Source organism: Novosphingobium capsulatum NBRC 12533, from assembly GCF_001598375.1.
GTDB classification, from domain to species: Bacteria; Pseudomonadota; Alphaproteobacteria; order Sphingomonadales; family Sphingomonadaceae; genus Novosphingobium; species Novosphingobium capsulatum.
In genome coordinates this window covers 57,672-115,079 of sequence record NZ_BCYV01000016.1, presented here as the reverse complement: position 1 = coordinate 115,079, position 57,408 = coordinate 57,672, and the positions used below count along the sequence as shown (strand labels likewise).

General features: G+C 65.2%; 52 protein-coding genes (2 of these 52 running past the window's edge). 28 read left to right on the top strand and 24 right to left on the bottom strand.

The features are described from left to right. The 4 genes in view from rfbA to rfbC are tightly spaced (at most 39 nt apart) and all read right to left on the bottom strand, a layout consistent with a single transcriptional unit that may run on beyond the window. Positions 1–20 carry the 5' end (the start) of a glucose-1-phosphate thymidylyltransferase RfbA gene (gene rfbA, locus SCA01S_RS15880; RefSeq protein ID WP_062787369.1) on the bottom strand. The gene continues 859 nt to the left of window position 1, outside the view, so 20 of the gene's 879 nt are visible here — the first part of the coding sequence; its start codon is at positions 18–20; its stop codon lies off the left edge, out of view. Further along, entirely contained in the window at positions 17–943 is a 927-nt protein-coding gene (rfbD, locus tag SCA01S_RS15875) for a dTDP-4-dehydrorhamnose reductase (protein ID WP_062787366.1), read from the bottom strand. The genes rfbA and rfbD overlap by 4 nt, the downstream gene beginning before the upstream one ends. Next, the gene (rfbB, locus tag SCA01S_RS15870) at positions 940–2,007 is read right to left on the bottom strand and encodes a dTDP-glucose 4,6-dehydratase (protein ID WP_062787363.1); all 1,068 of its coding nucleotides are present in this window, start codon (positions 2,005–2,007) and stop codon (positions 940–942) included. The genes rfbD and rfbB overlap by 4 nt, the downstream gene beginning before the upstream one ends. A gap of 39 nt (positions 2,008–2,046) precedes the next feature. Further along, positions 2,047–2,616 (bottom strand): dTDP-4-dehydrorhamnose 3,5-epimerase, encoded by a 570-nt coding sequence (gene rfbC, locus SCA01S_RS15865; protein WP_062787436.1) that lies wholly within the window; start codon positions 2,614–2,616, stop codon positions 2,047–2,049. A gap of 331 nt (positions 2,617–2,947) precedes the next feature. On the opposite strand from rfbC, the gene SCA01S_RS15860 reads away from it, so the two are divergent. Further along, entirely contained in the window at positions 2,948–4,690 is a 1,743-nt protein-coding gene (locus tag SCA01S_RS15860) for a glycosyltransferase family 4 protein (RefSeq protein ID WP_167542915.1), read from the top strand. A 256-nt stretch (positions 4,691–4,946) separates the two neighbouring features. Then, a complete protein-coding gene (locus SCA01S_RS22320; RefSeq protein WP_133726799.1) occupies positions 4,947–5,366 on the top strand; it encodes a hypothetical protein in 420 nt (139 codons plus the stop codon). A 1-nt stretch (position 5,367) separates the two neighbouring features. Here the strand turns inward: SCA01S_RS22320 and SCA01S_RS15850 are convergent, their stop codons facing one another. The 12 genes from SCA01S_RS15850 to SCA01S_RS15790 form a co-directional block, all read right to left on the bottom strand. Continuing rightward, positions 5,368–7,311 carry a glycosyltransferase family 4 protein gene (locus SCA01S_RS15850; protein ID WP_158272930.1) on the bottom strand — a complete coding sequence of 648 codons (1,944 nt, stop codon included), beginning with the start codon at positions 7,309–7,311 and terminating at the stop codon, positions 5,368–5,370. Positions 7,312–7,341: 30 nt separating this feature from the next. Beyond that, positions 7,342–7,701, bottom strand: coding sequence for a hypothetical protein (locus SCA01S_RS15845; RefSeq protein ID WP_062787351.1), 360 nt, complete (start codon positions 7,699–7,701; stop codon positions 7,342–7,344). Between the two features lies 1 nt (position 7,702). Then, the gene (locus SCA01S_RS21875) at positions 7,703–9,208 is read right to left on the bottom strand and encodes a glycosyltransferase (RefSeq protein WP_157089007.1); all 1,506 of its coding nucleotides are present in this window, start codon (positions 9,206–9,208) and stop codon (positions 7,703–7,705) included. Between the two features lie 332 nt (positions 9,209–9,540). Continuing rightward, complete coding sequence (locus SCA01S_RS15830; RefSeq protein WP_062787342.1) at positions 9,541–10,188, bottom strand: ABC transporter ATP-binding protein; 648 nt, start codon at positions 10,186–10,188, stop codon at positions 9,541–9,543. Beyond that, positions 10,185–10,982, bottom strand: a complete 798-nt coding sequence (locus tag SCA01S_RS15825) for an ABC transporter permease (protein WP_062787339.1) — start codon at positions 10,980–10,982, stop codon at positions 10,185–10,187. The genes SCA01S_RS15830 and SCA01S_RS15825 overlap by 4 nt, the downstream gene beginning before the upstream one ends. 4 nt (positions 10,983–10,986) lie before the next feature. Next, positions 10,987–12,147: a KpsE/RkpR family capsule polysaccharide export protein gene (locus SCA01S_RS15820; protein ID WP_062787336.1), complete on the bottom strand. Its 1,161-nt coding sequence runs from the start codon at positions 12,145–12,147 to the stop codon at positions 10,987–10,989. A gap of 215 nt (positions 12,148–12,362) precedes the next feature. Continuing rightward, positions 12,363–13,298 (bottom strand): phytanoyl-CoA dioxygenase family protein, encoded by a 936-nt coding sequence (locus tag SCA01S_RS15815; protein ID WP_062787333.1) that lies wholly within the window; start codon positions 13,296–13,298, stop codon positions 12,363–12,365. Positions 13,299–13,374: 76 nt separating this feature from the next. Continuing rightward, positions 13,375–15,024: a glycosyltransferase family 2 protein gene (locus SCA01S_RS15810; protein WP_245652693.1), complete on the bottom strand. Its 1,650-nt coding sequence runs from the start codon at positions 15,022–15,024 to the stop codon at positions 13,375–13,377. Between the two features lie 34 nt (positions 15,025–15,058). Beyond that, positions 15,059–15,709 carry a DUF5672 family protein gene (locus SCA01S_RS15805; RefSeq protein ID WP_245652687.1) on the bottom strand — a complete coding sequence of 217 codons (651 nt, stop codon included), beginning with the start codon at positions 15,707–15,709 and terminating at the stop codon, positions 15,059–15,061. A gap of 247 nt (positions 15,710–15,956) precedes the next feature. Beyond that, positions 15,957–16,259 (bottom strand): hypothetical protein, encoded by a 303-nt coding sequence (locus tag SCA01S_RS15800; RefSeq protein ID WP_062787330.1) that lies wholly within the window; start codon positions 16,257–16,259, stop codon positions 15,957–15,959. Between the two features lie 41 nt (positions 16,260–16,300). Continuing rightward, a complete protein-coding gene (locus tag SCA01S_RS15795; RefSeq protein WP_062787327.1) occupies positions 16,301–17,305 on the bottom strand; it encodes an inorganic phosphate transporter in 1,005 nt (334 codons plus the stop codon). A gap of 12 nt (positions 17,306–17,317) precedes the next feature. After that, positions 17,318–18,424 (bottom strand): DUF47 family protein, encoded by a 1,107-nt coding sequence (locus tag SCA01S_RS15790; protein ID WP_022677151.1) that lies wholly within the window; start codon positions 18,422–18,424, stop codon positions 17,318–17,320. A gap of 205 nt (positions 18,425–18,629) precedes the next feature. On the opposite strand from SCA01S_RS15790, the gene SCA01S_RS15785 reads away from it, so the two are divergent. From SCA01S_RS15785 to SCA01S_RS15745, 9 genes are all read left to right on the top strand, one after another. Continuing rightward, complete coding sequence (locus SCA01S_RS15785) at positions 18,630–19,307, top strand: response regulator (RefSeq protein WP_062787324.1); 678 nt, start codon at positions 18,630–18,632, stop codon at positions 19,305–19,307. Further along, positions 19,304–20,350, top strand: a complete 1,047-nt coding sequence (locus SCA01S_RS15780; protein WP_084391053.1) for an ATP-binding protein — start codon at positions 19,304–19,306, stop codon at positions 20,348–20,350. The genes SCA01S_RS15785 and SCA01S_RS15780 overlap by 4 nt, the downstream gene beginning before the upstream one ends. A 78-nt stretch (positions 20,351–20,428) precedes the next feature. Further along, entirely contained in the window at positions 20,429–21,556 is a 1,128-nt protein-coding gene (locus tag SCA01S_RS15775; protein ID WP_245652686.1) for an efflux RND transporter periplasmic adaptor subunit, read from the top strand. Positions 21,557–21,569: 13 nt separating this feature from the next. Further along, on the top strand, positions 21,570–24,671 hold the full coding sequence (locus tag SCA01S_RS15770) for an efflux RND transporter permease subunit (protein WP_062787319.1): 3,102 nt from the start codon (positions 21,570–21,572) through the stop codon (positions 24,669–24,671). Beyond that, complete coding sequence (locus SCA01S_RS15765) at positions 24,664–24,963, top strand: DUF3240 family protein (protein ID WP_054130760.1); 300 nt, start codon at positions 24,664–24,666, stop codon at positions 24,961–24,963. Before SCA01S_RS15770 ends, SCA01S_RS15765 begins: the two co-directional genes overlap by 8 nt. Continuing rightward, complete coding sequence (locus tag SCA01S_RS15760) at positions 24,963–26,246, top strand: TolC family protein (RefSeq protein ID WP_062787316.1); 1,284 nt, start codon at positions 24,963–24,965, stop codon at positions 26,244–26,246. The genes SCA01S_RS15765 and SCA01S_RS15760 overlap by 1 nt, the downstream gene beginning before the upstream one ends. A gap of 126 nt (positions 26,247–26,372) precedes the next feature. Next, on the top strand, positions 26,373–26,801 hold the full coding sequence (locus tag SCA01S_RS15755; protein WP_062787313.1) for a hypothetical protein: 429 nt from the start codon (positions 26,373–26,375) through the stop codon (positions 26,799–26,801). A 153-nt stretch (positions 26,802–26,954) separates the two neighbouring features. Then, entirely contained in the window at positions 26,955–29,381 is a 2,427-nt protein-coding gene (locus tag SCA01S_RS15750) for a TonB-dependent receptor (protein WP_062787310.1), read from the top strand. Then, the gene (locus tag SCA01S_RS15745) at positions 29,381–30,460 is read left to right on the top strand and encodes a tyrosine-protein phosphatase (RefSeq protein WP_062787307.1); all 1,080 of its coding nucleotides are present in this window, start codon (positions 29,381–29,383) and stop codon (positions 30,458–30,460) included. The genes SCA01S_RS15750 and SCA01S_RS15745 overlap by 1 nt, the downstream gene beginning before the upstream one ends. On the opposite strand, the gene SCA01S_RS15740 is transcribed toward SCA01S_RS15745, so the two are convergent. The 3 genes from SCA01S_RS15740 to SCA01S_RS15730 all read right to left on the bottom strand — a co-directional run bounded on the left by SCA01S_RS15740 (position 30,448) and on the right by SCA01S_RS15730 (position 33,770). Then, complete coding sequence (locus tag SCA01S_RS15740; protein WP_062787304.1) at positions 30,448–31,779, bottom strand: APC family permease; 1,332 nt, start codon at positions 31,777–31,779, stop codon at positions 30,448–30,450. The genes SCA01S_RS15745 and SCA01S_RS15740 overlap by 13 nt on opposite strands. Beyond that, complete coding sequence (locus SCA01S_RS15735; RefSeq protein ID WP_062787301.1) at positions 31,772–32,803, bottom strand: histone deacetylase family protein; 1,032 nt, start codon at positions 32,801–32,803, stop codon at positions 31,772–31,774. The genes SCA01S_RS15740 and SCA01S_RS15735 overlap by 8 nt, the downstream gene beginning before the upstream one ends. A 64-nt stretch (positions 32,804–32,867) precedes the next feature. Continuing rightward, entirely contained in the window at positions 32,868–33,770 is a 903-nt protein-coding gene (locus tag SCA01S_RS15730; protein WP_062787298.1) for a LysR family transcriptional regulator, read from the bottom strand. 125 nt (positions 33,771–33,895) lie between these two features. On the opposite strand from SCA01S_RS15730, the gene SCA01S_RS15725 reads away from it, so the two are divergent. Genes SCA01S_RS15725 through SCA01S_RS15700 form a run of 6 tightly spaced genes read left to right on the top strand, consistent with a single transcriptional unit; the run spans position 33,896 to position 39,715 of the window. Further along, complete coding sequence (locus SCA01S_RS15725; RefSeq protein WP_062787296.1) at positions 33,896–34,318, top strand: organic hydroperoxide resistance protein; 423 nt, start codon at positions 33,896–33,898, stop codon at positions 34,316–34,318. Positions 34,319–34,353: 35 nt separating this feature from the next. Beyond that, on the top strand, positions 34,354–35,037 hold the full coding sequence (locus SCA01S_RS15720) for a type 1 glutamine amidotransferase domain-containing protein (RefSeq protein WP_062787424.1): 684 nt from the start codon (positions 34,354–34,356) through the stop codon (positions 35,035–35,037). A gap of 19 nt (positions 35,038–35,056) precedes the next feature. Continuing rightward, positions 35,057–37,144, top strand: coding sequence for an FUSC family protein (locus tag SCA01S_RS15715; protein WP_062787293.1), 2,088 nt, complete (start codon positions 35,057–35,059; stop codon positions 37,142–37,144). Continuing rightward, on the top strand, positions 37,141–37,374 hold the full coding sequence (locus SCA01S_RS15710; protein WP_231627534.1) for a DUF1656 domain-containing protein: 234 nt from the start codon (positions 37,141–37,143) through the stop codon (positions 37,372–37,374). Before SCA01S_RS15715 ends, SCA01S_RS15710 begins: the two co-directional genes overlap by 4 nt. Continuing rightward, positions 37,374–38,312, top strand: coding sequence for an efflux RND transporter periplasmic adaptor subunit (locus SCA01S_RS15705; protein ID WP_043610794.1), 939 nt, complete (start codon positions 37,374–37,376; stop codon positions 38,310–38,312). Before SCA01S_RS15710 ends, SCA01S_RS15705 begins: the two co-directional genes overlap by 1 nt. After that, a complete protein-coding gene (locus SCA01S_RS15700; RefSeq protein WP_062787290.1) occupies positions 38,309–39,715 on the top strand; it encodes an efflux transporter outer membrane subunit in 1,407 nt (468 codons plus the stop codon). Before SCA01S_RS15705 ends, SCA01S_RS15700 begins: the two co-directional genes overlap by 4 nt. 106 nt (positions 39,716–39,821) lie before the next feature. On the opposite strand, the gene SCA01S_RS15695 is transcribed toward SCA01S_RS15700, so the two are convergent. From SCA01S_RS15695 to SCA01S_RS15675, 5 genes are all read right to left on the bottom strand, one after another. Further along, positions 39,822–41,942 (bottom strand): xanthine dehydrogenase family protein molybdopterin-binding subunit, encoded by a 2,121-nt coding sequence (locus SCA01S_RS15695; protein WP_245652679.1) that lies wholly within the window; start codon positions 41,940–41,942, stop codon positions 39,822–39,824. Positions 41,943–41,956: 14 nt separating this feature from the next. After that, the gene (locus SCA01S_RS15690; RefSeq protein ID WP_054130772.1) at positions 41,957–42,421 is read right to left on the bottom strand and encodes a (2Fe-2S)-binding protein; all 465 of its coding nucleotides are present in this window, start codon (positions 42,419–42,421) and stop codon (positions 41,957–41,959) included. 167 nt (positions 42,422–42,588) lie between these two features. Beyond that, entirely contained in the window at positions 42,589–42,966 is a 378-nt protein-coding gene (locus SCA01S_RS15685; RefSeq protein ID WP_054130773.1) for a c-type cytochrome, read from the bottom strand. A gap of 198 nt (positions 42,967–43,164) precedes the next feature. Then, complete coding sequence (locus SCA01S_RS15680; RefSeq protein WP_084391052.1) at positions 43,165–44,478, bottom strand: NAD(P)/FAD-dependent oxidoreductase; 1,314 nt, start codon at positions 44,476–44,478, stop codon at positions 43,165–43,167. After that, complete coding sequence (locus SCA01S_RS15675; RefSeq protein WP_022678240.1) at positions 44,478–45,818, bottom strand: glutamine synthetase family protein; 1,341 nt, start codon at positions 45,816–45,818, stop codon at positions 44,478–44,480. The genes SCA01S_RS15680 and SCA01S_RS15675 overlap by 1 nt, the downstream gene beginning before the upstream one ends. A gap of 176 nt (positions 45,819–45,994) precedes the next feature. Between SCA01S_RS15675 and SCA01S_RS15670 the strand changes: the two genes are divergently transcribed. The 11 genes from SCA01S_RS15670 to SCA01S_RS15620 form a co-directional block, all read left to right on the top strand. Then, positions 45,995–47,515: an aldehyde dehydrogenase gene (locus tag SCA01S_RS15670; RefSeq protein ID WP_062787288.1), complete on the top strand. Its 1,521-nt coding sequence runs from the start codon at positions 45,995–45,997 to the stop codon at positions 47,513–47,515. Further along, the gene (locus tag SCA01S_RS15665; protein WP_054130775.1) at positions 47,512–48,234 is read left to right on the top strand and encodes a gamma-glutamyl-gamma-aminobutyrate hydrolase family protein; all 723 of its coding nucleotides are present in this window, start codon (positions 47,512–47,514) and stop codon (positions 48,232–48,234) included. Before SCA01S_RS15670 ends, SCA01S_RS15665 begins: the two co-directional genes overlap by 4 nt. Before the next feature lie 292 nt (positions 48,235–48,526). Next, entirely contained in the window at positions 48,527–49,396 is an 870-nt protein-coding gene (locus tag SCA01S_RS15660) for an ABC transporter permease (protein ID WP_028658376.1), read from the top strand. Further along, entirely contained in the window at positions 49,396–50,247 is an 852-nt protein-coding gene (locus SCA01S_RS15655; protein ID WP_062787285.1) for an ABC transporter permease, read from the top strand. Before SCA01S_RS15660 ends, SCA01S_RS15655 begins: the two co-directional genes overlap by 1 nt. Before the next feature lie 19 nt (positions 50,248–50,266). Next, positions 50,267–51,382 carry an ABC transporter ATP-binding protein gene (locus tag SCA01S_RS15650; protein ID WP_062787282.1) on the top strand — a complete coding sequence of 372 codons (1,116 nt, stop codon included), beginning with the start codon at positions 50,267–50,269 and terminating at the stop codon, positions 51,380–51,382. Between the two features lie 389 nt (positions 51,383–51,771). Further along, complete coding sequence (locus tag SCA01S_RS15645; RefSeq protein ID WP_022678247.1) at positions 51,772–52,122, top strand: DUF3147 family protein; 351 nt, start codon at positions 51,772–51,774, stop codon at positions 52,120–52,122. A 28-nt stretch (positions 52,123–52,150) separates the two neighbouring features. After that, positions 52,151–52,681, top strand: coding sequence for a nuclear transport factor 2 family protein (locus tag SCA01S_RS15640; RefSeq protein ID WP_062787279.1), 531 nt, complete (start codon positions 52,151–52,153; stop codon positions 52,679–52,681). A 101-nt stretch (positions 52,682–52,782) separates the two neighbouring features. Beyond that, complete coding sequence (locus SCA01S_RS15635) at positions 52,783–54,126, top strand: NAD(P)/FAD-dependent oxidoreductase (RefSeq protein WP_062787276.1); 1,344 nt, start codon at positions 52,783–52,785, stop codon at positions 54,124–54,126. A gap of 26 nt (positions 54,127–54,152) precedes the next feature. Next, on the top strand, positions 54,153–55,496 hold the full coding sequence (locus SCA01S_RS15630; protein WP_062787274.1) for a glutamine synthetase family protein: 1,344 nt from the start codon (positions 54,153–54,155) through the stop codon (positions 55,494–55,496). Between the two features lie 52 nt (positions 55,497–55,548). After that, positions 55,549–56,616, top strand: coding sequence for a polyamine ABC transporter substrate-binding protein (locus tag SCA01S_RS15625; RefSeq protein ID WP_062787271.1), 1,068 nt, complete (start codon positions 55,549–55,551; stop codon positions 56,614–56,616). A 246-nt stretch (positions 56,617–56,862) separates the two neighbouring features. After that, a protein-coding gene (locus SCA01S_RS15620; RefSeq protein WP_043611039.1) for a peptidylprolyl isomerase crosses the window boundary here: on the top strand, positions 56,863–57,408 show its beginning. 813 nt of this gene lie beyond the right edge of the window; the window shows 546 of its 1,359 coding nt (coding positions 1–546); its start codon is at positions 56,863–56,865; the stop codon falls past the right edge of the window.

Below are 57,408 nucleotides of genomic sequence, written 5' to 3'. Positions count from 1 at the left end.
GCCAGAATGATGCCCTTCACTGGCACCGCTCCCCTGTCCGAAGCCGCGCCGCGCCCATCCCATCGGCAGGCAGACGATCCATCACAGCCGTCAAAGCATCCTCCCACGCGGGCAGCGCTATCCCATGAACTCTGGCGATCAACCCGCTATCCAGCCGAGAGTTGGCCGGGCGCGCTGCCGGTGTGGGATACGCAGCGCTGGCAATGGGCCTCACGCGCGCCGTCGGCCAGCCACGTGCAGATGCCTCAGCCAGAATGCGCGTGGCGAATTCGGCCCAGTTCGCATGTCCCTGCGCGGTCATGTGGAAGACCCCCCGCAGGGCCGAATCACGGCGCGCCACGATATTGGCGGCTACGGTCAAAATGCCATCGGCGATATCCAGCGCACTGGTGGGATTACCAAACTGATCGTCCACCACCGCGATTTCCTCGCGCGTCGTCGCCAGCCCAAGCATGGTCCTGAGAAAGTTCTTGCCGAACGGGCTGTAGACCCAGGCAACCCGCAGCACGACCGCCTGCCCCGGATGCGCCGCCAGTACGGCTCTTTCACCCAGCAGCTTGGACATCCCGTATACTGTGGTTGGACCGATCATGTCGGTTTCGACGTAAGGCAACTTGCCCCTGCCATCAAAGACATAATCGGTTGAAAGATGAATGATCGGCACGCCCAACCGCGCCGCCGCAGTCGCCACCGCTTCCGCACCGAGGACGTTTACGGCAGTCGCCAAACCCGGCTCGTGCTCGGCCTTGTCCACCGCGGTATAGGCTGCTGCAGAAACGACCAGATCGGGTGCAGCAGCTTCAAGCGCACGAACGATCGAATCGGGATCGGCAAGATCCATCTCGGGCCGCCCAACGGCGACGATCGTGTGACCGGCTGCCGGCCCGCGCTCCATCAAACTGGAAACGACTTGGCCTGTTCGGCCAGTAACCGCGATTCTCATGATGCCGCCTTGGACGATGGCAACTCCAAACCCAGGCGCACGCCATCATACCGATCGCGCAAAGGTCGCCACCACCATTCATTGTCGAGATACCACCGGACGGTCTTTTCAATGCCGGTTTCGAACGTTTCCTGCGCCCGCCACCCAAGTTCGGTTTCCAGCTTTGCAGCGTCGATCGCATAGCGCGCGTCGTGCCCAGGGCGGTCGGTTACAAAGGTAATCAGATTCTGATGCGGTGCCTGCCCGGGCAACATCGTGTCGAGAATGGAACAGACGCGCTGCACGACATCGATGTTACGCCGCTCGTTACGACCGCCGACATTGTAGGTTTCACCAATCCGTCCGCGCGCCGCAATCAGGTCGAGTGCGCAAACATGATCGTCGACAAAAAGCCAGTCACGAATATTCTTACCTTCACCGTACACCGGCAGCGGCTGTCGATGGAGTGCATTGAGGATAGTTAGCGGAATAAGCTTTTCGGGAAAATGATAAGGGCCGTAATTGTTGGAACAGTTCGACACGATCACCGGCAGGCCGTAGGTACGCTGCCAAGCCTTGGCAAGATGATCAGCCGCCGCCTTGGAAGCCGAATAGGGCGATGAGGGATCGTAACGGGTTGTTTCGGTAAACAGTCCTTCGTCACCCAAAGACCCATAAACCTCGTCGGTGGACACGTGAAGGAAGCGGAAGCGGGCACGCGCCTGCGCATCCAGGTCGTTCCAGTATGCGCGGGCAGCTTCCAGCAATGCGAATGTCCCGACAACATTCGTCTGGATGAAATCGGCCGCCCCCGTAATCGAGCGATCCACGTGGCTTTCGGCGGCCAGGTGCATGATTCGATCGGGACAGAACGAGCGGATGGCATCGGCCATCACGGCGCCATCACGAATATCCGCTTTGAGAAAGCGATGATTCTCCTTGCCTTCGACGGCGCGCAGAGAGGCGCGACAGCCGGCATAGGTCAGCGCATCCACCGTAAGGACATCGTAGCGCTTGTTCAGCACCAGATAGCGCACCAGCGCCGAGCCAATAAAACCGGCACCGCCGGTAACCATCACACGCATGGAACTGCAGGACGCTCCTTAACGCACGTATATGCCCGCTCAAGCAACGCGTTCGGTGCCGAAGTAGGCTGGCAGGTCTGCCAACACGGGATGCATGCGATCCTTGGCAGAAAGCGTGGTCCGATCCGCAACATCGGGCCACAAAATTCCGATCGCGGGGTCATCCCAGGCCAAGCCCTGGTCGCATGCCGCGTTATAATAACCAGTCACTTTGTAAGCTATTACCGAGTTGGGTTCCAGCGAACAGAAACCGTGTGCAAATCCGGGGGGTACCCACATCTGCATGCCGTTCGCCGGAGTCAGGATTTCGCCAACCCATTGCCCGTAGGTGGAAGAGGCAACGCGGATATCAACCGCTACATCGAATATTGCACCGGCAGTGCAGCGCACCAGCTTGCCTTGCACATGCGGAGGCGTCTGGAAATGCAGGCCGCGGATCGTTCCCACGGTCTCGCTCAGCGATTCATTGTCCTGCACGAAATCGAATGGGCCGCAGTGGGCAGCAAAAACGTCCGCGCGAAACGTCTCGCAAAAATACCCGCGGGCGTCGGCAAAACGACGCGGTTGGAACAGTTTGGGGCCGGCGATCCCGAAGCTTTTCGTGTGCATAAAACTCATCCGCGCAATCGGCAACCAGGCGACCAGGCACATGGCTCGTGCCCTATAGCTTACTGAAATGAAAAGCATGTCAGGCACCAACCGGGTGGCAGGCGCGCACCGTCTTACTGGCCTTTGCCCGGGAAGCAAGCGACCCGCCAACCGATGCGTGGTGCGCAGCCACCCAAGACCACCGACACGATCCATGCGCGGTCCACCATCATGCCGCAGCGCTGCTTTGACTCGTGGGTGGCAACTGATATGCCCCGGCCAGCGCCCACTGCGGCAACCAACTCTAAAACTGGCGCGCTGCATCCAGAACGGCGGCAAAGGCGGGGCATACTTGCGTAAACTACTTTCTCGCGTCGGACGGATCGGCAGGAGAAAACGCCCCGCGCGCTTGCGTTTGCCGGCCATCGCGCGGCAGACCTGGGCCGAGCGCCCGGATCTGCAAGCCGCCTTCGGTCTGTCACGGAAATCCGGCCGGCACGCCCTGTTGATGTGGTTCCTGTTTCACGGCTTTCGCGAAACGGGATTTGTCGTCGACAAAGAAACGCGAGACGCTCTCACGCCTTGGCACCGCCCTCACCCGCGCGTGCCGCAACACGGGCCTGTGCCCATAACCTGGCTGATGCGGGAAGCTGCGCTGCGCGAAGGTTTCGCACCGGCCGACATGGCAACGCCGGACGGGCAAGAGCGTGTAGCGCGCTGGTACTTCCTGGACGGGATCGAGAAATTCGACTGGTCGGCCCTGCTCACCGACGCCCAGGCACAGGCGTTGATGCGGCAAGACAGCGAAACCGGAATTCCGTTGATCATGCGCTGGGCCTGGGATGCCCTGCCGTCGCTGCATGAGCAGTTTGGTAGCCCGCGTAACCCCGGATTCGCTGCCTGGCTGCAACAGCGTGGTGCAATTCGATGGAGCCTGCTCGCTGATCCCCGCATAGGCCTGGCATATGGCGGGCGCCCCCACCCCGATCCAGCGCGTCCCTTCGGCGTCAATCTGGTCGGCTATCCCCGCGGTCGCTTCGGCATCGGCGAAGACGTGCGCATGGCTGCGCGCGCGCTCGCCGCGGCAGAGGTTCCCTTCACGATCTACGACATTTCGAGCGGCGTGCAGATCCGCAACGAGGACGACAGCCTGGAAGGCGTGATCTCCAATACCCTCCCTTTCCGTCACACCATATTCTGCACGACAGGGATCGATACGATCCAGGCCGTCAACGCCATTGGAAAGCGTGCATTCGAAGGGCAGCATCTCATCGGCTTCTGGCCATGGGAGTTGCCAGAGTTTCCCGATGCGTGGCGACAAGCCTATGCATTTGTCGACGAGGTGTGGGCATCGACACTTTACACCCGCGACGCCTATCTACGATCATCGCCGATCCCGGTGCAGCACATGCCCATGGCCGTCTGCGTCGATGAGACAGCCGGACTTCGCCGGCAAGACTTCGGCTTGCCCGACGATCGGTTCCTGTTCGTGTTCGCCTATGACGCACTGTCGCACAGCGCGCGCAAAAACCCTGAAGCATGCCTCGCCGCATTCGACCGCGCATTTGCCCGCGACGACCGCAGCGTGGGCTTGGTGATCAAGGGCATTCGGGCAAAAGACTCACCAGCATGGGCCGCGCTCGAAAGGCGGGCCGCGGACGATCATCGGCTGTTTCTCCTCGATCAATCGCTGGAACGCGGCGCCCTGCTCGATCTCTACCGCGCCTGCGATTGCTTCATGTCGCTCCACCGCGCCGAAGGTTTTGGACGCAACATCGCCGAAGCGATGGCACTCGGCCTTCCGGTAATCGTCACGGCCCACTCAGGCAACCTGGACTTCACCCAATTCGACACAGCCGCCCTGGTGCCAGTAAGGCTCTGCGCTGTGGCTGCGGGAGAATATCCGTTCGGCGCGGGCCAGCAGTGGGCCGAGCCGGATGTCGTAGCGGCTGCCAAGATGATGCAGCGGGTGGCTAACGACCACATCTGGCGGGACGGTTTGGCTAACCGAGGCAGGCAGCACATCGAGGCCGTCTATTCACCCGCAGCCGTGGGAAACCGGTGGCTGGAAGTCTTGCGGGGTGGGCCGATGTGATCGGCCTGCCCTCCTATCTGAGGGCCACGCCCCACAGTTAGCGTGTAAGTGCGGAATAAATGTTCATTGGGAAGCAGGTCCGGGGTTCGGACAAGCGGGTGCCTCCCACGATACGTCCGTCACGCTGCTGACCTCGACGTGCACAGACCGCCTTGCCTTACCGCGCGACAGTTGCACGACGCTGCACAAAAGCACATACATCTGTTACGGGCCCCGCCAAGGGGAGCGTTAAAATCTCAAGGGATTATTGGTTAGAATGTCGAGCGGAACCCCGGTTTTTGATGCATCCGCTTCGACGAGGAGCGGGAATCATGTGGCTGCTGGCGATGATCACGCCGCTGCCACTATCCGCGCACTTGAGCGGCGCATCGCGCAGGCGAGCTTAGAGATTGCTACCTTGTCCGAAATGTTGCGGCTGGCTGAGGCTGATGCTGCTGAGAAGGCAGAATTGAACAACTGGCTGCGGCGGCTCGCTCTACTGCTGCTAAAGCCGCGCGCACAGCGAACGTCCCTGCGATCCTTGCTCGGGAAAGGCCGAGCAGAAGAACTGGCAGATACTGCCGACCTGTTTGATAGCGCCGCCTATCTGCGCCGTTATGCTGATGTTGCCGCCGCAAAATTCGATCCGCTGATCCATTATCTACGTCATGGAATGGATGAGGGCCGCAAGCGCTAAACTAATCGACGGACCCATTGGGTCTGCGACCAAGGCGACGGCCCAACCATTCGAAGTGCGCCTCTGCAGACATGCCGAGCAATTGCACGTCTGGGTATGTTTCCAGATACCACACCGGATCCACCCATTCACGGGATATGGGCGTAACGCGTGCCTTGCGGCGAGGAAGCCGCGCCGGCGATGCCATGCGGTGTCGATCAAGGGCTAGTGTCTCGACGATCGCCATGCGGCCCTCGATGTCATCACTGCGGGCAAATGCGATAGCTAGAAGAGCAAAATAGCCCGCCGGCCCGCAATCGCCATCACAATCAAAGCGAAGCGCAAGTGTGCCGTTGCGACCTATCGTACCGTTGCATCGACGCCAAACCGCGCGGTTGGGCAGATCACCCAGATCAACCATGTCACCGCCAGCATCCTCACCGAAACGCACGCCCAGCCTCATTGGCTTTCCCGCGGCGCTCTTTACCAAAATCTGAACAGTGACTGGATCACCTGGCGCAAGATCGGTGGCAAGCACAAGCGTGGCATTTGCCCCTTCAGCCCAGCAGCCCCAATCGTCATTGCCCCCCCAACCGTGGAGACGGCTGGCCGCGAGATATCCCAGGGACTCTCCGCGTGCATCTCGCCGGGCGACCTCCCAACGGCCCATGCCGTGAATTTCACCCGACGCGAAACGAGCGTTACAGACTTCTGCCCGCGGTGCCGGAACAGACAGTGCTGCAGCAACGAAGTCATCGGTGAATTCGGCCCAGGTACGAACGCGGAAGTGCGCGACGACTTGAGCGCGCCAGTGCGCCAACTCGTCTGGATCCATCAGCAGTCGGCGAACCAGAGCCACTCCACCCGAGATATCGTGAGGATCGAGATAGCGTGCCAGATCGCCGCCAACCTCGGGCATCGACGATCGATCAGATGCAATGCAAGGAACACCGTAAGCCAGGCTTTCTGCAACCGGCAAACCGAACCCTTCGACGAAACTCATGTACATCGTGAAGGCGGCATGGCGGTAAAGCGTGGCAAGATCCTCGTCGCCAACATCGCTTAGAATATGCAGCTTGCCGCCGAGGTTCTCGTGCCGCGCCAGATCCGAAATGAAGGGATCAATATCCCAGCCAATTTTCCCTACAAATACAAGATCAGGAACCGCCGTATCGCCTGACGCAATTAGCTCCTCCCAAACCTTTACCATGTAACTATGGTTTTTCCGGATTTCGATGGTTGAAACCGAAAGCACATAAGGCGTGGCAAGCAAACGTGCGATCCGCGGATCGGAGGTAGTGCGATCCATTGCAGCAAATGAGCGCGCTGGCAGTTCGGTCGCCAAGGGTACAGCGCTGACCGGCAAGGTCATGGTAGTGCGCTCAGCCAGAAAACGCTTTGTGTCCTGGGCAACATAATGGGAATTCGTCAGCAATCCCGCAGAACTGGATGCGATGTCCACAAACGCGCGGCGGAACCGCTCTGTCGCGTCGACATGCACGAATTCGGGGTGGCTAATCTGGATGAGGTCATGAATGAAGGCAACCACTCGCACACCCCGCCGCCGCATGGCCATCAGGATGTCGTAATCGCTGTAAATCCAGAATGCGCCAGCAATGACAAACACATCGTCTGCAGCGGGAAACACCAATTCACGGCTCGAATAGACCGCATCAATTGCGCGATCGAGCGCGGTGCGATCTAGCCGAGCATCATCCAGCGCCGACAGCATCTTCTGCACAGCAGTGCTGTCAACCGCGTATACTAACTTCCGATCATACTCTGGTGCAACAAGCACGAAACTTGCGCCATTCCGCGCTGCCGCAGCCTCACCGTCGGCAATTAAGTTAACCACAACGCGCTGAATACCACTTACTGTGATATTCGACCGCACATAGGCCAAGAGATCGACGATATCCAAATATATCACCGGTGAGAAATCACCCGCCCCTTTGGTAAAGCGCACGCGATTAAACCCAACCGATGACATATATGCTCAAGCTCTTTCCGGCACGGTCTCGGCCAGTGCCGCAAGCACTCCCTGCAACGTGGCCTCGGTGACAACGGCGCGCATGGAAAGCGCGCGATACCCTGCCGGAGTTAGGTGATAATCCCAGTAATATGTCGCATCCTGGGATTCGTAAAAGTGTCCTCGCGCCAACTTGAGATCTATCAGCATGCCAAGCGCCATTCCAAGACGGTTGATCGCCATCGCTTGATCATCCGTTAGCAGCTTGTCAGCCGAGAACCCACATACTGCGGGGTAATCAATGGCTATAGCTCCAGGGAAAGAAGCGCGTAGCGTATCAAGGAGCGCCGGAAAACCGACTTGGTTGAGATGGGTAACGGCGCTCATCTTATACTTCCTCGTGCGCAAAAATACTGGCGAGCCGGCCTTTCAGGGATGACTGCACGAATGCTTCCTGAGCAAAAGACTTGAGCGCGCCGCCGGTATCCCGTTCTGCAGGGTCGTTCAGAAAGCGCTCAATCTGCGCCACGAGAGCGTCCGCGTCAGATGGAGGGAAGAACGCTGCCTTGCCGTCCGTCACCTCACGGAAAACCGGAATGTCGGAACAAATGATCGGCGCGCCAAACAACGCTGCTTCGATGATCGGAATCCCGAAACCTTCTGAGAAGCTGGGGAAAATGAATGCCTCGCAGGCACTCAACAAGTCAAACTTCTGCCCGTTGGAAACGTAGCCGGTAAAATGAAGATTCGGGAAAAGCTCCGGCCGCTCGTTCATATGCGCATTGCCATTGATCTGGCCCATCACAACAATATTAGCACGCCCAACGAGCATCTTAGACGCTTCGACAAGCACAGTAATATTCTTTCTTGGCTCGTCCGATAGCACTGTGCAGAAATAAGGAAGATCGCCATTCCAGGTGGGCATTGCTGATGCGGCAGGCTTATTTGCACGCCAACGCGTACGCTCAACCTCTGCAGGTTGATCGCTTGACTTCAATGCGTAACCAGCAAACTCAGCCGCTTTGTTGTCGGCAATGTCGCGGATATAGTCCGCTTTCAGCTTGCGCCCGATAATTTGAGCAGCGTTTGCAACCTCTTTTCGCACCGGCGGATAGATGATCGTGCTAGAAGTAAGCTCAAGAGCAGGATAAAGCTCTTCGAAATATGAGCGGGTAGTTTCAGAAACAAAGATACCATTGCGTCCGGCTTTCGCAGTTGCAGAAAGCTTGTTCACAAACATTTCCCGCCAATCATACGCCATCCATTCGATGAGCGGAATCACATCGTGGACAACAAAAATGATTTTTTCCTGCGGAATATTGATGAAATCAACGCAATGGGGCGTATCGACAAAAACGTAGTCATACCCCGCGGCATCGACAATATTAGGCCGCACACCATGAATAGCGCGCCGAAACGACTCCCCGTAAACACGCGGAGAAATCACGAACCCATCAAACAGCAACAGATGATCTGTCAGCAGATTTCCACGAAACTCGCGAAATATATCCTGATCTGCTGGGAGATATTTCTGCGCTTCAACGCGACGACCATCATCTATGGTCAGCTGAAGATTGGCAAGATCGGGGAATTCGTCGCACAGGCGCTGAAAGGCACGATTGGGATAGTGCCACTCAAAGCTGAAACGATCACCCTGGAAGTGCTTGAAGAGATCTGCCAGAACAGCTTTGGCTTGAATTGTGCTTAGGGTGTCGATAGCGCCCCGTGCCACGCGATTGTACACGCCGGCCGTCGGAGGCTCGACCAACAGGTCAACGGAAAATGACAGATCCTTGAGAATCTGCACAATACCGTAACTAAAATTGAAAATGCCGCGAGCATGAATCGGAGTGCCAAGACTGTCCGAGACAAACAATATCTTTTGATTGGTCACAGAATATGCAATCCGTTTCTAGTTACTTGTGCAGCGCCAAAGGCGAAATTCAGGTGTCGTCAACATTATCGTCAAGTTTGACAATTTCGAATGTCCAAAACAGCCATCTCGCTTCAACATCGCGCAATCGCCCGGAGGTCTAGATGGAATGCCTCGCATCCGTCAAGGTGCTGGATCAACCCACATCTCTGCTTTCGCCTGGCGACCTTCGCTTCTAAGCATAGACTTAAGCAGCATCTCACCGTGCCACATCGGCCTGCGATCCCCATACGGCCAAACACCCTGCCCATGCCTCTCGGACAATCACCGCATCCCCCAAAATGACGCAGTGATTAAAGCCGCTCATACTCTTCAATTGCCCGCGCCACATCATCCGTCTCGGTGGCCTGGCCATCTCGGAACACGACAGCGCGGTTACAGAAATCGCGGATTGCGCCCATATCATGCGAGGCCAGAATCAGCGTTCGATCCTTGCGGCGCTCGAAAAGCTCGTAATGACATTTCTCACGAAAATTGGCGTCACCAACGAGGATGATTTCATCGATGAGATAGCAATCAAAATCGATCGCCAGCGACAACCCAAACGCCAACCGCGCCCGCATGCCCGATGAGTAGGTCTTCACAGGCATGTTGAGCTGACGACCGAGCTCGGTAAAATCCTCGATGAAGTCCTTCATCCAATCATACGGCTTGCCATAAATCCGCGCGATGAAGCGCGCATTATCGTAGCCAGTCAGACTGCCCTGGAAGCCACCGTTGAAGCCGAGCGGCCATGAGATCGACATCGTCCGGCGAATGGTGCCGGACGTCGGCAGTTCCACGCCACCGAGCAGCTTGATGAACGTTGACTTGCCCGCGCCGTTACGCCCGAGCAGAGCAATCTTGTCAGCCGGATTGACGCGCAAACTCAAGTCCCGCAGCACGTGCTTGCGCCCATGACCCATGGGATAGGACTTGCTAAGATTTTGGCACACGATCATTCGACAACAATCTTTCGGCGCACGCGGCGAATTAATACTAGTCCGATCGCAGAGAAAATCATCGATACGCCGAGCGGATACCAGACGTCATAATAGACAACCAGATGCTCCCCCCAAATGCCGCCACGCATCATTTCGACGCCGTTCACAAATGGCGACCACAAGATGTATTGCCGAAGCCCAGGGCTTAACCAGGAAACCATCGTGAACGAGCCTGAAAACGGAATCATGATGTAGGTAGTTACCGGAAGAAATTTTTCCAGAACTTCGGACATTTCCGACAGCGGCGCGATCATTAAGCACAACGAAAACGAAAACGCACAGTATACGAGCCATCCCGCAATCATCAGGCCTGGATCGGCAGGGATGGGAAAGGCATCGAAGCAGATGAGAATGGTGGCGATGAACACGAATGCCATCATCGTGCCCAGCATTTCGATCAGAAAGCGGACGATGACGAAATCAAGGATCTGAATCTGGCGGTGATACATCAGGCTGCTGTTGGCCTGGAAAATTGCCACGCTCCTCCCCACAACGTGGCGGAACAGAGTGAGCGGGATATAACCCGTCACCACGAACGCCACGATGCTGACGCCATGCTCCTCCGAGCCGCGCATCATTCGCCAGATGATGGCGACGAGGCCGGCAAAGAGCAAAGGCTCGACCATCATCCACAGGAAGCCGATGTTTTCACGGCCGAACCGCGTAATCAATTCGCGGATGATCAGCGCGTGGATCACGCGGCCCTGAACCTTCAGGCCCTGGCGAAGACGAGACGGCTTGACGCTGCTCATCGCATTAATTCTCAGGCGCGTGCTCTAGAATGCCGATGACGAGCATCCAGCCGATGAAATAAAGGCATAGCAACGACGCAGCCACGGTCAGGATGCCCAGCAAGCGATGCGGCAACAGTGCGGTGTCCGGCCGGTTGGGCTCCACGACCCGCTCGAGATAAAACTGCTGCTTCTGGGCCTCGGAACGCGCCTGGACCAGGCCGGCATTTGCGGCAGTAAGATTTTCGTTCGCAAACTTCTGCTCAACCAGCAGGTCGTCGTAGTTACCCAACTTGGATGCGATCGTGTTGGCGCCGCCAACTACCCTGCCATTCTGCTGGGCGATCTGCGACGAGATTGCGGCAATGCGGTTGCGTAGAGCAGGAATGGCAGGGTTGCGTGGCGTTTCGCGCTCCATGGTTTCCAACTGCGCCTGCAACGCCGAGCGCTGCGCAACCATCTGGTTGGCAATTTCGATCACGCCGCCGGCTTGCTTGGCAGGATCGATCAAGGCAACCTGGTTGCGATATCCCGTCAAGGCAGCGGTGATCTTGCGGGTGCGCTCGGTGGCGATCTGCACCTGGCGCTCCGCCTCGGCGATCCCCCGGTCGCGCGCGCGCGCGTTCAATCGATTGACCAGATCTTCGCTGAGCCCGAGCAGGCTGCGATTGATTTGGTAGGCATCTTCAGGCGTGAATGCCTTCACCTTCACCACGGCCGTACCGGTCTGCGGATCCAGACTGGCATCAACCATTTTGGAATAATAACGATAGAGGTATTCGAACGAGTTTCCAGTGATGAAACTGGGAAAGCGCGTGAAGATATCTCCACCATTGGCAAAGCGCTGGCGGACGGCCATGTGCCGATCCAGGGCGGCAAGCGCGTCGCGTGAACGCACATAATCCAGCACCTCGTTCGCCTGCTCCTGGCCCGCGGACAACCCCGTGGTCTGAATCAGATTCGCCAGCGATGACATTTGCGGCTTTTTGTCATCCGGAGACTTGATGACGAATCTCGATTCCGAAACGTAGATATCAGCAGCAAAAAAACCGTAGTAAATCGCCGTCAACAAAGTCGGTATGATGACGAAAATTACAAACCATTTATTCCGCTTCGCCCAGCTCGAGACGCGCGAACCCTGCGGTGAAGTCAAAATATCTGCCGACATGGCCGTCTCAGCGCTCATATTACCTGCATCAAACGAGTAGGTGCAAGCGCGCAAACGCTTTCACCATTAAACGGCGTATCGCTAGGGCATGCCACAGGGCAGCGCAAGTCTGGGAACACCTCGGCCCCGATAAACCCGACGATCCGAAAGGGCCTTTCGATACAAACAAATGGGCAAGCGGCATGGCGCTGCAAACGCCGTCGCCCTGCCCTTGCCCGATCAGTTTTGCTCGATCACTTTCTGCCCCTCAACCGCCGCAGCAGACCGCGCCAACCGCGCTTTGCCGGCTTCGGCAATGGCACCCCCAGATAGCTGCCCTGCCGCATCGCCCCTTCGGTGATCGCATAAGGGCGGCGCACATCAAGGCGTCCCAGAAACTCATCGGAAAACGCTGGCGTATAATAGATGCAATCGTCGAAATAGTAATGCGTCACCTGCGACCAGCGCGTCAGCCGTGGGTCGTTTTGCACACTGCCCCCGTGCAGCAGGTTGGCCGTCCAGATCAGGGCCTGCCCCTTGCGCGCGAGAAACGTCTCGGGCGCAGCGCCATTCGCCTCGGCAAGGGCTCGCCATGCCTCGGCGAAAGGATCCTGTGCAGACGACAACTTGCTACCGAAGCCACGGCGGCCGATCATGCCATTGTTCAGCGCTGGCCAGCGATGCGAACCTGGCAGGTAGAACAGGGGGCCGGCATCGGGGCCAATATCTTCCATGGCCAACCACACCCCGCACATGAACCGCTCCGGCAGGCTGGAGAAGTGGACCATGTCGGTATGCGCGTCTTGCTGCGTGCCGACTGGAAAGTTGAGCGTCTGGAACGGGAACGCCTGGCGGCCATAGAGCTTGGTCAACAGGTCCAGCACCGCCTGGTTCGTGGCAATGGCGCGCACATTGGCATCGAACTGCCACGCATCCTGAACGCGGCGTTCGCCGCCCGTCTTGTCACTCTGGGCATCTTCGAAGGCGATCCCGAACCGCGGCCCGAGATTGGCCTTGATCCGGTCGATGCGCGCGTCGAGCGCGGCATCGGGAAAGTCGAACACGGCAAATCCACGCGTCGCCAGGCTGTCGGCGATCCCCATCTCCGTATCCGTCAGCGCCATCGTCGCCTTCAATTGCGGAAACAGCGGCGATTCCACCAAGGGGATTCCAGGCAATGGGTTGTGCAACGTGTGCTTCCTTTTCGACTTCGGCGTGTCTCAGCAGCCAGCTTTGCCCAGATGCCCACAAGGTGCGGCGATCAGTTTAGAGCGCGATGGCGAAACGTTCACTAGCGTCGCTGAGCTGGGGATGGTGGTACGGGTCACACAGAGCGTCTGTTCTCCACAGGCGTTTGAGCGCGGCCAACTCACCGGCAAAGCGCGCGGCGCCGACAGGATCGTGACCATGCCCGCGCGACACGGATTCGTGATGGATCAATGTCGCACGCGGCTCGTAAAACGATTGCCAGCCCCGCGCGTTGAGGCGCAGGCAAAGATCGACATCATTGAACGCAACTGGAAAATCAACCTCGTTCAGCATCCCTACGGCCATGAAGCGCTCGCGCATCACCACCAGGCAGGCCGCTGTCACGGCCGAGGTGAATTGCGGCAGGGCGTGGCGCCAGTGATAGCCGCGCTCTTCGGGGCGCAGCAGTTTGTGCGCATGGCCCGCCGCCTTGCCGACGCCAAGCACGACGCCCGCGTGCTGGATGCGGCCATCGGGATAGAGCAACCGCGCACCCACCGCCCCCACGTCGGGCCGGATAGCCGTGGCGGCCATGGTGGCCAGCCAATCAAGATCGGTGATTTCGATGTCGTTGTTGAGCAGGCAGATCAGCGTTCCGCGCGCCTGTTCGACAGCACGGTTGTTGATTGCCGAGTAGTTGAATGGGCCAGGATGGCGCAGGACGCGGTATCGGTTTGGGTCCAGCTTGGCCAGAAACTCCAGCGTTTCGGGGTCATCGCTGTTGTTGTCCACCACGATCACTTCCATATCCGGATAGCGAGTCTTGGCCAGGCCATCGAGACACGTGCGCAGCAGATCAAGGCCGTTACGGGTCGGGACTATCACCGATAGCGAGGGGAGATCACGCGGCGGATTGACTGGTTGCGGCGGCAGCACCGGTTGTGGCCGCATCCGCCGGTGGTGGAGCACGGCAGGCAAGTGAAGTGGTTCTGTTGCTGCGCTGGCAATGATCCGCGCCACCAAGGCCGATACCCAATCCGGGGTCGTTGTCACCGCCCGCAGATCCTCAGGCCGGGCTTGAACCACGCACGCACCGCTCACGAAATCCCAATGCTCGAACAGCGGCGCGTTCCAGGCCGGCTTGAAATGTGGATCGTGACGATGGCGCGATCCTGCCGGTATGATGTCATCGTCGGCATAGATGACCGCAGGACTGCCTTGGGCGATAGCATGGCGATAATGCGCCAGCGCGCGGGGAGCCAGGATATCTCCCACGCGCATCGGCATGAGCCATGGCTGCTGGTCCCACGCAATATCTGCAGCGACACTTTCGAGATCAGGATGTGCTTCGGAACCAACCAGGTAGGCAGAAACGCCCAATGCCTGCAGGCAATCCAACGTGGCACGCAAGGCAGGCGCGTCGTGCGCGCCGGCCGCATCCACGAGTGCCACGATCGGCGGCGACGAATGCGGGGCTTGCACGGCGGGCGTCCCCGTTTCCCGCCGCAGCACCCACAGTCGGTACGCCCGTGGCGACAGGCCGAGCAGCGCTGCAAGCTGGCTGCGCGCCCTTACGCGCTTGCCCAGGATGCGCCACTTGATTGCGGTGGCAAACCGGTTTGGCTCAGCCAGGAACGTGTCGCAATAGACGCGAAAAGTCAGCCAAGACAGCATGACACGGCGCGCGATGCGCCGATGCAGCGGCAACCTGGTGACGCCTGTGGTCATCGCGCCATCGGCATCAGATTCGATTCTGCACCGCTCAGGCATAGTGGCCCGCGATATAGCGATTGGATATCATGCGCCAACCGCGCCGCAATCCGCCGCGTCCTGCGCTGACGGCACGCACCAGGGGCCAAAAATCTGGCCGGATCGTGCCGCGGTAATCGAGCGACTGATAGATATCCCAGAACGTGGCCACGCCCAGTGCGCGAGGCATGTTGAAAACCCCGTGATAGCCGAACGTGCACTGGGGATCGCTGGCGCGTTCGGCCGCAAACAGGTCGGCCATTTCACGCGGGGCGAAGCGCATGCCCTGTTGCTCCAGCCAGGCCCGGTTGACCCGCCCGATGGCCGTGTCCTCAGGATGAACCTGCTTAAACTGCGCCGCGCGGCATGCTTCCATCAGCCGCCGGCTGCGCAGCGAAAAGCCGCCGTTGCCCACATCATGCCCATCGGCAAATTGCGGCCAACTGGCGCCGATATAGTCGAAATCCAGAAATGCCGGCTGCCAGCGCCGTGCGTCCAGCACATGCCCATCCCATTGCGCGACAAGGCAGTGGCTGGTGGAAACATGATCGAGCAATCTGGTCAGGATGAAATCGGAGTATGCCGCCGAGGATCGCAGCGGGGCGATGCGGGCCACGCGAATGCGACTGTCGCCCGGATCGACATCGGCATCCGTGAGAAGCACACAGTCCGGTACCGCGACTTGATCGAGGCTTGCCCGCAAGGCCGACACGGTCGCTGCAACGTTGACAGACGTGGCGGCGCAGAGAGTGATTTCGGGTAGGTAAAGTTTGTCACGAGGGGGCACGCAAAACTCCGACCGCACGTTCGCACGCTTGGCTCCGCCAACGTAGAGTGCTGGTGCATAAAGGTTTGCGATAGCGTTCGCCGCACACTTCGCAATAGCGGATCGAAACCGTTCCGACCGGGATTCAGCGCCAGCGCGGCCACAGCTGCATGATCAGCGCCAGCCCGTTGGTCGCCACGAGCGGCCCGATCCAGTCAATCCACTGGTCCAGCTTGGGCCATACGCGCAGATCGAGTGGGCCCCACCACGGCATATTGGCCCGCCGGCCCTGGCCGAACATCTCGATCCAGCGATATTCCGCCTGGGCCACTTCCCGGCCGATGAAATAGGCAGATGCGATCGCCGCGCCCAGCCACCACGATCCGCCGCAGCGTCGGATAAGGAGCTGCAGCGCGAGCGCCACTGCCGCGTGTTCGAAATACATCATGGCCACGCAACGCCAGGGGAGCCGGTCGGCTCCTCAAGCGCTCAAAAAACCTTGGCAATCTCGTAGAAGATCGCGCCCACCAGGGCCGAGGCGGGAATGGTCACAAGCCAGGCGACGACCACGCGCTGCGCCACGCTCCAGCGCACGGCCGAGGCACGGCGCGCCGCGCCCACGCCGACGACGCAGCCGGTGATGGTGTGCGTGGTCGAGACCGGAATGCCAAAGGCGCTGGCGGCGAAGAGCATGATCGAGCCGCCGGCCGAGGCGCAGAAGCCCTGGTGGTGCGACAGCTTGGTGATGCGGCTGCCCATCGTTTCGATGATCTTCCACCCGCCCGACAGCGTGCCCAGGCCCATGGCGATGTAGCAAGAGATCACCACCCAGCCGGGTACGTGGAACGTGCCGCCCAGCATGCCCTGCGAATAGAGCAGCACGGCGATGATCCCCATCGTCTTTTGCGCGTCGTTGGCACCGTGGCCGATCGAATAGGCCGCCGCAGAAATGAGGTGCAGCTTCTTAAACGAGCTTTCCGCCGTGCGCGCCGAGGCCTTGGCGAACAGCCAAGACGACAGCAGCATCAGCACCATCGAGACGACCAGGCCAACCACTGGCGAGAGCACGATCGCCGAGGTGGTGGAGGTCACCCCTTTCCACACGATCGCGCTGGTGCCGGCATGCATCGTGCCCGCGCCCAGCAACCCGCCGATCAGCGCGTGGCTGGACGAGGAGGGGATGCCGCGCCACCAGGTGATGACGTTCCAGGTCATCGCGCCGACCAGAGCGCCGAAGATCACCTGCGGGGTGATCACGTCCTTGTCGATGATGCCCTTGCCCACCGTTTCGGCCACTTTCAGGCCGAAGGTGAAATAGGCGGCGAAGTTGAAGAACGCGGCAAACAGCACGGCCTGCACCGGCGTGAGCAAGCGCGTGGACACCACCGTGGCAATCGAATTTGCCGCGTCGTGCAGTCCGTTGATGAAATCGAACGCCAAGGCCATGATCACCAGTGCGATGATCAGGGGCAGCGCCACGGCCACATGGTTCATGAACCCGGCTCCTTAGGCGTGATCGATGACCAGGCCGTCGATCTCGTTGGCGACATCCTCGAAGCGGTCGACCACGCGTTCAAGGTGGCTGTAGATTTCGCGGGCGACGAAGAACTGCATCGGCGCGGTCTGGCCGTGGGCCTTGAACGCCTTGGACAGGCCGGCGTCGTGGATCTCGTCAGCCTTGCCTTCCAGGCGCACCAGCCGCTCGGTCAGCTCGTGCAGGCGGGCGGCATTGGCGTGGATCGAGCGCAGCAGCGGCAGCGCCTCGGCAATCACGCGCGCGCATTCCACGATAATCGCGGCCATGTCGGCCATTTCCTGCTCGAACGCGGTCACTTCATAGAGCGAGATCGCGTTGGAGGTCTGGTGCATCTGGTCGATCGAATCGTCCATCGCGCTGATCAGCGAGGTGATCGCCCCGCGATCGAACGGCGTCAGGAACGTGCGGCGCACGGTCACCAGCACTTCACGGGTGATCGCGTCGGCATCGTGCTCGCGCTCGGCAATCTCGCGCACGTGATCGGCCATGCCCGGCCCGCCCTGAAGCAGGCGCGCCAAGGCATTGCTGCCGGCGATCAGGGTTTGGCCGTGCGCCTCGAACAGTTCGAAGAAGTTGCCCTGGCGCGGCAACAGGTTCTGGAACCAGTGAAACATGCCCAGTCTTTCTTTCACGCTGCCCAAGCGGCGGACAAGCGGTGCGGTGGTGGCAAGGGCCCGGAATTCCGTGGCCCGGAAGCTGCGAATCAATGCCTGCAGGTCTGGCTCGTCCACCGCGTCGGCGGCAGCAGCAAGCGAAAACCATTGGCGGGTACGTTGTTCCCCTTCGGCCCAGTGCGGCAGTTCCTCGGTCACGGCCAGGGGGAAAACCTGGACCTGGACCATCACCGACGCGCCGGAACGCAGGGTCTTGCGGTATTCGAACCGGCCGAGCGCGGCGGGGCAGATCGCCCCGATCACACCGGCCTCCTCCTCCGCCTCGCGGGCGGCGGCGGCATGGGCGGCTTCGCTCTTGCCGAAATTGCCCTTGGGTATGACCCAGCGGCCCGTCCCGCGCGAGGTGACGAGGAGCACTTCGATGGGCGCGGAAAGGCCATCACCGATAGTGCGATAGGGCAAGGCAGCGATTTGGCGAACGGGACGCACTCCGGTTGCATAGCAAGTCTTCGCGCCCGCTAGAGGTTGCGCAGGCGAATCGTCAAGAATTGGTCATACGCACCACGCGATTAATCGCAGAGTGGAATGTGCCCTGCCGGCCCGCTCCAGCAGGGAATTGTTGCAGGACCATGGCATTGGCGGCGCCTAATGGCTAAACACGCCAGCCATGCGGGTGCTGATCGTGGAAGACAACGTGCGGCTGGCGGGGCTGATGGGCGAAGGGCTGTCGCGCGCCGGCATCGTCTGCGATCGCGCGACCAGTCTGGATGATGCCGACGCCGCGCTCGCCTGCGCGCAGTTCGATGCGCTGCTGCTCGATCTGGGCCTGCCCGATGGCGATGGCCGCGCCTGGCTGGAACGGCGCCGGGCCGAGGGGCTGGCGCTGCCGGTCTTGGTGCTGACCGCGCGCAGCGGGCTGGATGATCGCATCGGCGGCCTCGATGCCGGGGCCGACGATTACCTGGTCAAGCCAGCCGAAACCGCCGAGATCGCCGCACGGCTGCGCGCCCTGCTGCGCCGCCCCGGCCCGCGCGCCAATCCGGTGATCGAGGTGGGGCCGCTGCGCTTTGACACCGCCAGCCGCGTGGCCAGCGTCGCTGGCCAGCGGCTCGACCTCGCCCGGCGCGAGGCGGATCTGCTCGAACTGCTGATGCGCGGCGCGGGCAGCGTGGTGCGGCGCAGCCAGATCGAGAACGCGCTCTATAACTTCGATGATGCGGTTTCGCCCAACGCGGTCGATGCCGCCGCCTCGCGCCTGCGCCGCCGGCTGGATGACAAGGGCCTGGGCAGCATGCTCCACACCATTCGTGGGCTGGGCTATCTGTTGCAGGATGAGCAGGGATGATCGCCGCGCTGGGCCAGGGGCGCGGCTCGATCCGCCTGCGCCTGTCGGCGGGGCTTGCCGTAATCTGCGTGTTTGCCGTGGCCACGCTGATCTTTGCGCTGTTCTGGGAATACGACATCACCCCGCAAGACCTGTCCGGCCCCAACACGCGCGCCGCCTGGCGCGAGATGCGCGATCATGTGCTGCTGCCGATCCTGGTGGTGATCGTACCAACCTTGCTGGCGACCAGTTGGGTGATCAACCGTGCGCTCAGGCCGCTGGACCGTACCGCACACAGCATCGCCCATGCCCCGGCGCGGCGCGGGCTGCGCCTGCCGCATGCCGAGCTGCCCGTGGAAGTGGCGCCTTTCGTCACCTCGATCAACGCGCTGCTCGCCCGGCTGGACGATGCTGCTGCCCAGCACGAAGCCTTTGCCGCCGATGTTGCCCATGAACTGCGCACCCCGCTGGCGATCATGGCGATGCAGCTCGACAGCCCCGAGCCACTGGACCGCGCCCACCTGCGGCGCGAGATCGGGGCGATGCGGCGCCTGGTCGAACAGCTGCTGCTGCTGGCCCAGATCGAGGCAGAGGCCGCCACCCCGCAACCCCCGCAAAGCTTTATCCTGGCCGGCGTGGCCGAAGACGTGGTGGCCGCGCTCGCCCCGCAGATCATCACCCAGGGGCGCGAGATCGCGCTGGACGAGCCGGCCGAGATGGCCGCGACTACCGTGCAAGGCCACCGCGAGGCCGTGGCCGCCGCGCTGCGCAACCTGATCGAAAACGCCGTGCGTGTTACCCCGCCAGGCGGCCTGGTGCGGGTTGCGGTCGGGCCGGGCCGCTGCCTGCGCGTGGCAGACGAAGGCCCCGGGCTTGCTCCCGAAGCGCTGGCCCGGCTGGCGCGGCGCCATGCCCGCGCCGATCATGCCAGCCGCGATGGCGCCGGCCTGGGCCTGAGCATCGTCGAGCGGATCATGGCCGGCCATGGCGGGGAATTGGCCACCGCGCCGGAAGCGCGCACGCTGATCCTGCGTTTTCCCGCGCATTTGCCTGACGAGGCCTGAGAAAACACCACCAAAACGCTACCCCGTCAGGTTTTCGTCAGGCCGGGACGATAACCGGGCCCCATGCAGAACAGGGCATTGAAACGGGCGATTCTGGGCGGCGCGGCCGCCTTGGCTGTGGCGGCGGCAGGCGCCTGGTGGGTTACGCGGGCGCCTGCCCCGGCCACGTCGCAAACCGCGCAGACGCCGGCCAGCGCGCCAGCGGCCAATGGCCTGCTCGTAGTCGATCCGGCCAAGGCGGCGGCGCTTGGCATTGCCACCGCGCCGGCCCGCGCGGCCGATCAGGCACCGCTGGCTGATCTGCCGGCGATGATCGCCCCGCCGGCCAATGCCCGCGTGGCCGTGGCCGCCACCCTGCCCGGCACCGTGCTGCGCACCCTGGTGGTCGAAGGCGACGCGGTGACGCGGGGCCAGGCCCTGGCCGTGGTCGCCAGCCGCGACGTGATGACGCTATCGGCCGATCTCGCCCGCGCCCATGCCCGCGCCGGGGTCGCGCAATCGAGCGCGGCGCGCCTGGCGCAATTGAACCGCGAAGGCATCATCGCCGGGGCCCGCGCCGATGAAGCCCGCGCCGTAGCGGCCGAGGCCGGCGCCGACGTCAGCGAAAAGGCGCGCATCCTGGCGCTGGTCGGCGCGCGCGGCAGCAGCGGCACTTATACGCTGACCGCACCGATCGCCGGCCGCGTGACCAAGGCCGATATCCAGGCCGGCATGCCGGTCGATGGCACCACTGCGCCGTTCGTGATCGACGCGGCCGGCCGCTATGAAGCAACCGCCCAGTTGCCCGAGCGGCTGATCGGCCAGGTACGCGTGGGCCAGACCGTGCGCCTGCCAGTGGCCGGTGGCAGTGGCAGCGTGACCGGCACGGTCACGGCGGTGGGCAACGCGATCGATCCCGCCACCCGTTCCGCCACGCTCAAGGCGCAATTGCCCGCCGATCCCGGCATCGTGGCCGGGCGCGTCGGCTCGATCACCGTGTGGGGTGCGGCCAGCGGCGGGGCGGTTGCCGTGCCCGAAGGCGCAGTGACCACGATCGGCGTGGACGAGGTGGTCTTTGTCGCCACGCCGCGTGGCTATCAGCGCCGCACCGTGCACCGCCTGGGCGCGGCCGATGGCCAGGTCATCCTCAAGGACGGCGTGCGCGCCGGCGAGGCCGTCGTCGTTCATGGCACCAGCGCCTTGAAGGCGCTGGCCGAAGCGAACTGAGCAGGCCCGCCCCATGCTGCGCAAGCTAGTCGCGCTCTCGCTCTCGTATCGCCTGCTCGTGCTCGGGCTGGCGCTGGCCGTGGCGCTCCTGGGCACCTGGGCCTTCATCGGCCTGCCGGTCGATGCCTATCCCAATATCGCGCAAACCCAGGTCAAGATCATCCTCAAGGCGCCGGGCATGACGCCCGAGGAAGTCGAAAGCCGGGTGATCACGCCGATCGAAACCGAGATGCTGGGTATTCCCGGCCAGGCTGTGCTGCGCTCTACCGCGAAATACGCGATTGCCGACGTGACGATCGATTTCGTCGACGGGACCGACATCTACTGGGCGCGTAACCAGGTGGCCGAGCGGCTTTCAGGCGTGATGGCCGATCTGCCCGGTTCGGTCAGCGGCGGCATGGCGCCGATTTCCACGCCGCTATCCGACGTGCTGATGTTCACCATCGATGGCCCCCTGTCGCTTCAGCAAAAGCGCGAGCTGCTCGACTGGACGATCCGCCCCGCGCTGCGCACCGTGCCGGGCGTGGCCGATGTCAACGCGCTGGGCGGCTTTGTCCGCACGTTCGAGGTGCGCCCCGATCCCACTGCGCTGGCCGCCGCGCACCTGTCGATCGCGCAGATCAAGGCGGCGATCGAAAGCGGCAACCGCAACGATGGCGCCGGCCGCCTGGTCACCGGCGAGGAAGCGCTGATCGTGCGCACCGTCGGCGCGATCCAGACCGAGGCTGACCTGGCTGCGCTGGTCATCGCCAATCCGCAGGGGCGCGTGCTGCGCCTGGGCGACGTGGCGCAAGTCGGTACCGGCAGCCTTACCCGCTATGGCGCGGTGTCGCGCGGGGGCAAGGCAGAGACGGTCGAAGGGCTGGTGATCGCCCTGCGCGGGGCCGACGCGCAAAAGGTGGTTTCGGGGGTGAAGACCCGCCTCGCCGAACTGCAACACGCCCTGCCCGCCGGCACTACCATCCACACATTCTACGATCGCTCTGACCTGGTCAGCCGCGCGGTGTTCACTGTGGAAGAGGCGCTGGTCGAGGCGACGATCCTGGTGATCGTGTTGCTGGTGCTGTTCCTGGGCGATTGGCGCGCGGCGGCGATCGTGGCCACCACGCTGCCGATGGCCGCGCTGATCACCTTCCTGCTCATGCACCTGTTCGGGCTGTCGGCCAACCTGATGAGCCTAGGCGGCCTGGCCATCGCCATCGGCATGCTGGTCGATGGCGCGGTGGTGGTGGTGGAAAACGTGGTGGAGCGGCTGGGCCAGGCCAAGAATGACAGCCTGCCCCGGCTCAATCAGGTGTTCCGCGCCACGGCCGATGTGATCGTGCCGGTCTCGGCCGGGATCGTGATCATTGCCCTGGTGTTCCTGCCGCTGCTCTCGCTCCAGGGACTGGAAGGCAAGCTGTTTGCCCCGGTGGCGCTGACCATCGTGTTCGCGCTGGTCGGCTCGCTGCTGCTGGCGCTCACCCTGGTGCCGGTGCTGGCCTCGTTCGGCCTGGGCCAGGGCCACCATGGCGAGCCGTGGATCATGCGCTGGCTGGCCCCACGCTATCGCCGCCTGCTCGATGGTGCCTTTGCCCGCAAGGGTCTGGTCTATGCCCTGTCTGCCGGTGGCCTCGCCGTGGCAGTGCTGGCCTATGGCGCGGTGGGCAAGACCTTCATGCCGACGATGGATGAAGGCTCGGTCATCGTGCAGCTGACCAAGCTGCCCACGATCAACCTGGCGCAATCGACGCAGATCGACATGGCAGTGCAACGCGCGCTCAAGACCGTGCCCGAAGTGGCCGACGTGATCGCCCGCACCGGCTCTGACGAGATCGGCCTCGATCCCATGGGCCTGAATGAAACCGACAGCTTCGTGGTGCTCAAGCCGCAGTCGGAATGGCGCGGCAACAAGGACTTCGTGGTCGAGGAACTGCGCAAGGCGACCGAGGGCCTGCCAGGCGTGCAGACCACCTTCACCCAGCCCATCGAAATGCGCGTGTCCGAAATGCTCACCGGCGCGCGCGGCGATCTGGCGGTGAAGATCTTTGGCCCCGACACCCGCGTGCTGGCGGATCTGGCCACGCGCATCCAGGCAACGCTCAAGGGTGTGCGCGGCGCCACTGAAGTGCTGACCGTGGCCAACGACAATGTCGATTACCTGCAATTGAACATCGATCGCGTCGCGGCCGGGCGGCTGGGCATGCCGGTCGATCAACTCGAAGATACCCTGCGCGCCGGGGTGGAAGGGATGCCCGCCGGCATCGTCGCCGAAGGGCAGCGGCGCGTGCCGATCGTGATCCGTGGCGATGACAGCTTGCGCAGCGATCCCACCCGCTTTGCCGATATGCAGATGGTCACCCCATCGGGCAGCGTGGCGCGCGTCGCCGATATGGCACACGTCTCGCGCACGGCAGGGCCGGTCAAGCTCGACCATGAAAACGCCTCGCGCTTTGCCCTGGTCCAGGCCTTCGTTTCGGGGCGCGATCTGGTCGGCTATGTCGAGGATGCCAAGGCGCAGGTGGCGCGAGCCGTGCCGCTGCCGGCAGGCTATCGCATCCAATGGGGCGGCCAGTTCGAAAACCAGCAGCGCGCCGCCGCGCGGCTGATGCTGGTCATTCCCATGGCGCTGCTGCTGATCTTTGGTGTGCTGCTGGCCACGCTGCGCTCGCTGCGCGCCTCGGGGCTGATCCTCGCCAACATTCCCTTTGCCATGGTCGGCGGCATCGTGTCGCTGTGGCTCTCGGGGGAATATCTCTCGGTGCCGGCCTCGGTCGGGTTCATCGCGCTGCTTGGCATCGCCGTGCTCAACGGGCTGGTGCTGGTCGCGTATTTCCGCCAACTGCGGGAAGAGGGCCTGCCCATGGCAGACGTCGTGCGCCAGGGCGCGGAACGGCGCCTGCGCCCCGTGCTGATGACTGCCAGCATCACCGCGTTCGGGCTGGTGCCGCTGCTGTTTTCCAGCGGGCCCGGCTCGGAAATCCAGCGGCCGCTGGCCATCGTGGTGATCGGTGGGCTGGTCACCTCCACTCTGCTCACGCTGGTGCTGCTACCGATCCTGTTTGCCCGGTTCGGGGAAAGCGCGGCCGAGCGTGACAACCAGACTGACCTCCCGACAGAGGCGCACCATGGCTGATCTGCTGCTCACCTTCCACTGCGCGCGCGGCGATGCCGAAGGCTTGGCGCTGGCGCTGCGCGACGCCGCCGCAGCCCCAGTGCACCGCACTGACGAAATGGTGCTGGGCCACGATTATGCCGACGCCGGCACGGGCGAGCAGGTCGAAGGCCTGCTGCGCCGCGCCGCGCTGACGCTGATCGTGGCGCAAGACCGCTGCGCCGCGGTGGTCGACGCCGCGCGCGCTGCCCGCTGCCGCGCCCCGGTGCGCTGGCACGCGGTCCCCCTCCATTCCCACGGCAGGATTGCCTGATGCGCCGCTTGGCTTGCCTTCTCCTCACCGCCGCCCTGCTGCCAGCGGTCGTGCTGCCGACTGTGGCCTGGGCCGCGCCGCTGCCCGAAGTGCCGCCGGCCAACCTGCCGCCCGAAGCGGTGGTGGTGGCCACGCTGGACAACCACCCCACGGTTTCGGCCGCCGGCCAGCGCGTCTCTGCCGCGCGCGCCGCTGCCAATGCGCTGGCCAAGGGCACCCACGAAGTGCTGGTGACCGGCACGATCCAGACGCGCGACGTGACCAACGAGCGCCGCTATGCCGAATTCGATACCCAGGTGCTGCGCCCCATCCGCCTGCCCGGCAAGGCCGCGCTCGATCGCGAAGCCGGGGTGCTGGGCGTGGACGTGGCGCACAACCGCATGGAAGACAGCCGCCACCAGGCCGCGCTGCTGCTCTCGCAGCTATGGTTCGACTGGCTGACCGCGGGCGAGCTGCACCGCGTCGATCTCGCCAATGTCGCCGTGCTCGATGAAGCCCTGGCTGCGGTCACCCGCCGCCAGCAGTTGCGCGATGCCGCCGCGCTCGATGTGGACCAGGCCCGCGCCGCGCGCGACCAGGCACAGGGCACCGCCGCGATGAGCGCGGCAGACATGAACGAGGCGCGCGCGCTGCTGGCTGCCAACTTCCCCGACCTGCCCCTGCCCGATCAGCCACCCGCGCTGGGCGAGGTGCCCACGCCCGCCAACGACCTGGCCACGCTGCGCGATCTGGTCATCGCCCGCAGCCACGAAATCGGCGCGGCCGATCGCGAGGCGGCGCGGCTGGGCACCTTGGCGCGACGGGCAGAGCGCGATCGCACCGCCGATCCCAGCGTGGGCTTTCGCGCCTTCAGCGAACGCGGCGGGATGGAACGCGGCGGCGGCCTGGTGCTGCAGATCCCGCTGGGTGGTGGCTATCGCAAGGCCCTGGCCGAGGAAGCCGGCGCCCAGGCCAGTGCCGGCCTGCTCGACCTTGCCAATGTGCGCCGCGAAGTGGAAGCCATGGCCGATGGTGACCTCGCCAATGCGCGCGGCCGGCGCAGCGCGTGGGAAGGCATCGCGGCATCGGCCCGTTCCACCGCGCAGGCCGCCACGCGCACCGCGCGCGGGCAGCAACTGGGTGCGATCGACCTGGCCGACGCCCTGCTCGCCCGCCGCCAGGCGCACGAGGCGGCGCGCCTGGAAGTGGCCGCGCGCAGCGCCGCAATCCGCAGCCTGATCAAGCTGGAAATCGATTCCCACGTGATCTGGGCAGACGAAGACACCGACGAGCATCCAACCTAACGATTGCCCGCCGCGCTGTCCCGCAACGGTGCAGCGCGTTTGCAACGTGGTTAGCGAATTTGACTCCCGCTGCCGGTCCGGCTTGGAAGAAATGGTCTGATTACCCCTGTCCCCGTGGAACCCGCCATGAACGCTTTGCCCCGCTGCCCCCACCCCTCCCTTCTCCCGCTGGCCGCCCTGCTGCTCGGCGCGGGCGCGCTGCCCGTGGCGGCGCAGACGGCGGCCGTCCTGCCGGTGGTCAGCCTGGCGCCGCCGCCGGCCGGCGTGGTCGTTGCCACCCCGCGCGTCGTGCAACATGGCGATCACCTCGCCGTGGTGGCGATGATCCGCCATGGCGTGCAGACCGCCAATGTGCGCCAGGGCCAGCTTGTGGCGCGCTATCGCCTTGCCGGCGCGGCGAGCGATACGGTCGCCAGCGCGCGCTGCGATGTGCACCGCTGGCAGGAAGCCTGCACCGTGGCGCTGCCCGGGCTGACGGGCACCGGGTCGAGCGCCGCAGCGCTGGATGGCACCGCCCCGCAACAGGTGACCATCGCCTTTCAACCCCGCGCCTGATTGCCACGCCTGACCGAGATTCAGGACCAAAAGCCCGCAACTGCAAAAAATTTTCGGCTTGTTGCAGCGCAGTGACGAACCGGCACAGAGCGTCACCTGCCTGACATTCCCTCACCGTACTGGCCGCGCCAACACCAGTGAGGGAACCATTCCATGCCTATCCAGAACGCCACGCACCGTGGTGCGCGCCCGCATGCCCTGCGCACGGCCAGCGCCCTTGCCCTCTGCCTTGCCGGCGCCGCCCTGCCCGTCCTGGCGCATGCGGCCGCCGCCGAACCGGCGCCGGAGCCGGCCCCTGCCCCCGTGGCAGACCCCACGCTGACCAGCACGCTCGACCAGATCGTCGTCACCGCGCAAAAGCGCAAGACCGACCTGCAGAAGACGCCGATCGCCATCTCGGTGCTCAATGCCCAGGCCCTGGCCGATCGCCACATCCAGTCGCTGGTCGATCTGCAATCGGGCGGCGTGCCCAGCCTGCGCGTCGCCCCGTTCTATTCGCGCAATTCGGCGCTGATCATGAACATTCGCGGCATCGGCGTGCTGTCCGACAGCAACCAGCCCGCGCGTGACCAGGGCGTGGGCGTCTATGTCGACGGCGTCTATCTCGGCCGCGCCCAGGGCCTGGGCACCGCGCTCTATGACATCGAGAACATCGAAGTGCTCAAAGGCCCGCAAGGCACGCTGTTTGGCCGCAACACCGAAGGCGGCGCGATCAACATCGTGACCAAGAAGCCCAGCGGCGAATTCCATGCCAATGCCCTGGTCGGCGCCGGCAACTATGGCAGCTACAAGGGCGAGCTGCATGTCGATCTGCCCAAGTGGGGCAACCTGGCGGCCAAGATCGATGGCGTGGTGTCGCACCGCGACGGCCTGGTCAAGAACCCGCTGGCCGGGCAGACCGATTTCAACTTCTACACCAAGCGTGGCCTGCGCGGCGAAGTGCTGTGGACGCCGACGCCCGATTTCAGCGCCGACTATGCCTATGACACGTCATACGACGCATCGAGCCCGCTCTATGCCCAGACGGTGAGCGCCGGCACGCTCAAGCGCCCGGTGGCCTATCCGCTCGAACCCAACCGCGTGGGCGTGGCCGCCGTCGGCGTGACGCAGCAGCCCAGCGTGGGCAAGACCCACGGCCACCGCCTGCTGCTGGAATGGCACCTCGACCCGCACCTTCAGGTCAAGTCGATCGCCTCATACCGCGAATTGACCCAGTCGCAGTATGACAACGGCTCGGCCACGACCAGCGCGATCAGCGCCACCGGCAATTTCACCGGCGCCAAGTTCTCGCGCTACAGCCTGGCCCAGTTCCGTCAGAACCAGGCGAGCGAAGAGCTGCAACTGCTGGGCGATTATGACCGCGTGAAATTCGTGGCCGGCGCGATGTGGTATCAGGAAAAGGTCCAGGACAACGCCCAGGCGTTCTACACCATGGCCTTCTCCGATGCCGCCGGCAGCGCCACCACGGTGATCCCCTATGTCAGCTATGATGGCATTACCATCGACCGCGCCAGCCACGTCACCACCACCAGCGTGGGCGTGTTCGGCCAGGGCACCTATACCCCCGATCTCGCTGGTGACATGTTTCACCTGACGTTGGGCGCGCGCTGGACGCACGACAAGAAGGAAGGCTCGCTGTTCACCGTCAACGGCGCCACGCCTTCGGTCAACGGCGTCACCGCGCCGCGCCTGCTCGACGCCAGCTGGTCGCGCGTCGATCCGATGATCAACCTGGCGATTGATGCCAGCGAAGACGTGCATCTCTATGGCAAGTGGAGCACGGGCTACAAATCGGGCGGCGCCAACTCGCGCTCGCTCACCTATGCCCCGTTCAATCCCGAAACCGTCTCGATGTTCGAACTAGGCGCCAAGACCGAATTCTGGGACAAGCGCGCCCGCTTCAACGTGGCCGCCTACACCGGCACCTACAAGAACATCCAGCTCGATTTCAGCGCCAACTATCTGCAGTATGATGCCCAGGGCAACCTGCTCAACACCACCCGCACCACCACCGAAACCCACAATGCGCCAGGCACCGGGCGTCTCAAGGGGATCGAGGCCGATTTCACGGTCAAGCCCATCCCGCAGCTGACGCTGGGCGCCAGCTATGCCTATACCAGCGTCAAGATCCCCAATACGTCGAACCCGTTTCCGCAGGCCAACGGGGTGATCATCACCACCCCGATCCCGATCTACCAAGTCTATACGCCCAAGCATGCCGCCAGTGGCACGGTGGACGTCACCCTGCCGGTGGCTGCAGCGGAACTGCGCCTGCATCTCGATGCCAACTATGACAGCGGGTTCTACGCCAACTACGTCGATCCCGGCTTCAATACCGCTACGGGCGCTGTCACTCTGGCCCAGCCCAAGGGCGATGCCAGCGTGACGTTCAATGGCCGCATCGGCCTGGCTGACATTGCCCTGGGCGAAAACGGCGCCAAGATGCAGGTCTCGGTCTGGGGCCGCAACATCTTCAACGAACAGCATATATTCTACAAGGCGGCGAGCGCGCTGGTCGGTACCTATGGCTTCTTCAACGAAGCGCGCACCTGGGGCGTGGAAGCACAGGTGCGGTTCTGATGCGCCGCACCCATCTTGGCGCCTGGGCTCTCGGGCTCGTCCTGGCGGCCAGCCCGGCGCTCGCCCCGCAGACACTGGCCCGCGCCCACGATGCCATCGCCAGCCGTAGCGATCCCGCCACGCTGCTGGTCGATTGGCAGGCCAGCGGCCCGGTCGATGTCTATCTGGCGACCCGCCCCGATGCCCCGCTGGCCAACGCGCGGCCCGTGGCGCGCGCGGTGCGCAGCGGCCATGCCAAAGTGCGGGCCGCAGCCACGCCGCGCCCCTATGTGCTGCTGCGCGACCGATCCGATGGCCGCGTCACGCCCGTCGCTGAACGCATGCTGCCCCTGGCACAGGGATCGAACTTTCGCGATCTGGGTGGCTATCCGGCTGCCGATGGCAAGACAGTGCGCTGGGGCCTGATCTATCGGTCGGGCGCCACGCCGCTGCTATCGCCGGCCGATATCGCCATGGTGCGCGGCCTGGGCCTGACCACGATGGTCGACCTGCGCTCTGACGAGGAACGCCGCCTGGCGCCCACGCGCCTGGCCGGCCAGGTCCACCAGGACGCCGTGCCCTATTCGATGATGGCGCTGTTTGCCGGCAACCACGGCAAGGTCACCGGCAATGGCGGGGCGCTCTATCGCCAGTTTCCCACCCTGCTGGCGCCACAGGTGCGCCTGGTGTTCGATCGGCTCAAGGTCCATGCCGGCCCGATCGAATACAATTGCTCGGCCGGGCAGGATCGCACCGGGTTCATGACCGCGCTGATCCTCTCGGCGCTGGGCACCCCGCGCGCGGTGATCTTTCAGGACTATGACCTGTCCACCGCGCTGCGCCGCCCGGAATGGGAAATGCCCCGCATCGACGCGGCCACCGCCGCCAGCGATCCGGTCGCCCGGCTGTTTGCCGGCTATCAGGCCAACCCGGCGATGGCCCGGCCGCAACCGCTGCACGATCCCGATGGCCGCACGTTCCTCGCCAGCGCGCTGGACGAAATCGACACGCGCTATGGCTCGGTCGAAGGGTATCTCGACAAGGTGGCCGGTGTCAGCGCCGCCGATATCGCCGCGCTGCGCAAGGCCTATACCGAATAGGCCAGATCGCTGGACGGGGGCGGCGCATGGCGCGCTGCCCCTTGCCACCAGGCCAGCCCCAGGACCAGCCAGCCGCAGCCGAGCAGCAGCGCCCAGGCGCCCATGCCCGTAAGGATCGCGGCGATTACCGCCAGGCCGACCACGGGCGAGACCACGTGGAGCGCCAGTTTGCGCCGCGCCGACTTGCGGAAATGCACGAAGACGCACACGTGCAGCAGGGCAAACCCAGTCAGCGCGCCAAAGTTGACCAGCGTCGCCAGGAAATCCAACGCATCGCGAAACGCCAGCGCCACCACCAGCGACAGGCCCGTCGTGGCCAGCATCGCCACCCAGGGCGTGTTGTGGCGCGGGTGCAGCCGGGCAAAGGCGCCGGGCACCTGGCCATCGCGCCCCATGGCATAGAGCACGCGCGCCACGCCCACCTGCATCGGCAGGGCATTGGTAAAGCCCACCATCAGCGCAGTGAACCAGGCGAGCGCCGGCCTGGCCCAGCCACCCAGCAGCATGCCCGCCACATCGTAATGGGCCGCCTCCAGGCTGGCAAAGTGCCGCCCGACCATGGCATTGCCCAGAACCCAGGTGGAAAGGCCGAAAAACACCGTGGCTAGGGCCAGCACCGCCAATATCGCCCGGCCCAGCGTGCGCCCGCTGCGATCGGCAGTATCTTCCGCCAGGGTCGATACCGCATCAAAGCCCAGGAAGCTCAGCACACAGACCGACGTGCCCGCCAGCACCCCGCGCCAGGGCAGCGGATCGGCCCAGACCGGTGCCGGCGAAAACGCCTGCTCCGGCCCCAGGAAGACAATCCCCGCGCCCACCAACAGGGCGGTGATGGCAATCTGGCTGATCACGCTCACCGCATTGAACACGCTGGTCGAGCGAATGCCGAACCAGTTGACCGCAGTGGTGAATGCCAGCAGCGCCACGATCCACACCGCGCGGTCGACATCCGGCATCAACTGGCCCAGCGCCACGGCCATGATCACATAGACCAGCGAGGGGATCAGCAGGTAATCGAGCAGGATCATCCAGCCGCCCATGAATCCGGCAAACGGCCCCAGCGCGGCGCGGGCAAAGCCATAGAGCGATCCTGCGTTGCGCACCTCGCGCACCATCACGGCATAGCTGGTGGCGGTGAACGCCATGCACAGCCCGCCCAGGAGATAGGACAGCGCGATCAGCCCGTGGGCCTTGCCCCAGACCACGCCCAGCGTATTGAGCGGCGCCGATGGCGCGATCAGCGCCAGGCCATAGCCGATGAGGTGCCAGAACCCCAATCGGCCCTGCAGCGCAGCTCCCGTGCCGGCCCCATCAGCCATGGGCAAAGCCTTCGAGCACATTGGCCACGTTGGTGCCGATGTCGCCCACGGCATAGCCGCCTTCCATCACGAACAGCGTGGGCAGGCCCAGCGCCGCCACCCGCGCCCCGATGCGGGTGAAATCGGCGCTCGCCAGCTTGAAATGGCTGATCGGATCGCCGGCAAAGGTATCGACCCCCAACGACACCACCAGCGCCTGCGCGCCGCATGCCGCGATGGCCGCGCAGCCTGTATCGAGCGCGGCCAGGTAGGCCCCGGCCGCCGTGCCCCAGGGCAATGGCAGGTTGAGAGTGCACCCCTGCCCGGCGCCGCTGCCGGTTTCATCGGCAAAGCCGGCAAAGAACGGGTATTCCACCGCCGGATCGCCGTGGAGCGAGGCGAAGAACACGTCGGCGCGGTCATAGAAGATCGCCTGCGTACCATTGCCATGGTGATAGTCGACATCGAGCACCGCCACCTTCGCCACCCCGGCATCGCGCATCGCCTGCGCCGCGATCGCGGCATTGTTGAGATAGCAAAAGCCGCCCATCGCGCGCGGGCCCGCGTGGTGGCCGGGCGGGCGGCACAGGGCAAAGGCGGCGCGCTCTCCGCCCAAGACCGCTGCCGCGCCGGTCAGCGCGCAATCGGCGCTGGCCTGAACCGCCGCCCACGTGCCAGCCGTGATCGGCACGGCGGCATCGATGCTGTAGAACCCCAGCTTGCCATCGATGTGAGCGGGCACGCGGTCTGCGCGCAGGTCGCGCGCCGGCCAGGCATAGGGCAAGGCATCGCCGATTTCGCCCAGCGCGCACCATTCGTCCCAGGCGCTGGCCAGGAAATCGACATAGTCGGCCGCGTGCACCCGCTCCACCGGCGCGCGCCCGTGCCGCACCGGCGCCACCACCGGGCCCAGCCCGCGCCCGGCCACGCTGGCCAGGATCTGCTCCACCCGCGCCGGCATTTCAAAGCAGGGCACGATCCGCCCGCGATAGAATTCGCCCGCGCCGTGATGCAGGCGATGGTCGTCGCTGTGGATCGTCAACATGGTGCCCCCGCCATGACCGCTGTGATCGCAGCATCATGGCGCAATCACCCGCGATGACAAGCGCCTATTGCTGGTAAAGGCGCCAGATCAGCGCATGGCGCACGTGGGCCACGCGCGGCTGGCGCAGCGCGGCGGGCGACCACAGCAGGTGATAGCTCAGGTGATCCTGCCCGGCGGCGGTGCCGGGAATATCGGCAAGGTCGCCGGCTTCGAGATGCGCGCGGCACAGATATTCGGGCAAAACCGTCCAGCCATGCCCGCCCATCAGCAGACCGCGCAGGCTGCGCACGTCCAGCCCGACCATCGCCGGCGTGGTCAGTTCGGGGTTCAGGCCATTGTGGCGCAGCCAGTTGTCGATCAGCGGGTAATCGAGGCCGTAGGACAGCAGCGGCAGCCCGGCCAGGAACGTGGCAAGATCCGTCCCCGCGGCCAGCGCCGCGCGCAGCCGCGCCACCACCGCAGGCGCTGCCACGGCGCGGGTCGCCTCGTCGCGCAAATGCTCCCCGCGCAGGCGGCGGTCTGCGGCGGGAAATCCCGAAACGCCCAGGTCTGCCTCGCCATGGATCAGCATGCGCTCGATCTCGCCCCGCGTGCCGCCGTGCAGGCGCACGCGAATGCCGCTTTCCAGCAGCGTGCCCAACTGCGGCGCCACCACTTCCGACAGGAAATCGGGATGCCCCACGATCTGGATCGACCCGGCCAGCAAGGCCGATCGCGCGCGGGCCTGCGCCAGCGCCGCCTCGGCCTGGTCCAGCCGGTCGCCAATGTCCGATGCCAGCTCATCGGCCGTGCCCGTGGGCACCACCCCGCGCCCGTGCCGTTCGAACAGCGGCCGGCCGATGGTCTCTTCCAGGCTGGCGATCTGCTGGGAGATGGCCGGCTGGGTCAATCCCAGGTTGCGCGCCGCCGTGGTGAACGAGCGCTGGCGATAGACTTCGACAAAGGCGCGCAGGCGGTTGAGCGACATGGCGCAATCCATAAGGAATTTTATGGATGTTGGCTACAACGCTTCTTGGCGCGTCGTCGCGTTCGCGCCTAGATGCCCTGTCCCAACGGCCAATGCCCCGGTTCTGCCGCTTGAGAGACCCGTCCATGCTCACCGATTGCCTCTATCAGGCCAGCGCCAGCGCGCATGGCGGCCGCGAAGGCCAGGTTGCGACCAGCGATGGCACGCTGCATGCCTGGCTTGATCTTCCCGCCGAACTGGGCGGCCGTGGCCATGGCAACAATCCCGAGCAGCTGTTTGCCGCAGGCTATGCCGCGTGTTTCCTCAGCACGATGAAAACGCTGAAGAATCAGAATCATCCGCCGCTTCCCGGCGATGCCAGGGTTACCGCCACGGTGGGCCTTGCGCCCCGCCCCGAAGGCGGCTTTGGCCTGGGCATCACGCTGGCGGTATCCTTGCCCGGCATGGATCCAAAACGCGCTCGTGCGTTGATGGAGGCCGCCCATGGGGCCTGCCCTTATAGCCGGGCGATCATGGGGAATGTCCCTGTCCATCTTTCGCTGGCATGATCGCTTCGATCGGCCAGCCGCTCTGGAGTAAATCCATGAAGATTCTTATGGTCCTGACCTCGCACGACGAACTTGGCAACACTGGCCACAAGACCGGCTTCTGGCTGGAAGAGTTTGCCGCCCCCTATTACGTGTTCAAGGATGCCGGGGCCGAGATCGTCCTGGCCTCGCCCGCCGGCGGGCAGCCCCCGCTCGATCCGCGCAGCGATGAACCCGATGCCCAGACGCCTGCCACCGAGCGTTTCCGCGCCGATACTGCCGCGCAGCAGGCGCTGGCCCACACCACGCCGCTGGCCGATGTCGATGCTGCCGGCTTTGACGCGGTGTTCTATCCCGGCGGCCACGGCCCGCTGTGGGATCTGGCGGAAAGCCCGGTGTCCATCGCCCTGATCGAAACCTTTGATCGCGCCGGCAAGCCGCTCGGCCTGGTCTGCCACGCCCCCGGCGCGCTGCGCCACGTCAAGGGCGCCGATGGCCGCCCGATCGTGGCCGGCCGCCCCGTCACCGGCTTTTCCAACAGCGAGGAAGACGCCGTGGGCCTGACCCAGGTCGTGCCGTTCCTGATCGAGGATGAATTCAAGGCGCAGGGCGGCGACTATCGCAAGGGCCCGGATTGGGGCGTGTTCACGCTGGAAGACGGCAACCTGGTAACCGGGCAGAACCCGGCCAGCTCTGAAGCGGTGGCGCGCATCCTGCTGCGCCAGTTGCAAGCGGCCTGAACGAAAGCAGCCCGATCCCATGTTCCTGTTTCCCAAAGCCTGGGTGCAACCCCTGCTGTTCTCGGCCAAGACCGTGGCAGCGGGATTCCTGGCGCTGTGGATCGGGCTGTGGGTCGGGCTGCCGTTCCCGTTCTGGGCGATGACCACCGCGTTCATCGTCTCCAATCCGCTGGCCGGGGCCACCCGCTCCAAGGCGATCTACCGCGTGATCGGCACCTTTGTCGGCGCGGTCTTTGCCGTGGCCGTGGTGCCGGTGCTGGTCGATACGCCGATGATCCTGTCCACCGTGCTGGCGCTGTGGGTCGGTGGCTGCCTCACCGTGTCGCTGCTCGATCGCTCGGCGCGGTCCTATACCCTGATGCTGGCGGGCTATACCGCCGCGATCATCGCCTTTCCTTCCGTCAACCAGCCCTATGCCGTGTTCGATACCGCGGTTGCCCGCGTTACCGAAATCACGCTGGGCATCGTTGCCGCCACGCTCACCCACAGCCTGTTCCTGCCGCAATCGGTGGCCGTGCCGCTGGGCGCGCGGCTGGAACGCTGGCTGAGCGATGCCGAAGCCTGGCTCGCCGATTGCGTGCGCAGCGCCGATGACGGCGGCGCCCCGCGCCGCGCCCCGCGCGAACAGCAGCAACTGGCCGTCGACGTGGTCGATTGCGCGCTGATGGCCATTCACGTGCCCTATGATACCTCGCACTGGCGCGAGATGACCGGCACGCTGCGCGCGCTGCTCGAACGCATGCTCGTGCTGCTGCCGCTGCTCTCGGGCCTGTCAGACCGGCGCAGCGCCATCGCCACCGAAGATGCCTGCGCCGATCCCGATCTGGAAAGCGCCCAGGCCGCCACCCGCGCCTGGATCGCGGCGGGTTGCCCCGCGCTCGATCGCCCGGCGATCGCCGTGCCCGAAAGCATACGCCCGCAATCCTGGCACGATCTGCTGGCAACCAGCTATCGCGTGCGCCTGGCCCAGGTGGTGACGCTGCTGGCCGATTGCCGCCAGGCGCTCGACCACCTGCGTGATCCACGCCAGCCGCTGCCCGCCTCGTTGCGCAGCCCGCGCGCCGCGCTGCGCCTGCACCAGGATCTGGGCCATGCCTTGATGGCGGGCATCGCCGCGTCAGTGGCCGTGATCGCCTGCTGCGCGCTGTGGATCTATTCCGGCTGGGCCGATGGCGCGGGCGCGGCGGCGATGACGGCGGTGTTCTGCTGCCTGTTTGCCGCGATGGACAATCCCATCCCGGTCATCCTGCGCTTTGGCGTGGCGATCTGCGCGGGCGTGCCACTGGCAGGCATCTACCTGTTCGAAGTGCTGCCCTATGTGCACGATTTCACGGCGCTGGCACTGGTCATGGCGCCCACCCTGTTGGCAATCGCCGCGTTCATTCCCCATCCGCGCCTGGGTGGCCAGGCCACTGCCATGGCCATGGGGTTCTGCAGCGCGCTGGCCATCCAGGAAAGCTTCCACCCCGATTTCGAACGCTTTGTGAACAGCAACATCGGCCAGGTCCTGGCCGTGGTCCTGGCCGCCGGGTTCACCGCCGGCCTGCGCAACCTGGGCACCGACGTGGCGATCGCCCGCCTGCTGCGCGCGCTGCAACGCGATCTGGTGCGGCTGTCGACAACCGCCACGCCGCCCGATCCCGCGCTGGCGCTGGGCCGGGTGATCGACCAGACCGCCCTGCTGACGCAGCGCCTGGGCGCTGATCCCGCCGGCTCGCTGGCGGCGCAGGCCGCGCTGCGCGAGGTGCGCCTGGCGATCAACCTGGTGGCGATCCAGCATGCCCGCGCCGCCGCGCCGCTGCGCCAGCAGCGCGCGCTGGCCAGCCTGCTGCGCGAGGCGGCCCGCTATTTCCGCGCCTGGCGCCCCGATGCCCCGCCCCCGGCCGATGCCCGGCTGCAGCACCGCATCGATCGCGCGCTGCGCCTGATCCTCAAGGAAGGCGGCCCGGTGCGACCGCCGCCGCTGCCCTTTGGCCACCCGGATGCGCCCGATGCGCCCCATGCCATCGCCGCGCTGATCGCCCTGCGCCGCAATCTTTTCCCCAATAGCCCCGGCCCGGTCCTGCCCCTGGCAGCAGCCCCCGCCGTGGTGGAGCCACTGGCATGAACCCGCCGACGCCTGCTTTTTCCGAATACATGTTCGGCGAAGTCTTCGTGGCTTCGGCGCCGGTCACCGCCACGGTCGCGCTGATCCTCGCGCTGATCGTGCACCGCGTGCTGGTGGCACTGCGTTTCTACCGCTGGGTCTGGCACCCGGTCTTGTTCGATACTGCCATGTTCGTGGCATTCTGGGCGCTGCTCGTGCGCTTTCCCCAGTTGATCAATGGATGGCTCTGATGTCGCTGCTCGCTTCCCCCACCTTTCGCAAGACCGTCCAGATCGGCGTGACCGGCGCCATCGTCATCGTCGCGGCCATCGGCGCGCGTTCGCTGTGGCTGCATTACCAGGCCGACCCGTGGACGCGCGATGGCCGCGTGCGCGCCGATGTGGTGCAGGTGGCACCCGATGTGCAGGGCCTGGTCACCCAGGTCGCCGTGGTCAACGACCAGCCGGTGCACAAGGGTGACGTGCTGTTCCAGATCGATACCGCGCGCTATGCCCTGGCCGTGCGCCAGGCCGACGATGCCATCGCCCAGGCCCGCACCGGGATCACCCGCGCCCGCGTCGCCCTGGCCGAGGCCCAGCGCGAGGCAGCGCGCAACCGTGGCCTGGGTGATCTGGTGCCGCTGGAAGTGACGCAGCAGAGCGAGACCAAGGTGGCTGACGCCCAGGCCCAGGTCGCTGCCGCTCAGGTCATGCTGGAAACCGCGCAAAGCCAGCGCGAGATGGCCCGGCTGAACCTTGATCGCACCACCGTGCGCGCCCCGGTCGATGGCACGATTTCCGACCAGACGCTGCGCCCGGGCAACTATGTCGCGCCGGGCAAGGCGGTGATGGCGCTGGTCGACAACAGTTCGCTGCGCATCGAGGGCTATTTCGAGGAAACCAAGCTGGCCCATGTCCACGTTGGTCAGCGCGCCACCGTGCGCCTGATGGGCGAGGATCGCCTGCTCAAGGGCCATGTCACCTCGATCGCTATGGCGATCGAGGATCACGATCGTACCGGCAGCGCCTCGATGCTGCCCTCGATCAACCCCAGCTTCTCCTGGGTGCGCCTGCCCCAGCGCGTGCCGGTGCGCATCGCCCTGGATGAACGCCCGGCCAATGTCGCGCTGATCGCCGGGCGCACCGCGTCGGTCACCCTCGCGCCCGACAAGCAGGAGAACGCCCGGTGAAGCGCCTTTTCCTGATCGGTTCGGCCATGCTGGCACTGGCCGGCTGCAAGGCGGTTGGCCCGGATTACCACGTGCCCCAGGACGCGGTGATCACGCGCCCGGCGGCGCAGGGCGCATTCCAGTCCGCCCCTGCCGCGCTCACCACGGCCGATCCGCTGCCGGCGCGCTGGTGGCATCTCTATGATGATCCCGTGCTCGATGGGCTGGAAGAACAGGCGCTGGCTGCCAATACCGATCTGCGCGTGGCTGCGGCCAACCTTGCCCGCGCGCGCGCCGTCACGGCCGTGGCCGAAGGCGGCAAGGAAGTGGATTTCGGCGTTTCGGCCGGGGCGCAGCACGCGCGCCTGTCGGGGCAGTCCTATCTGCAGAACGAGCAGTTGCCCGTTGCCGATATCGGCGATGTGGGGGCGGAAATGAGCTATCAGATCGATCTGTTCGGCCGGATCCGCCGCCAGATCGAGGCAGCCCGTGCCGATGAGGAGGCCATCGCCGCCACGCAGGATGCGGTCAAGGTCACTGTCGCGGCCGATGTGGCGCGGGCCTATGTCGGCGTGTGTGCCGCCCACGCAGCCGAAGACCTGGCGCAGCGCGCGATTACCCTGCAAGGGCATCTGGTCGATATCAACCGTCGCCTGGTCTCGGCCGGGCGCAGCGCCGCTCCCGATGTTACCGCCGCGCAAGGCCGCCTGGCCCAGGCGCAGGCCGCTCTGCCCATCTATCGCGCCGCCGCGCGGGCCGCGCTCTATCGCCTGGCCGCGCTGACCGGCAAAGTGCCGGCCGATTACCCGCGCGAGGCGGAGAGCTGCCGCAGCGTGCCCGAGATGAAAACGCCGCTGCCGGTGGGCGACGGCGCGGCCCTTCTGCGCCGCCGCCCTGATGTGCGCGCGGCAGAGCGGCAACTGGCCGGCGCCACTGCGCGCATCGGCGTAGCCACGGCCGATCTCTACCCCTCGATCGGCATCGGGCTTTCCGCCGGCTCCACCGGCTTCGTCAAGGATCTCGGCCTGCCGGCAGCCAATCGCTGGTCGATCGGCGGGCTGCTGCACTGGTCGATCCCGGGCGCCGGCGCCCGCGCGCGGGTCAAGGCGGCCGATGCCAGTGCCGATGCAGCGCTCGCGCATTTCGATGGCGTGGTGCTCGGCGCCTTGCGCGAAACCGAAACGGCGCTCGCCACCTATGCCGAAAACCACGATCGCCATGCCGCGCTGGATGAAGCGCTGGCCTCTGCCCGCACCGCGTCGGACCAAGCCCGCCGCCTGCGCGAGGCCGGCCGCGCTGCCATCACCAGCGACATCGGCGGCCGCCAGGGCGTGATCGGAGCCGAAGCCGCCGTGCTCAATTCGCGCGTGGAACTGGCCAACGACCAGGTCAACCTGTTCCTGGCGCTCGGCGGCGGCTGGTAAAGCAGAGAAAGCGGGACCCCGGATCAAGTCCGGGGTGACGATGAATAGCCCAATACCCTTTTCGTCGCCCCGGACTTGATCCGGGGCTCCACGCAAACCTGTCGGCTCAGGCCGCCTCGAACCCGGCCTGCAATGGCACCTGCCGCACCCGCTTGCCCGTGGCGGCAAACAGCGCATTGGCCACCGCCGGGGCGATCACCGCCGCGGGCGGTTCGCCCATGCCGCCCGGCGCGTTGTCCGTCGGCATCACGTGGGTGATCACGCGCGGCGCCTCGTTCATGCGCAGCGGGCGCACGTCGTTGTAGTTGGACTGGGCGATACGGCCCTTTTCCAGCGTCACCCCGCCATAGAGCGCGGCCGACAGGGCAAAGGTCACCCCGCCTTCGATCTGCGCCTTCACGCCCAGGGGGTTGATCGCCGGGCCGCAATCCACCGCCACGGTCACCTGCGGCACCAGGATCTGCTTTTGCGCATCGACCTTCACATGGGCCACCGCCGCCAGGCAGGTGTCCCAGATGTGCAGCACGGCCAGGCCCAGCCCTTCGCCCTTGGGCAGCGCCTTGCCCCAGCCAGCCTCGGCCGCCGCCTTTTGCAGCACCGCCCGCGCCCGTGGGTCGGTGATCTGCGCCAGGCGCCAGGCCAGCGGATCCTGCCCGGCGGCCAGCGCCAGTTCGTCGGCAAAGCTTTCGATCACAAACGTGTTGCGCAGGCCGCCCACGCCACGCCACCAGCCGGTGGGCATGGCGCTTTCCACCTGCTTGAACGTAACCAGCCGCGCCTTGGCCGGGTAGAGCGGGGCAATCGCGCCATCCACGGCGTCATCGTCCACGCCGTTGAACTTGTCGCCGAGGAAGCGCGCCATCACCGCCGATCCGGCAATGCGATGCTCCCACGCGGTGACCTTGCCCGCTTGGTCCAGGCTGGCGCTGATGCGATCGGCATAGGCCGGGCGCACCATGTCGTGCTGGATATCCTCCTCGCGCGTCCACACCAGCTTGACCGGATAGGGCACCTTGGCCGCCAGGCTGACCGTGCGCTCCACCATGTCGGTTTCCAGCCGCCGGCCAAAGCCGCCGCCCATCAGGAAGTTGTGCACCTGCACTTTGTCTTCGCCCAGGCCCAGCACGCGGGCAGCAGCCGCGCGGCAGTCGCTGGGCACTTGCGTTCCGGTCCACACCTGGACGCCCTGCGGCGTGACATGGGCGGTGCAATTGCCCGGCTCCATCGTGGCATGGGCCAGGAATGGCTGGTGATAGAGCGCTTCAAGGGTCTTGGCGGCGCCGGCGCGGGCCTGGGCCAGATCGCCCTCGGCCTTGGCGGTCACGCCCGGCTTGGCCACGGCGGCATCGAGCGCGGACACGACCTGGGCCTGGTCCAGCCCGGCGTTGGCGCCCTCGTTCCAGGTCGGCGAGGCGGCTTCCAGGCCCTTCTTGGCCGTCCACAGGCTGTCAGCCGTCACGAACAGGCAGTCATCCAGCGCGATCACGTCTGCCACGCCGGGCACGGCCTTGGCCGCTGCGGTGTTGTGGCCGGCCAGCTTGCCGCCGAACACCGGTGATTGCGCCAGCGTGGCAATCTTCATGCCCGGCACTTTCACATCGATGCCGAACTGCGCGGTGCCGCGCACCTTGTCCGCCGAATCGAGCCGACGGGTATCCTTGCCGATCACTTTCCAGGCCGATCGCGGCGTGGGTGTGGCGTCGGTGGGCACATGCGCGGCGGCATCGGCGACCAGCGCGGCGAAGCCCAGCCGCTTGCCCGATGCCGGGTTCACCACCGCGCCATCGGCCAGGGTCAGGCCATCGGGCATGACTTTCCACTGCCGCGCCGCCGCATCCACCAGCGCGGCGCGCGCATTGGCAGCGGCCTGGCGCAGCGGCTTCCACAGCTCGCGGATCGACGTGGAACCACCCGTGGTGGTATCGATCGGGGCAAAGCGGGCGCGGTCGGCCGGCGGGATCGAAACCTTGATCGCGCTGGGCGCCAGGCCCAGTTCCTCGGCCACCAGCATGGTCAGCGCGGTCATGATGCCCTGGCCCATTTCGGTCTTGGGCAGGGCAAGCGAAACGGCGCCATCGGGCAGCACCGCAAGATAGCCATTGGCCGCCAGCTGGGCGGCGGGAACGCTGCTCAACGCGCGGTGCAGCGGCACCACCAGGGCGCTGGCCAGCACGGCCGATCCGGCCAGGAACGCGCGGCGCGAAGGGGTGGCGATGGGCGTGGTCATCGGCGTTCCCTCCCTCAAGCCTTGATCGTGTCGGCGGCGCGATGGATCGCGGCGCGGATGCGGTTATAGGTGCCGCAACGGCAGATATTGCCGCTCATCCCTTCATCGATGGCGGCATCGTCGGGCTTGGGATTGGCCTTGAGCAGCGCGGCGGCGGCCACGATCTGCCCGGGCTGGCAATAGCCGCACTGCACCACGTCCAGCTCTTCCCAGGCGGCCGCCAGGGCCTGCCCCAGCGGCTGGCCGGTCAGCCCCTCGATCGTGGTCACGGCCTTGCCGGCCACATCGGCCACCGGTGTCTGGCAGGCAAACAGGCGTTGCCCGTCCACCAGCACGCTGCACGCGCCGCACAGGCCCGCCCCGCAACCGAATTTCACGCCGGTCACCCCGGCGATATCGCGCAAGGCCCACAGCAGCGGCATGTCTTCCGCCACGGCCAGGGTGCGTTGCTTGCCATCGATTGTCAGCGAAACAGGCATGTGCGGTGCTCCGGTCTAATGGGCGTGGTCTGGCGTTCGCTCCCTCGTCGTCATCCCGGACTTGATCCGGGATCCCGCTTTTTGCTCATCCAGCCCCAAAGGGTAGCGGGACCTCGGGTCAAGCCCGGGGTGACGATGATGGGGCGCATCTTACGCCATCACGGGCATCAGTGCAGGGTCTTGAGATAGGCGATCACGTCGGCGCGCTTCTTGGCATCGGGAATGGCCACGACCATGCGCGTGCCCGGCACCAGCTTGCCCGGCGCGGTCAGGAAGGTGTCCAGCGTCTTGGGATCCCAGGTCTTGCCCGAATTCTTGAGCGCGGTGGAATAGGCAAACGCGGTGGAACCGGCCTGGCGCCCGACCACGCCCCACAGGTTGGGCGCGGCAAAGCCCTTGGCGCCGGCGGTGTTGACATGGCACATCTGGCACTGCTGCTTGAACATGGCGGCCCCGGCAGCGGCATTCTGGGCATGGGCCACAGGCGCCGTCACGGCTGCGGCCAGGCCCACCAGGGCAGAAACGAACAGGGGGATACGACGCATTATCGACCGTCCTTCAGGTGTTGATCGCGGATATCCCGGCCACGGAGTGGCAGCGGGATCGTAACGTGGGATCGAAGGCGCTCGGCCGGACAGGACCGCCACCAACCAAGCGATTGTGCACGATCGACCCGCAAAGGTCCATCGATTCAGCCATGGATGAGGCATCGATTCAGGCACAATGCCGCCCATATGCGCGGCTCACACCCCCAGCCGATCGCGCAGCGTGTACCACAGCGATCCCAGGGTAGAGAGCGGCGCACGAAAGCGCTGCCCGCCGGGAAAGGGCGGGTGCGGCAGATCGGCAAACACGTCAAAGCGCGCATGCTGCCCGGCGATCGCCTCGCCCAGCAGGCGGCCCAGCAATTGCGTGGTCGTCACGCCGTGGCCGCTGTCACCATGCGAATAGAACACCTTGGGTGAAAGCCGGCCGATCTGCGGCATGCGGCTCAGCGTCATGGCAAAGGTGCCGCTCCACGCGAACTCCAGCTTCGCGTCCTTGAGCTGCGGAAAGGTCTTGATCAGGCCGGGGCGGATCTTGGCTTCCACGCTGGCCGGGTCCTGCCCGCCATAGACGATGCCGCCGCCATAAAGCAGGCGCCCGTCGGCCGTGCGGCGGAAATAGTCGAGGATGTAGTTGGCATCCTCCACGCAGGCATTGCTGGGCAAGAGCTGCGCGGCCAGATCGCCCAGCGGCTCGGTCGTCACCACCTGGCTCGATACCGGCATGATCTGCCCCGATAGCCAGGGCAGCGTCTTGCCGAGATAGGCATTGCCGCACACCACCAGGGTATCGGCGGTCACCTCCCCTTGCGCAGTGACCACGCGCGGGCGCGGCCCGCTGTCATCCACCTGGGTCACGCGGCTGTGTTCGAACAGGCGGCCGCCCAGCTGCTCGAACGCGGCGGCTTCGCCCAGCAGATAGTTCAGCGGATGGAAATGCCCCCGCAGTGGATCGAGAATACCGCCGACATAGCGATCGCTCTGGACATGGGCGCGCAGGGCCTCGCGGTCGAGCACGGTGATCCCGGCATGGCCATGTGCGGCCCAGACCTGCTGCTCTTCCTCCAGCCCGCGCATCTGCTTGGCGGTCAGCGCCACGCCCAGCCCGCCATCCACCAGATCGCAAGCGATGCCATAGCGCGCCACGCGGTCGCGGATGATCGCGGCGCCTTCCAGCGCCACTGCGCCCAATGCGCGCGCCACGTCTGGCCCGTGCCGCGCTTCCAGCACGTCAAGCCCGCGCGAATAGCCGTTGATCAGCTGGCCGCCATTGCGGCCCGATGCGCCCCAGCCCACGCGCTCGCTTTCGAGCACGATCACGTCGATGCCCTTTTCGGCCAGCTCCAGCGCCACCGAAAGGCCGGTGAACCCGGCCCCGATCACGCAGACCGTGGCACGCTGCGCGCCCTGCAATACCGGCCGCTGCGGCGCCGGGTTGGCGCTGGCGGCATACCAGGTGGGCATCCCGGCATAGGGCGCCGCCTGGTGCAGGCCCGGCACCGCCATGTCCATCACAGCAATCCCAGGTAGGTATCGTATTCAAACCGGTCGATCTGGCCCAGGAACGCGGCGCGGTCCTGCTGCTTGCACGCCAGGAAGATATCGCGGAAGCGCGCGCCGAACATGCCCGCCGCGCGTTCAGAGGCGGCAAAGGCGGCCTGCGCCGCGCCCCATTCCACCGGCAGCGGCGCGCCGGCACCAGGATGCAGCGGGTCTTGCGCCGGCGGCGGCATCACCGCGTCCTCGATCCCCTGCAGCATCGCACCCAGCATCGCCGCCATGGCCACGTGCGGGTTCACGTCTGCCCCGGAGATGCGATGCTCGATCCGCGTGGCCTTGGCATCACCCACGATCACCCGCACCGCGGCCGAGCGGTCATCAATGCCCCAGCTGGCCGAGACCGGCGCATGGGCATCGGGCCGGAAACGGCGGAACGAGTTGTAGTTGGGCGCAAACGCCAGCATCGTTTCGGGCATCGCCGCCAAGAGGCCGGCCACTGCGTGCAGCAGCATGTCGGCCGGGCCGCCCTCGGGCTTGGCCAGCACGTTCTTGCCCGCTGCATCGTTGAGGCTGGCATGGATATGCATGCCGCTGCCCGAACAATCGCCATAGGGCTTGGCCATGAACGTCGCGCCCAGCCCGTGGTGCGCCGCCAGCGCGCGCACGATGCGCTTCATCAGCACGGTATCGTCGGCCGCGGCCAGTGCATCGGCGCGGTGCAGCAGGTTCAGTTCGTATTGCCCCGGCCCCGCCTCGCTGATCACCGCGTCGGCGGGAATGCCCATGGCGTGGGCCAGCGCCATGATCTCGTCGAACAGTGCGGCATGGGCAGACAGCGCCGTGGTCGAGAGCGTGTCGTTGCGGCGCAGATTGCCATCGGGCGGCACCGGCACGCCGTTTTCCAGGCGATAGAGGTAGAACTCCAGTTCGGTCGCCACCACCGGGGTCAACCCCCGCGCGGCATAGCGCGCCAGCAGGGCCTGCAACATCCCGCGCGGATCGGCCACCACGGGGCCGCCATCCTTGTCGACCATGCCCAGGAACACCTGCGCGCTATCCTCGCCCAGCCACGGCGCCTTGCTCCAGCGCCCGGCCACCGGCCAGCACAGCCCATCGGGATCGCCCGTGCCAAACGCCAGGCCTGCGCCCGCCACGTCACAGCCCCAGGCATCGAGGGCAAAGACCGAAAGCGGCATCGGCAGGCCCTTGGCCGCCAGGGCCACGGCCTTGTCGCGCACCAGCCATTTGCCCTTGGGCGCACCGTTCACGTCGGTGAGAAAGGCTTCCACTCGGGTCACTTCGGGATGGGCGGCAAGCCAGGCGGCAAAGGACGAGGCGGTTTCTTGTGTCATGGTGTGATCACATATAAAAAGCCCGCCGCGCTGTCCAGCCCGGATCGTCGGATTGCCACGCGCTTTTCCGCCCACAACCGCTCTTTCGACGCCGGGAAATACACAGAAGCCATGGCTGCCAGACCTTGCACCACGGGCCACAATGGCTATTAGTGATCACACATTGCACCAGCCGGATGAACCAGACGATGACCAGTGCCCCGCCCACCCTGCCCAGCCGCCTGCCGGCCCACCACGTGATCGGCGGCGCCAGCGTTGCGGCCGCGTCGGGCGCCACGCTGGACACCGTCAACCCCGGCACTGGCCAGGTCATCGGCACCCTGCCGGCGGGCGATGCCAGCGATATCGACCGCGCCGTGGCCGCCGCCCGCCGCCGCTTTGAAAGCGGGCAGTGGCGCGACATGAAGCCAGCCCAGCGCAAGAAGCTGATGCTGACGCTGGCCGACAAGCTGGAGGCTGCGGCCGAAGAATTCGCCGTTCTCGAAACCATCGATTCGGGCAAGCCGATCAGCGACACCCGCAATGTCGACGTGCCGCTCGCGCTCGGCACGCTGCGCTTCTATGCCGAGGCGATCGACAAGATCCATGGCGAGGTTGGCCCCACCGGCCCCGACAAGTTCAGCTATGCCGTGCACGATCCGCTGGGCGTGATCGGCGCGATCGTGCCGTGGAACTTCCCCCTGCTCATGGCCATGTGGAAAATCGCCCCGGCCATCGCCATGGGCAATTCGATGGTGGTCAAGCCATCGGAACTGTCCTCGCTCACCGCACTGCGCTTTGCCGAACTCGCGCTCGAGGCCGGCATTCCCGATGGCGTGCTCAATGTCGTCACCGGAACGGGCCAGGACGCCGGCGCCGCGCTGGCGCTGCACCGCGATGTCGACATGATCACGTTCACCGGCTCGGGCCCGGTCGGCCGCCAGCTCATGCGCTATTCGGCCGACAGCAACTTGAAGCGCGTCAGCCTGGAACTGGGTGGCAAGAGCCCGCACATCGTCTTTGCCGACTATCCCGACCTCGATCGCGCTGCGGCGGCCGCGGCCTGGGGCATCTTCTACAACCAGGGCCAGGTCTGCACCGCCGGATCGCGGCTTTTGGTGCAGCGTTCGATCCACGCCGAATTCGTCGAAAAGGTGCTGGCCGTGGCCCGCACCATCCGCCCGGGCGATCCGCTCGACCCGGCGACGCAACTGGGCGCGGTGATCAGTGAAAAGCAGCTGGAAGGCGTGCTCACCCGCATCGCCCGCGCGCAGCAGGAAGGCGCCGCGCTGCGCCTGGGCGGCAGCCGCGCGCGCGCCGAAACCGGCGGGTTCTATCTCGATCCCACGGTGTTCGATACCGTCAGCAACGCCAGCAGCCTGGCCCAGGAAGAGGTGTTCGGCCCGGTGCTGGCGGTGGTGCCCTTCGATACGCCCGAAGAGGCGCTCGCCCTTGCCAACGACACCGAATATGGCCTCGCCTCGGGCCTGTGGACCGGTTCGATCGATATCGCCCACGCCTTTGCCCGGCGCCTGCGCGCTGGCCTGGTCTGGGTCAACGGCTGGGACGCGTGCGACATCACCATGCCCTTCGGCGGGTTCAAGCAATCCGGCTTTGGCCGCGACCGCAGCCTGCACGCGCTGTTCAAGTATGCCGACATGAAGTCCGTCACCATTTCCACGCCCACGCTGTCCTCGCTCGGAGTGCTGCCGGCATGACGCGGCCGCTGCTGGGCGTATCGTGCTGCCTGCGAAGCGGCGGGCCAGAACCGGTGCATGGCGTAATCGACCGCTATCTGCGCGCGCCCGCCGCCCACGCCGATTGCGATGTGGTGCTGGTCCCGGCCCTGCCCGGCCTGACCGACTGGGCCGCGCTCGCCGGCCGGCTCGATGGCCTGCTGCTCACCGGCAGCCCGTCCAACATGGAGCCGTGGCGCTATGGCGCCAGCGCCGGTGACGGGCCGTTCGATCCCGCGCGCGATACCACCACGCTGGCGCTGGGCGATGCCATGCTGCGCGCCGGCAAGCCGGTGTTCGGCATCTGCCGGGGTTTCCAGGAACTCAACGTGGCGTTCGGCGGCACGCTGCAAACCCTGCCCAGCGATGGGCCGGTCAGGCACCACGCCCCCGATGGCGCCAGCCTGGAAGAGATGTTTGCCCAGACCCACCCGGTCAGCCTGACGCCCGGCGGCATCCTGGCCACCGCGCTGGGCGATGCGATCACCGTCAATTCCGTGCATTACCAGGCCGTGGCCACGCTGGGCCAGGGCTTGACGGTGGAAGCGGTGGCACCCGATGGGCTGGTTGAGGCCTTTTCGGCGCAAGTCGGCACGGCACAGGTGCTGGCCGTGCAATGGCACCCGGAATGGGATGCCGATCGCAACCCGGCCTCGGCCTGGTTCTTTGCCCGGCTGGGCCAGGTGCTGCGCGGTAGTTGACGAAAGCCGGCGCGGGCGGGCACATTCGCGCCACAGCGATTTGCGATTGACCGGGCCGGTTCCCGCGCATAAGTGTGATCGCAGATAACGGGGTCACCCCGCAATAGCATAAACCCGACGCACACCAAAAACGGGCGTCACGCAGGCAGGCATGTTCAACCACCCGCTTCGGGCGCCGTCTTGGCGTGTGCCCGCGGCGCCCGGCGGCCCTTCGCGGGGCCGCGCAAACTGGGGAATTGCCACCGATGAGGCCAGGACGCATGAGGCCACGAACCATGGGAACTGCCCGGCGATGAGCAGCGCATCGAACACCAGCAGGCGCGCCTTCTGGGCCGTGCTGACCGCGCCGGCCGCCTGGATCACCCTGTTCTTCGTCGTACCACTCAGCGTGATCTGGGCCTACAGCTTTGGCCGCACCCTGGGGCTGACCGAAGTGGCCGTGACCGGCACGCTCGACAACTACGTGCGCGTGTTCGATCCGGTCTATCTGCTGATCTTTGCCAAGTCGCTGGTCTTTGCCGGGGTGACCACGGCGGTGTGCCTGGTGATCGGCTTTCCCTATGCCCTGGCGATGACCTTTGCCAGCGATCGCGGCAAGATCCTGCTGCTGCTGGGCATCATGCTGCCGTTCTGGACCAACCTGCTGGTGCGCACCTATGCCCTGATGGCGGTGATGCGCACCGAGGGCTACATCAACGACATGTTCGGCCTGTTCGGGTTTGGCCCGGTCGAGATGCTGCACACCAACTTCGCGGTGATCGTCGGCCTGGTCTACGTGCACCTGCCCTTCATCATCCTGCCGCTCTATTCCACGCTCGATCGCATGGACCGCTCGCTGATCGAGGCCAGCCTCGATCTGGGCGCCGGGCACATCGCCACGATCTTCAAGGTCATCGTGCCGATCGCCAAGCCGGGCATCCTCTCGGCAATCATGCTCACGTTCATTCCCGCGCTCGGCTCCTACCTCACGCCCGATCTGCTCGGCGGGCCTGACAGCCAGATGATCGCCAGCGTGATCGAGCGGCAGTTCAAGCGTGCCAACGACTGGCCGTTCGGCGCTGCGCTGTCGTTCATGCTGATGTATCTCACGCTCCTGGCCATGGGCCTGCGCGCGATCCAGGATCGCCGCGCCGCTCGCGCCCGCCCGCAGGGAGACGCCTGATGGCCACTGCCTCCAAGCCGCTCGATAGCAAGCCTGGCCCGCTCGAATACAGTCGCCGCTGGCCGCTGCGCCTGTGGGTGGGCGCGGTGATCCTGTTCCTCTATCTGCCGCTGGCCAGCCTGGTGGTGTTCAGCTTCAACGACAGCCGCCGCACCATCCGCTGGGAGGGCTTCACGCTCGATTGGTACGGCACGATGTGGAACGATTCCGCGCTGATCGATGCCTTTACCAATTCGCTGACCATCGCGTTCATCTCGATGCTGTTCAGCGTGGTGCTCGGCGCCCTGACCGCGATCGCGCTGTGGCGCTTCCGCTTTCCCGGCAAGGGCCTGTTCGATGGCGCGGTAACCCTGCCGATCGTGGTGCCTGAAATCTGCATGGGCGTGGCGATGCTGGTGTTCTTCGGGCAGATCGTGCCCTGGCCGCGCGATCTGGTCTGGCCGTTCGATCTGGGCGCGATCATCATTGCCCATATCACGTTCAGCTTCCCCTTCGTCGCCGTGGTGGTCCGCGCGCGCCTCGCCAGCTTCAACCGCGAGATGGAAGAGGCCGCACGCGATCTGGGCGCCAGCGAATTGCGCGCGCTGTGGGATGTGCTGCTGCCCCATGTGCGCCCGGCGCTGATCTCGGGCGGGCTACTCGCCTTCACGCTCAGCCTCGATGATTTCGTGATCACCTTCTTCACCTCGGGGCCAAACACGGTGACCTTCCCGGTCAAGATCTATTCGATGGTGCGCTTCTCCGTCACGCCCGAGGTCAACGCCGCCTCGACCGTGCTGATGCTCATCACCATCGCGCTCACCGCCATCGGCATGAAGCTGCAGGGTCGCGACCTGGCCCAGGGCCACTGATTTCACACAGGACTTTCCCATGACCCAGCCTCTCATCCAGTTCGAGAACGTGACCAAGCGGTTCGGCTCGTTCATCGCGGTGGACGATGTCAGCCTCGATATCCAACGCGGCGAATTCTTCTCGCTGCTCGGCCCATCGGGCTGCGGCAAGACCACGCTGCTGCGCATGCTGGCGGGCCTGGAAACCCCCACCGAAGGGCGCATCCTGATCGACGGCGTGGACATGAGCACCACCCCGCCCAACCGCCGCCCGGTCAACATGGTGTTCCAGTCCTACGCCGTGTTCCCGCACCTCACCGTGGCCGACAACGTCGCCTATGGCCTCAAGATCGATCGCGTCGCCAAGGACGAGCGCGACGCCCGCGTGGCCGAGGCGCTGCGCCTGGTAAAGCTCGACGAATTTGGCCACCGCAAGCCCGATCAGCTCTCGGGTGGCCAGCGCCAGCGCGTTGCCCTCGCCCGCGCCCTGGTGAAAAAGCCCAAGGTGCTGCTGCTGGACGAGCCGCTGTCCGCGCTCGATGCCAAGCTGCGCGATGCGATGCGCGCCGAACTGGCGCAGATCCAGCACGATGTCGGCGTCACGTTCGTGATGGTCACCCACGATCAGGACGAAGCGCTGGCCATGGCCAGCCGCTGCGCGCTGATGAACCGGGGCCGCCTGCAACAGGTGGCCGTGCCGGGCGATCTCTATGAATACCCCGCCAACCGGTTCGTGGCTGATTTCATCGGCACGATCAACATGTTCGAAGGCCGCCTCAGCGTCGACGAGCGGGATCACGCCGCAGTGACTTCACCCGAACTCGATGTGCCGATCTTCGTCAGCCACGGCGTGACCGGCGCGCCCGATACGCCGGTGTGGGCCGGCATCCGCCCGGAAAAGATCACGATGACCCCGGCCAGCGAAGGCCGCCCCGCCGGCCCCGACGCCTGCCCGCAGGCCAACGTGGTGGCCGGCACGATCGTGCGCTCCGCCTACCTCGGCAGCCAGACGCTCTACGATGTGGAAACGTCCAGCGGCGCAACCTTCAAGGTGGCCCGCGCCAACGGCGAACGCTCGCTCGTCTCCGCCCTGCCCGTGGGCGAGGCGGTATGGCTGAGCTGGAACACCAAGGCCCCGGTCATACTGCTGGGCTGATCGCGGTGTTGGGCGACGCTGTAGATAGAGATTTATATTTCTATCAACGATATAGGAAAAAGTGTTCGCGCAGAGGCGCTGAGGCGCGGAGATTGAAGAGCCTCTCTGCGCCTCTGCGCGAGCCAAATATGCCGACAATCGCCCAATTTCGAACGTGGCATGCGCCAACAGGAAAGCGGGACCCCGGATCAAGTCCGGGGTGACGGTGAGAAAATAATTTATCTCAAATTTCTCGTCACCCCGGACTTGATCCGGGGTCCCGCTTGTTACCATGCGACAATGGCGGCACAAGCAGCAGCTACCCACCCATCCTCACCCCTCCTGCCAGCACCCCATTTGGCCAAGCAGCGCTAGGCAACGCGGCGCGGCTGCCGTAACACCGGCGCACCATGTTGCAGCTTGCTCTCAAGGCCGCCATTTCCGGCGTGCTGATCGCCACCGCCTCCACCCTTGCCAAGCGCTATCCCGGTTTTGGCGCACTGATTGCGTCGCTGCCGCTGGTGTCGGTGATCGGCATGATCTGGCTGTGGCACGATCGCCCCGATGCCGAAAACATGGCGGCCCATGCCGGGGCCACGTTCTGGTATGTGCTGCCCTCGCTGCCGATGTTCCTGCTGATCCCGGCCCTGCTGCGCCACGGCGCCGGGTTCTGGTCGGCGCTGCTGGCTGGTTGCGCGCTCACCATTGCGCTCTACAGCCTGATGGTCTGGATCGGCCCCCGGCTGGGCCTGCCGCTGTAACGCCGTTTTCGTAAGGAGGGAGCCAACGATGCTACGCCATGCCCTGATCGCCGCCGGCCTTTTCGCCCTGCCGCTGGCCGCCGTGCCCCTGGCCAGTCTGCCAACGCCCGTTCACGCGCAGGAAGCGGTGGTGGCGGTGCCCGATCCCGAAAGCCTGTTCACCAGCCCCGATCCAGTGCTCAACCGCAACAAGCAGGCCGCACTCCATATCGTCAAAGACCTTTTGGAATGCGGGCATTGGGACAAGGCGGATCAATACCTTACCCCGGCCTATCACCAGCACAACCCGATGGTGCCCTCGGGCCGCGATACCGTGGTCCATTTCTTCACCCAGGTAGTCAAGGTGCAGCCCAAGGCATGCCCGGCGCACATGGCCACCCCGGTCGCCGCGGTCACGGCCGAGGGCGATCGCGTGGTCGTGAGCATGGTGCGCACGCTCAAGGACCCCAAGAACCCGGGCAAGACCTATACCACCACCTGGTTCGACATGTGGCGCTTTGTCGATGGCAAGGCCGATGAACACTGGGATGGCGCCACCCTGGCTGACGCAGCCCCCTGAATTCCACGCGCCAGGCCGGTGCATGGCACGCACCGGCCTGGCAGCCAAACCCCCAGTGCTTCGCTTGTCGCCCCTTGCCGCATGGGGTAGAACCACAGGTAATGTTGACGCCTCGATCCATCGAGCGGGCAGGACCAACCGGCGAGGATGTGCGGGCCTATCCGCCGTCCTATTACGCCGCCACCGCGCCCATGGCCTTTGCCGGCACGGCGCTGGACCAGGATGTGCAGGCCGATGCCTGCATCATCGGCGGGGGCTACACAGGTCTGGGTGCCGCATTGCGGCTGGCAGAGGCCGGGCGATCGGTCGTTCTGCTGGAAAGCGGGCCTGTCGGCTGGGGCGCCTCGGGCCGCAATGGCGGCCAGGTCCACGTTGGCTGGAACAAGGACCAGCACTGGCTGGCGCGCCACATGGGCAGCGACGGTGCGCGCGAAATGTGGACCATGGCCCGCCATGCGCGCGACCACCTTGATCGGCTGATCGAAAACGATCCCGACCGTTGCGATTTTCGCGCAGGGCTGATCCACGCCGATCACAAGCCTGGCCTGATGGCGCAGACCCATGCCGAGGTGCGCTTTCTGCAAGAGGCCTATGGCCACCACGCGCTCACCCCGCTCGGTCGTGACGACATTCGCGCCATGGTCGACAGCCAGGCCTATCACGGTGGCAGCCTGGATATGGCCGGCGGCCATCTCCACCCGCTCAAGCTGGCGCTCGCCATGGCGCGCGCTGCCCGCGCGGCGGGGGCAGTGATCCATCCGCACAGCCGCTGCACCGGCATTGCGCCCGATGGCCCGCCGGGCACGGCCCAGGCCTGGCGCGTGACCACGCCCGGCGGCACGGTGCGCGCGGGCCAGGTGCTGGTGGCAACCGGCGGCTATGCCACGGGCCTGGTGCCGGCGGTCGATGCTCATGTTCTGCCGATCAACAACTTCATCGCCACCACCGCGCCTCTCGGGCCAGAGCGGGCGGCTGCGCTGATCGCTGGCGGCCAGGCGGTGTCGGATTCGCGCTTCGTGGTCTATTATTTCCGCATCACGCCCGATCACCGCCTGCTGTTCGGCGGCGGGGAACGCTATTCCTGGCGCCTGCCGACCAATATCGCCGCGTTCGTGCGGCCGCATATGCTGCGGGTTTTTCCGCAACTGGCCGATGTGGCGATCGACCATGCCTGGGGCGGCACGCTGTCAATCACCCCACATCGCCTGCCCCATGCCGCGCAGGTTGCGCCCGGCCTGTGGTCGCTCAGCGGGTTTTCCGGGCTAGGCGTGGTGCTGGCGCCGTGGCTGGGTGGCGAAATCGGCGCAGCCATGGCCGGGCTGCCCGCGCCCGCGCTCGATCTGGTACGCCGCCTGCCCACGCCCCGCTTTCCCGGGGGCACCCTGCTGCGCTGGCCAACCATGGCCGCCGCGATGACCTTCTTTGCCCTGCGCGACCGTCTCTGAACCCCTTCTTCCAAGCGAGTGATCCCATGACCGAAGCATTTGCCGAATGGATCCGCGAAAAACGCATCAGCGAGGTCGAATGCCTCGTCCCCGATATCAATGGCGTGGTGCGCGGCAAGGTCTGGCCGGCCGACAAGTTCATCGCCTCGGTCGGCAACATGAGCCTGCGCCTGCCCTCCTCGGTGTTTTCCGTCACCATCACCGGGGACTATGCCGATACCGACGAGGACGATTTCCTCTACCGCGATCCCGACGTTACCCTGCTGCCCGATATCAATTCGATCTGCGTGGCGCCGGGCTTTCGCACCCCCACGGCCTTTGTCGTGGCCGATGCCCTGCACCGCGATGGCAGCGCGTTTGAAGTCGCGCCGCGCCACGTGCTCAAGCGCATGCTGGCCAAATATGCCGCGATGGGCTGGCAGATGGTGGTGGCGCCCGAACTGGAATTCTACCTTACCGAGGTCAATTCCGATCCCGATCTGCCGATCCAGCCGCCGCGCGGGCGCTCGGGCCGCGCGGAAAGCTCGCCCCAGCCCTATGGCCTGGAATCGGTGACCGAATACGAAGACATCATCGAGGAAATCTACGACAATTCGGAAATCGCCTCGCTCCAGCTCGATACGATGATCCATGAAGGCGGCACGGCGCAGCTGGAAATCAACTTCAACCACGGTGATCCCGTGGCGCTGTGCGACCAGGTGGTGATCTTCAAGCGCATCGTGCGCCAGGTCGCGCTCAAGCACGGGGTCTATGCCACGTTCATGGCCAAGCCGATGGAAAGCCAGCCGGGCAGCGCCATGCACCTGCATATTTCGGCGGTGGACGCGGGCGGCAACAACCTGTTCGGCACGCAGGCCGGGCTCACGCCGGAATTCCGCTGGTTCGTCGGCGGGCTGCAACGCTACCTGCCGCAGGTCGTCCCGCTGTTTGCGCCCAACGTCAATTCCTTCCGCCGCATCCGCCCGGCCCACAGCGCGCCGATCAACGTGCAATGGGGGCTCGACAACCGCAGCTGTGGCTTGCGCATTCCCGTCAGCGGCCCGCGCAGCACGCGCATCGAAAACCGCCTGCCCGGCGCCGATGCCAATCCCTATATCGCCATCGCCGCCACGCTGGCCTGCGGCTATATCGGCCTGCAAGAGCGGATCGAGCCACTGCCGCTGATGACCCGCAACGCCTATGACGAGGAGCGCACCCTGCCGCGCAATCTCGATGCCGCGCTCAAGCAGATGATCGATTGCCAGCCGGTGATCGACCTGTTGGGCGAGCAGTTCATCAAGGCGTTCTACGAGATCAAGCTCAACGAACTGGCCGCTTATGACGAGGTGATCTCGTCATGGGAACGCGATCACCTCTTGCTCAAAGCGTGATCGGGCGCCATCCCCCCGCCGTGTCGCCACGCCGCATGGGAATTGAACGAAGATGGTCCATTCGCGCCGCATGTTCCTGCGCCAGGCTGGCCTTGCCGGCATCGGCCTGTCGTTTACCGGCGCGCTGGGCGCCTGTTCGCGCGGCAAGCCGGCGCGGTCGCTCAATCTCTACACCTGGGATACCTACATCGGCAAAAACACCGTGGCCGATTTCACCAAGGCGGCTGGCGCTGGCGTGAACATCAGCCTGTTTGCCAACAACGATGAACTCTTTGCCAAGCTGCGCAGCGGCAACCAGGGCTATGACGTGATCGTGCCCTCGAACGACTTTGTCGAACGCATGCACGCGGCCGGCATGTTGACCGAGCTGGACCACGCCAAGATCCCCAACCTCAAGAACATCGCGCCGCAGTTCCTCGATCCGCCGTTCGATCCCGGCCGCCGCGTCTCGGTGCCCTATACCTGGATCGTCACCGGCATCGGCTATCGCAAGTCCAAGGTCGATGGCGTGCCCGACAGCTGGAAATGGGTGCTCGATTCCGATCGCTACAAGGGGCGCATCGCCCTGCTCGCCGAAGCGAGCGAACTGTTCGAGATCGGCGCCAAATACCTCGGGCATCCGGCCAATACCAACGATCCGGCGGTGATCGCCCAGGTCAAGGCCATGCTGCTCAAGCAAAAGCCCAATATCGCCGCGTTTCATGACGACAATGGCCAGGATCTGCTGCTGGCGGGCGATGTCGACCTGGTCATCGAATACAATGGCGATATCGCCCAGGTCATGCGCGACGATCCCGACCTCGCGTTCGTCGTGCCGCGCGAAGGTGGCATCCTGGCAAGCGACGGCCTGTGTATTCCCCGCAATGCGCCCAATCCCGATCTGGCCTATGCTTTCATCGATTTCGTGCTGGGCGCCAAGGCCGGGGCCGACATTGCCCGCACCATCCGCTATCCCACGCCCAACCAGGCGGCGCTGGCGCTGATGCCCGATGATTACCGCAACAGCCAGGTGATCTTCCCGCCCGCCGCAGCGCTCGCGGCGTGCGAATATTCGCGCTATCGCGGGCAGGAGATGAACAGCCGCTATGAGCAGGCGATGACCCAGGTGCGGGCGGGCTGATTAGGCCCGCCAAATCCCGCCTTTGGCCACGTTTCCCGCAAAGTTTTCCCCCAACCGGCCAATTCCGGCGTTGCATTCCCGGCCGCTTGCCGCCACTCAGCGTGGGTTAAGCCGGGGCAATGCAGGCCCGGGATCGACGCACCATTTCGCATGCAGCCCAATTCGCATGTTGCCTGACAGGAAGTTCGGATCGCCATGAAGTCCATCACCCGGCTGCCCCAGTTCCAGATGCGCCGTGATATTCGTATGGGTCACTGGTGCGGCCGGGCCGCCCTGGCGCTGGGTCTTGCCGCCACGGCCGCCCTGCCGGTGGCCGGCAGCGTGGCCCAGGCGCAAACCGCCGGTGGCGCGCCCGATGCCTCGGGCCAGCTCAACATTCCCGCCAACGTGCAGATCTTTGGCAAGAGCGATCCCAACGTGCGCCGCGCCACCGCGATCGTGAACGGTGAAATCCTCACCGGCACCGATATCGACCAGCGCCTGGCGCTGATCGTCAACGCCAACGGCGGCAAGGTTTCGGCCGAGGAACAGGAGCGCCTGCGCCTGCAGGTGCTGCGCAACCTGATCGACGAAACCCTGCAGATTCAAGAGGCCAAGTCGGCCGGCGTCGATGTTGACGATGACGAAGTCAACCAGACCTACGAACGCGTGGCCCAGCAGAACTTCGGCCAGAACCCGGCCGCGCTCGACAAGTACCTGACCTCGATCGGCTCTTCGGCGGCCTCGCTCAAGCGGCAGATCCGTGGCGAACTGTCGTGGCAGCGCCTGCTGCGCCGCAACGTCCAGCCGTTC

What these genes read in the sequence shown, in the direction of transcription:
- rfbD (WP_062787366.1), bottom strand. Translation starts at nt 943, where the DNA reads ATGAGAATCGCGGTTACTGGCCGAACAGGCCAAGTCGTTTCCAGTTTG.
- rfbB (WP_062787363.1), bottom strand. Translation starts at nt 2,007, where the DNA reads ATGCGTGTGATGGTTACCGGCGGTGCCGGTTTTATTGGCTCGGCGCTG.
- rfbC (WP_062787436.1), bottom strand. Translation starts at nt 2,616, where the DNA reads ATGCACACGAAAAGCTTCGGGATCGCCGGCCCCAAACTGTTCCAACCG.
- SCA01S_RS22320 (WP_133726799.1), top strand. Translation starts at nt 4,947, where the DNA reads ATGTCGAGCGGAACCCCGGTTTTTGATGCATCCGCTTCGACGAGGAGC.
- SCA01S_RS15845 (WP_062787351.1), bottom strand. Translation starts at nt 7,701, where the DNA reads ATGAGCGCCGTTACCCATCTCAACCAAGTCGGTTTTCCGGCGCTCCTT.
- SCA01S_RS15830 (WP_062787342.1), bottom strand. Translation starts at nt 10,188, where the DNA reads ATGATCGTGTGCCAAAATCTTAGCAAGTCCTATCCCATGGGTCATGGG.
- SCA01S_RS15825 (WP_062787339.1), bottom strand. Translation starts at nt 10,982, where the DNA reads ATGAGCAGCGTCAAGCCGTCTCGTCTTCGCCAGGGCCTGAAGGTTCAG.
- SCA01S_RS15820 (WP_062787336.1), bottom strand. Translation starts at nt 12,147, where the DNA reads ATGAGCGCTGAGACGGCCATGTCGGCAGATATTTTGACTTCACCGCAG.
- SCA01S_RS15810 (WP_245652693.1), bottom strand. Translation starts at nt 15,024, where the DNA reads ATGACCACAGGCGTCACCAGGTTGCCGCTGCATCGGCGCATCGCGCGC.
- SCA01S_RS15800 (WP_062787330.1), bottom strand. Translation starts at nt 16,259, where the DNA reads ATGATGTATTTCGAACACGCGGCAGTGGCGCTCGCGCTGCAGCTCCTT.
- SCA01S_RS15795 (WP_062787327.1), bottom strand. Translation starts at nt 17,305, where the DNA reads ATGAACCATGTGGCCGTGGCGCTGCCCCTGATCATCGCACTGGTGATC.
- SCA01S_RS15785 (WP_062787324.1), top strand. Translation starts at nt 18,630, where the DNA reads ATGCGGGTGCTGATCGTGGAAGACAACGTGCGGCTGGCGGGGCTGATG.
- SCA01S_RS15780 (WP_084391053.1), top strand. Translation starts at nt 19,304, where the DNA reads ATGATCGCCGCGCTGGGCCAGGGGCGCGGCTCGATCCGCCTGCGCCTG.
- SCA01S_RS15770 (WP_062787319.1), top strand. Translation starts at nt 21,570, where the DNA reads ATGCTGCGCAAGCTAGTCGCGCTCTCGCTCTCGTATCGCCTGCTCGTG.
- SCA01S_RS15765 (WP_054130760.1), top strand. Translation starts at nt 24,664, where the DNA reads ATGGCTGATCTGCTGCTCACCTTCCACTGCGCGCGCGGCGATGCCGAA.
- SCA01S_RS15760 (WP_062787316.1), top strand. Translation starts at nt 24,963, where the DNA reads ATGCGCCGCTTGGCTTGCCTTCTCCTCACCGCCGCCCTGCTGCCAGCG.
- SCA01S_RS15755 (WP_062787313.1), top strand. Translation starts at nt 26,373, where the DNA reads ATGAACGCTTTGCCCCGCTGCCCCCACCCCTCCCTTCTCCCGCTGGCC.
- SCA01S_RS15750 (WP_062787310.1), top strand. Translation starts at nt 26,955, where the DNA reads ATGCCTATCCAGAACGCCACGCACCGTGGTGCGCGCCCGCATGCCCTG.
- SCA01S_RS15745 (WP_062787307.1), top strand. Translation starts at nt 29,381, where the DNA reads ATGCGCCGCACCCATCTTGGCGCCTGGGCTCTCGGGCTCGTCCTGGCG.
- SCA01S_RS15740 (WP_062787304.1), bottom strand. Translation starts at nt 31,779, where the DNA reads ATGGCTGATGGGGCCGGCACGGGAGCTGCGCTGCAGGGCCGATTGGGG.
- SCA01S_RS15735 (WP_062787301.1), bottom strand. Translation starts at nt 32,803, where the DNA reads ATGTTGACGATCCACAGCGACGACCATCGCCTGCATCACGGCGCGGGC.
- SCA01S_RS15730 (WP_062787298.1), bottom strand. Translation starts at nt 33,770, where the DNA reads ATGTCGCTCAACCGCCTGCGCGCCTTTGTCGAAGTCTATCGCCAGCGC.
- SCA01S_RS15725 (WP_062787296.1), top strand. Translation starts at nt 33,896, where the DNA reads ATGCTCACCGATTGCCTCTATCAGGCCAGCGCCAGCGCGCATGGCGGC.
- SCA01S_RS15720 (WP_062787424.1), top strand. Translation starts at nt 34,354, where the DNA reads ATGAAGATTCTTATGGTCCTGACCTCGCACGACGAACTTGGCAACACT.
- SCA01S_RS15715 (WP_062787293.1), top strand. Translation starts at nt 35,057, where the DNA reads ATGTTCCTGTTTCCCAAAGCCTGGGTGCAACCCCTGCTGTTCTCGGCC.
- SCA01S_RS15710 (WP_231627534.1), top strand. Translation starts at nt 37,141, where the DNA reads ATGAACCCGCCGACGCCTGCTTTTTCCGAATACATGTTCGGCGAAGTC.
- SCA01S_RS15705 (WP_043610794.1), top strand. Translation starts at nt 37,374, where the DNA reads ATGTCGCTGCTCGCTTCCCCCACCTTTCGCAAGACCGTCCAGATCGGC.
- SCA01S_RS15695 (WP_245652679.1), bottom strand. Translation starts at nt 41,942, where the DNA reads ATGACCACGCCCATCGCCACCCCTTCGCGCCGCGCGTTCCTGGCCGGA.
- SCA01S_RS15690 (WP_054130772.1), bottom strand. Translation starts at nt 42,421, where the DNA reads ATGCCTGTTTCGCTGACAATCGATGGCAAGCAACGCACCCTGGCCGTG.
- SCA01S_RS15685 (WP_054130773.1), bottom strand. Translation starts at nt 42,966, where the DNA reads ATGCGTCGTATCCCCCTGTTCGTTTCTGCCCTGGTGGGCCTGGCCGCA.
- SCA01S_RS15680 (WP_084391052.1), bottom strand. Translation starts at nt 44,478, where the DNA reads ATGGACATGGCGGTGCCGGGCCTGCACCAGGCGGCGCCCTATGCCGGG.
- SCA01S_RS15675 (WP_022678240.1), bottom strand. Translation starts at nt 45,818, where the DNA reads ATGACACAAGAAACCGCCTCGTCCTTTGCCGCCTGGCTTGCCGCCCAT.
- SCA01S_RS15670 (WP_062787288.1), top strand. Translation starts at nt 45,995, where the DNA reads ATGAACCAGACGATGACCAGTGCCCCGCCCACCCTGCCCAGCCGCCTG.
- SCA01S_RS15665 (WP_054130775.1), top strand. Translation starts at nt 47,512, where the DNA reads ATGACGCGGCCGCTGCTGGGCGTATCGTGCTGCCTGCGAAGCGGCGGG.
- SCA01S_RS15660 (WP_028658376.1), top strand. Translation starts at nt 48,527, where the DNA reads ATGAGCAGCGCATCGAACACCAGCAGGCGCGCCTTCTGGGCCGTGCTG.
- SCA01S_RS15655 (WP_062787285.1), top strand. Translation starts at nt 49,396, where the DNA reads ATGGCCACTGCCTCCAAGCCGCTCGATAGCAAGCCTGGCCCGCTCGAA.
- SCA01S_RS15650 (WP_062787282.1), top strand. Translation starts at nt 50,267, where the DNA reads ATGACCCAGCCTCTCATCCAGTTCGAGAACGTGACCAAGCGGTTCGGC.
- SCA01S_RS15645 (WP_022678247.1), top strand. Translation starts at nt 51,772, where the DNA reads ATGTTGCAGCTTGCTCTCAAGGCCGCCATTTCCGGCGTGCTGATCGCC.
- SCA01S_RS15640 (WP_062787279.1), top strand. Translation starts at nt 52,151, where the DNA reads ATGCTACGCCATGCCCTGATCGCCGCCGGCCTTTTCGCCCTGCCGCTG.
- SCA01S_RS15635 (WP_062787276.1), top strand. Translation starts at nt 52,783, where the DNA reads ATGTTGACGCCTCGATCCATCGAGCGGGCAGGACCAACCGGCGAGGAT.
- SCA01S_RS15630 (WP_062787274.1), top strand. Translation starts at nt 54,153, where the DNA reads ATGACCGAAGCATTTGCCGAATGGATCCGCGAAAAACGCATCAGCGAG.
- SCA01S_RS15625 (WP_062787271.1), top strand. Translation starts at nt 55,549, where the DNA reads ATGGTCCATTCGCGCCGCATGTTCCTGCGCCAGGCTGGCCTTGCCGGC.